49 protein-coding genes are annotated in these 50,442 nt (G+C 62.9%); 40 read left to right on the top strand and 9 right to left on the bottom strand.

Features of this window, described 5'->3' with window-relative positions:
* Positions 1-211: 211 nt before the first annotated feature.
* The 35 genes from ACTNBZ_RS09580 to ACTNBZ_RS09410 all read left to right on the top strand — a co-directional run bounded on the left by ACTNBZ_RS09580 (position 212) and on the right by ACTNBZ_RS09410 (position 35,983).
* Positions 212-1,414 carry a CCA tRNA nucleotidyltransferase gene (locus tag ACTNBZ_RS09580; protein ID WP_441209441.1) on the top strand — a complete coding sequence of 401 codons (1,203 nt, stop codon included), beginning with the start codon at positions 212-214 and terminating at the stop codon, positions 1,412-1,414.
* Between the two features lie 2 nt (positions 1,415-1,416).
* A complete protein-coding gene (locus tag ACTNBZ_RS09575; RefSeq protein ID WP_441209440.1) occupies positions 1,417-2,745 on the top strand; it encodes a UbiD family decarboxylase in 1,329 nt (442 codons plus the stop codon).
* A 15-nt stretch (positions 2,746-2,760) separates the two neighbouring features.
* Complete coding sequence (locus ACTNBZ_RS09570; protein ID WP_441209439.1) at positions 2,761-3,156, top strand: hypothetical protein; 396 nt, start codon at positions 2,761-2,763, stop codon at positions 3,154-3,156.
* Between the two features lie 454 nt (positions 3,157-3,610).
* The gene (locus ACTNBZ_RS09565; protein WP_441209438.1) at positions 3,611-4,183 is read left to right on the top strand and encodes an ECF transporter S component; all 573 of its coding nucleotides are present in this window, start codon (positions 3,611-3,613) and stop codon (positions 4,181-4,183) included.
* Between the two features lie 223 nt (positions 4,184-4,406).
* Positions 4,407-5,573, top strand: a complete 1,167-nt coding sequence (locus ACTNBZ_RS09560; protein ID WP_441209437.1) for an iron-containing alcohol dehydrogenase — start codon at positions 4,407-4,409, stop codon at positions 5,571-5,573.
* Between the two features lie 118 nt (positions 5,574-5,691).
* Positions 5,692-5,973, top strand: a complete 282-nt coding sequence (locus ACTNBZ_RS09555) for a YabP/YqfC family sporulation protein (RefSeq protein WP_441209436.1) — start codon at positions 5,692-5,694, stop codon at positions 5,971-5,973.
* Positions 5,974-5,983: 10 nt separating this feature from the next.
* Positions 5,984-7,201 carry a sporulation protein YqfD gene (locus ACTNBZ_RS09550; protein WP_441209435.1) on the top strand — a complete coding sequence of 406 codons (1,218 nt, stop codon included), beginning with the start codon at positions 5,984-5,986 and terminating at the stop codon, positions 7,199-7,201.
* A gap of 44 nt (positions 7,202-7,245) precedes the next feature.
* Positions 7,246-8,223: a PhoH family protein gene (locus ACTNBZ_RS09545; protein WP_441209434.1), complete on the top strand. Its 978-nt coding sequence runs from the start codon at positions 7,246-7,248 to the stop codon at positions 8,221-8,223.
* A gap of 22 nt (positions 8,224-8,245) precedes the next feature.
* On the top strand, positions 8,246-8,737 hold the full coding sequence (gene ybeY, locus ACTNBZ_RS09540) for an rRNA maturation RNase YbeY (protein WP_441209433.1): 492 nt from the start codon (positions 8,246-8,248) through the stop codon (positions 8,735-8,737).
* Positions 8,734-9,219: a transposase gene (locus tag ACTNBZ_RS09535; protein ID WP_441209432.1), complete on the top strand. Its 486-nt coding sequence runs from the start codon at positions 8,734-8,736 to the stop codon at positions 9,217-9,219. Before ybeY ends, ACTNBZ_RS09535 begins: the two co-directional genes overlap by 4 nt.
* 11 nt (positions 9,220-9,230) lie before the next feature.
* The gene (era, locus tag ACTNBZ_RS09530; RefSeq protein ID WP_441209431.1) at positions 9,231-10,127 is read left to right on the top strand and encodes a GTPase Era; all 897 of its coding nucleotides are present in this window, start codon (positions 9,231-9,233) and stop codon (positions 10,125-10,127) included.
* Between the two features lie 247 nt (positions 10,128-10,374).
* Complete coding sequence (gene recO, locus ACTNBZ_RS09525) at positions 10,375-11,172, top strand: DNA repair protein RecO (RefSeq protein WP_441209430.1); 798 nt, start codon at positions 10,375-10,377, stop codon at positions 11,170-11,172.
* A gap of 52 nt (positions 11,173-11,224) precedes the next feature.
* On the top strand, positions 11,225-13,603 hold the full coding sequence (locus ACTNBZ_RS09520; RefSeq protein WP_441209429.1) for an endonuclease MutS2: 2,379 nt from the start codon (positions 11,225-11,227) through the stop codon (positions 13,601-13,603).
* Positions 13,604-13,848: 245 nt separating this feature from the next.
* Complete coding sequence (locus ACTNBZ_RS09515; RefSeq protein WP_441209428.1) at positions 13,849-14,112, top strand: HPr family phosphocarrier protein; 264 nt, start codon at positions 13,849-13,851, stop codon at positions 14,110-14,112.
* Between the two features lie 65 nt (positions 14,113-14,177).
* The gene (locus tag ACTNBZ_RS09510; RefSeq protein WP_441209427.1) at positions 14,178-14,996 is read left to right on the top strand and encodes a VanW family protein; all 819 of its coding nucleotides are present in this window, start codon (positions 14,178-14,180) and stop codon (positions 14,994-14,996) included.
* Between the two features lie 250 nt (positions 14,997-15,246).
* A complete protein-coding gene (gene uvrC, locus ACTNBZ_RS09505) occupies positions 15,247-17,091 on the top strand; it encodes an excinuclease ABC subunit UvrC (protein WP_441209426.1) in 1,845 nt (614 codons plus the stop codon).
* Positions 17,051-17,653 carry a 16S rRNA (guanine(966)-N(2))-methyltransferase RsmD gene (rsmD, locus tag ACTNBZ_RS09500; RefSeq protein ID WP_441209443.1) on the top strand — a complete coding sequence of 201 codons (603 nt, stop codon included), beginning with the start codon at positions 17,051-17,053 and terminating at the stop codon, positions 17,651-17,653. Before uvrC ends, rsmD begins: the two co-directional genes overlap by 41 nt.
* 31 nt (positions 17,654-17,684) lie before the next feature.
* A complete protein-coding gene (coaD, locus tag ACTNBZ_RS09495; RefSeq protein ID WP_441209425.1) occupies positions 17,685-18,182 on the top strand; it encodes a pantetheine-phosphate adenylyltransferase in 498 nt (165 codons plus the stop codon).
* A complete protein-coding gene (locus ACTNBZ_RS09490; RefSeq protein WP_441209424.1) occupies positions 18,182-18,706 on the top strand; it encodes a hypothetical protein in 525 nt (174 codons plus the stop codon). Before coaD ends, ACTNBZ_RS09490 begins: the two co-directional genes overlap by 1 nt.
* Positions 18,707-19,039: 333 nt before the next feature.
* Positions 19,040-19,477 carry a division/cell wall cluster transcriptional repressor MraZ gene (locus ACTNBZ_RS09485; protein WP_441209423.1) on the top strand — a complete coding sequence of 146 codons (438 nt, stop codon included), beginning with the start codon at positions 19,040-19,042 and terminating at the stop codon, positions 19,475-19,477.
* Between the two features lie 30 nt (positions 19,478-19,507).
* Positions 19,508-20,443 (top strand): 16S rRNA (cytosine(1402)-N(4))-methyltransferase RsmH, encoded by a 936-nt coding sequence (gene rsmH, locus ACTNBZ_RS09480; RefSeq protein WP_441209422.1) that lies wholly within the window; start codon positions 19,508-19,510, stop codon positions 20,441-20,443.
* A gap of 32 nt (positions 20,444-20,475) precedes the next feature.
* Positions 20,476-21,030, top strand: coding sequence for a hypothetical protein (locus ACTNBZ_RS09475; RefSeq protein ID WP_441209421.1), 555 nt, complete (start codon positions 20,476-20,478; stop codon positions 21,028-21,030).
* Positions 21,031-21,157: 127 nt separating this feature from the next.
* The gene (locus ACTNBZ_RS09470) at positions 21,158-23,563 is read left to right on the top strand and encodes a penicillin-binding transpeptidase domain-containing protein (RefSeq protein WP_441209420.1); all 2,406 of its coding nucleotides are present in this window, start codon (positions 21,158-21,160) and stop codon (positions 23,561-23,563) included.
* A 75-nt stretch (positions 23,564-23,638) separates the two neighbouring features.
* Positions 23,639-25,147: a UDP-N-acetylmuramoyl-L-alanyl-D-glutamate--2,6-diaminopimelate ligase gene (locus ACTNBZ_RS09465; protein WP_441209419.1), complete on the top strand. Its 1,509-nt coding sequence runs from the start codon at positions 23,639-23,641 to the stop codon at positions 25,145-25,147.
* A gap of 106 nt (positions 25,148-25,253) precedes the next feature.
* Positions 25,254-26,246, top strand: coding sequence for a phospho-N-acetylmuramoyl-pentapeptide-transferase (mraY, locus tag ACTNBZ_RS09460; protein ID WP_441209418.1), 993 nt, complete (start codon positions 25,254-25,256; stop codon positions 26,244-26,246).
* 48 nt (positions 26,247-26,294) lie between these two features.
* Positions 26,295-27,515 (top strand): FtsW/RodA/SpoVE family cell cycle protein, encoded by a 1,221-nt coding sequence (locus ACTNBZ_RS09455; protein ID WP_441209417.1) that lies wholly within the window; start codon positions 26,295-26,297, stop codon positions 27,513-27,515.
* Between the two features lie 49 nt (positions 27,516-27,564).
* A complete protein-coding gene (gene murG, locus ACTNBZ_RS09450) occupies positions 27,565-28,689 on the top strand; it encodes an undecaprenyldiphospho-muramoylpentapeptide beta-N-acetylglucosaminyltransferase (protein WP_441209416.1) in 1,125 nt (374 codons plus the stop codon).
* A 74-nt stretch (positions 28,690-28,763) separates the two neighbouring features.
* Positions 28,764-30,023, top strand: coding sequence for a UDP-N-acetylglucosamine 1-carboxyvinyltransferase (gene murA, locus ACTNBZ_RS09445; protein WP_441209442.1), 1,260 nt, complete (start codon positions 28,764-28,766; stop codon positions 30,021-30,023).
* A 117-nt stretch (positions 30,024-30,140) separates the two neighbouring features.
* Entirely contained in the window at positions 30,141-31,001 is an 861-nt protein-coding gene (locus ACTNBZ_RS09440) for a cell division protein FtsQ/DivIB (protein ID WP_441209415.1), read from the top strand.
* Positions 31,002-31,017: 16 nt separating this feature from the next.
* Positions 31,018-31,758: a DUF881 domain-containing protein gene (locus ACTNBZ_RS09435; protein ID WP_441209414.1), complete on the top strand. Its 741-nt coding sequence runs from the start codon at positions 31,018-31,020 to the stop codon at positions 31,756-31,758.
* A complete protein-coding gene (locus ACTNBZ_RS09430) occupies positions 31,758-32,153 on the top strand; it encodes a small basic family protein (RefSeq protein WP_441209413.1) in 396 nt (131 codons plus the stop codon). Before ACTNBZ_RS09435 ends, ACTNBZ_RS09430 begins: the two co-directional genes overlap by 1 nt.
* A gap of 51 nt (positions 32,154-32,204) precedes the next feature.
* On the top strand, positions 32,205-33,338 hold the full coding sequence (gene ftsZ, locus ACTNBZ_RS09425) for a cell division protein FtsZ (protein WP_441209412.1): 1,134 nt from the start codon (positions 32,205-32,207) through the stop codon (positions 33,336-33,338).
* Positions 33,339-33,733: 395 nt separating this feature from the next.
* Positions 33,734-34,657 (top strand): magnesium transporter CorA family protein, encoded by a 924-nt coding sequence (locus tag ACTNBZ_RS09420; RefSeq protein WP_441209411.1) that lies wholly within the window; start codon positions 33,734-33,736, stop codon positions 34,655-34,657.
* Between the two features lie 82 nt (positions 34,658-34,739).
* Positions 34,740-35,708: a tRNA dihydrouridine synthase gene (locus ACTNBZ_RS09415; RefSeq protein WP_441209410.1), complete on the top strand. Its 969-nt coding sequence runs from the start codon at positions 34,740-34,742 to the stop codon at positions 35,706-35,708.
* Positions 35,705-35,983 (top strand): GIY-YIG nuclease family protein, encoded by a 279-nt coding sequence (locus ACTNBZ_RS09410; RefSeq protein WP_441209409.1) that lies wholly within the window; start codon positions 35,705-35,707, stop codon positions 35,981-35,983. Before ACTNBZ_RS09415 ends, ACTNBZ_RS09410 begins: the two co-directional genes overlap by 4 nt.
* Positions 35,984-36,046: 63 nt before the next feature.
* Here ACTNBZ_RS09410 and ACTNBZ_RS09405 read toward each other — a convergent pair whose 3' ends face one another.
* The 6 genes from ACTNBZ_RS09405 to ACTNBZ_RS09380 all read right to left on the bottom strand — a co-directional run bounded on the left by ACTNBZ_RS09405 (position 36,047) and on the right by ACTNBZ_RS09380 (position 43,890).
* Positions 36,047-36,976 carry an ABC transporter permease gene (locus ACTNBZ_RS09405; RefSeq protein ID WP_441209408.1) on the bottom strand — a complete coding sequence of 310 codons (930 nt, stop codon included), beginning with the start codon at positions 36,974-36,976 and terminating at the stop codon, positions 36,047-36,049.
* A 12-nt stretch (positions 36,977-36,988) separates the two neighbouring features.
* On the bottom strand, positions 36,989-38,149 hold the full coding sequence (locus tag ACTNBZ_RS09400; protein WP_441209407.1) for an ABC transporter permease: 1,161 nt from the start codon (positions 38,147-38,149) through the stop codon (positions 36,989-36,991).
* A 221-nt stretch (positions 38,150-38,370) separates the two neighbouring features.
* Positions 38,371-39,423 carry a BMP family protein gene (locus ACTNBZ_RS09395; RefSeq protein ID WP_441209406.1) on the bottom strand — a complete coding sequence of 351 codons (1,053 nt, stop codon included), beginning with the start codon at positions 39,421-39,423 and terminating at the stop codon, positions 38,371-38,373.
* A gap of 69 nt (positions 39,424-39,492) precedes the next feature.
* Positions 39,493-41,025, bottom strand: coding sequence for an ABC transporter ATP-binding protein (locus ACTNBZ_RS09390; RefSeq protein WP_441209405.1), 1,533 nt, complete (start codon positions 41,023-41,025; stop codon positions 39,493-39,495).
* A gap of 41 nt (positions 41,026-41,066) precedes the next feature.
* Entirely contained in the window at positions 41,067-42,800 is a 1,734-nt protein-coding gene (locus ACTNBZ_RS09385; protein ID WP_441209404.1) for an amidohydrolase family protein, read from the bottom strand.
* 106 nt (positions 42,801-42,906) lie between these two features.
* Positions 42,907-43,890, bottom strand: coding sequence for a LacI family DNA-binding transcriptional regulator (locus tag ACTNBZ_RS09380; RefSeq protein WP_441209403.1), 984 nt, complete (start codon positions 43,888-43,890; stop codon positions 42,907-42,909).
* A 282-nt stretch (positions 43,891-44,172) separates the two neighbouring features.
* On the opposite strand from ACTNBZ_RS09380, the gene ACTNBZ_RS09375 reads away from it, so the two are divergent.
* Both ACTNBZ_RS09375 and ACTNBZ_RS09370 read left to right on the top strand, forming a co-directional pair.
* Positions 44,173-44,898: a GntR family transcriptional regulator gene (locus ACTNBZ_RS09375; protein ID WP_441209402.1), complete on the top strand. Its 726-nt coding sequence runs from the start codon at positions 44,173-44,175 to the stop codon at positions 44,896-44,898.
* Positions 44,899-44,975: 77 nt separating this feature from the next.
* Positions 44,976-45,266 (top strand): hypothetical protein, encoded by a 291-nt coding sequence (locus ACTNBZ_RS09370; RefSeq protein ID WP_441209401.1) that lies wholly within the window; start codon positions 44,976-44,978, stop codon positions 45,264-45,266.
* Positions 45,267-45,328: 62 nt separating this feature from the next.
* Here the strand turns inward: ACTNBZ_RS09370 and ACTNBZ_RS09365 are convergent, their stop codons facing one another.
* A complete protein-coding gene (locus tag ACTNBZ_RS09365) occupies positions 45,329-45,658 on the bottom strand; it encodes a YbjQ family protein (protein ID WP_441209400.1) in 330 nt (109 codons plus the stop codon).
* Positions 45,639-46,289 (bottom strand): MerR family transcriptional regulator, encoded by a 651-nt coding sequence (locus ACTNBZ_RS09360; RefSeq protein WP_441209399.1) that lies wholly within the window; start codon positions 46,287-46,289, stop codon positions 45,639-45,641. The genes ACTNBZ_RS09365 and ACTNBZ_RS09360 overlap by 20 nt, the downstream gene beginning before the upstream one ends.
* 162 nt (positions 46,290-46,451) lie before the next feature.
* Between ACTNBZ_RS09360 and ACTNBZ_RS09355 the strand changes: the two genes are divergently transcribed.
* Entirely contained in the window at positions 46,452-47,384 is a 933-nt protein-coding gene (locus ACTNBZ_RS09355; RefSeq protein WP_441209398.1) for a lysostaphin resistance A-like protein, read from the top strand.
* Between the two features lie 116 nt (positions 47,385-47,500).
* Here the strand turns inward: ACTNBZ_RS09355 and ACTNBZ_RS09350 are convergent, their stop codons facing one another.
* Positions 47,501-48,982 (bottom strand): carbon starvation CstA family protein, encoded by a 1,482-nt coding sequence (locus tag ACTNBZ_RS09350; protein ID WP_441209397.1) that lies wholly within the window; start codon positions 48,980-48,982, stop codon positions 47,501-47,503.
* A gap of 371 nt (positions 48,983-49,353) precedes the next feature.
* On the opposite strand from ACTNBZ_RS09350, the gene ACTNBZ_RS09345 reads away from it, so the two are divergent.
* Entirely contained in the window at positions 49,354-50,235 is an 882-nt protein-coding gene (locus tag ACTNBZ_RS09345; protein WP_441209396.1) for an NYN domain-containing protein, read from the top strand.
* Positions 50,210-50,442 (top strand): hypothetical protein (locus tag ACTNBZ_RS09340; protein ID WP_441209395.1); only part of this gene is annotated, 233 nt, incomplete at its 3' end. The genes ACTNBZ_RS09345 and ACTNBZ_RS09340, both read left to right, overlap by 26 nt.

Genomic DNA, 50,442 nt, shown 5'->3' with positions numbered 1-50,442 from the left:
TGTCTACGCAGCCTGACGGCTGCGGCAACCTCGCTCACGGATAGATCCTGCGGCTCCATCCGTGAGCAAGGTTTTTACCACGGGGTGTCCAACTTGTTATTGCAATTTGCGGTTTTTAAAAGATCACGGAGACGTCCCAATGGAGCATATTATTATATACCGCGGTGTGGGTCTGTTACAAGAGAAAAATACCGAAAGGGGGGAGCACAGGGTGAAAAACATCTGTTTGCCCGGGGGTGTGGAGGACTGCCGCCGGACGCTGTGGGCCGCCGGTTGGCCGGCCTACCCGGTGGGGGGCTGCGTCCGTGACCTGCTGATGGGCCGCACGCCCGGAGACTACGACATGACCACCGCCGCCCCGCCGGAGCGGGTGATGGCCCTTTTCCCCCGCAGCATCCCCACGGGGCTCAGGCACGGGACGGTCACCGTCCTCACCGGGGATGGCCCGGTGGAGGTCACCACCTTCCGCCGGGAGGGGGGCTACGCCGACGGGCGGCACCCGGACGCGGTGACTTTTGACGCCACGCTGGAGGAGGACCTGAGCCGCCGGGACTTTACCATCAATGCCATGGCCCTGGGGCCCGGCGGGGAGGTCATCGACCCCTTCGGCGGCCGGGAGGACCTGGAACGGCGGCGCATCCGCTGTGTGGGGGAGCCGGACCGCCGCTTTTCGGAGGACGCCCTGCGGATGCTCCGGGCGGGGCGCTTCGCCGCCCAGCTGGAGTTTGAGATGGAGGGGGACACGCTGGAGGCCATCCGGCGGTGTGCCCCTCTGGCGGAGCGCTTGTCCGCCGAGCGGGTGCGCTCCGAGGTGGAAAAGACCATCTGCTCCCCCCGGCCGGACTGGGTGCGGTTCTTTTTTGAAGCCGGGCTTTTGAAGCGGTACACCGGGACATGGGAGGGACCCTTTGTCCCGCTGGCCCGGCTGCCGGCAGAGAGACTGGCCCGGTGGGCGGGGCTGTGCGCCGCCCTGGGCCGGGAGCCTACTCCCTTTCTGGAGGGGCTGAAGCTGGAGCGGCGGATCATCCGCGCCTGCGCCGTGGGCTGGCAGCTGTGGAAGGCCGGACTGCCTCAGCGCCCGGCGGAGTGGCGGCGGGCCCTGGCGGAGCACGGCGAGGAGGCAGTCCGGGCGGCGGCCTGGATGGGCCGGTGGGCCGGTCAGTCCCCGGACGAGGAGCTGGCGGCGGTGCTCGCCGCCGGGGGATGCCGCTCGTCAAAGGATCTGGCCCTCTCCGGCGGGGACCTGGCCGCCATGGGATACCGGGGCAGAGCCATCGGCGCGGCCCAGCGGTATCTGCTCAGCCGGGTACTGGAGCGGCCAGAGGACAACGACAGGCAGATCCTTATGGAATTACTGGCCGCATGGGAAGAACGTGCCCGGCAGGCGGGCGGGGGAGGTCAAAGGGAGAAATGACCATGGAAAAGCAGGATATCCGCAGCGTGCTGGACGCGCTGCCTGAGGACGAGATCGTCCGCCTGACGGCGGAAAAGGAGGATTATCTCCTCACCGCGGTGGTGGAGGAGCTGGAGCGGCGCCGCCGTTTCCCGGTGGTGGAGCTGCGGGGGCCGGAGAGCGGACGGCGGACGGTGGCCAATTTGTTTGCCGACCGGGCCCGGCTGGGCCGGACCATCTCCAATGTGCTGGAGGTGGAGGAAAAGGCAAGAGCCCTGGCAGGGCCTGAGTGGGTGGAGAACGCCCCGGTCTACGCCCGCTGCGACACAGGAGACAAGGTGAACGCGGAGGAGCTGCCTCTCTCCCGCCACTACCGGGAGGACGCAGGGCGGTACATCACCTCGGGCATCGTGGTGGCCCGGGACCCGGACACCGGCCGGTACAATCTGAGCTTCCACCGGATGCAGCTCAAGGGCCGGGACACCTTCGGCATCAGCCTCCACTCCCGGGGGGACCTGTGGCGGTACTGGAACCGGGCCAGGGAGCTGGGAAAAGATCTGGAGATCGCCGTGGTCATCGGCGTCCACCCGGCCTATTACCTGACGGCGGGCACCCGGATCGCCCCCGACTTTGACGACTACGACTACGCCGCCGCCTATCTGGACGAAAAAGTGAAGCTGACAAGATGCCGCACAGTGGATCTGGCGGTGCCCGCTCATGCCGAGTATGTGCTGGAGGGGGTCATCCGGGCGGAGGAATTCGGGGACGAGGGGCCCTTTGGAGAGTACACGGGCTACGGCACCAGCCGCAGCACCCGCAACGTCTTTCACGTCACCGCCATCGCCCGGCGGGAGGACCCCATCTATCTGGAACTGGTGCCCGGCTTCTCCATGGAGCACCTGCTGCTCAGCCAGTACACCAGGGAGATCATCCTGCTGGACCAGGCCAGGCGGTCCTTCCCCGGAGTTCGGAAGCTGAACCTGCCCAAGAACGGCTGCCACTTCCACGCCTACGTGTCTATCAAAGACCCCCAGCCCGGCGAGGCCCGGCAGCTGGCCATGCTGCTCTTTGGTCTGGACCGGTACTTGAAGCTGGTGGTGGTAGTGGACGAGGATATCGACGTGTTCGACGAGGAGGCGGTGCTGTGGGCCTGCGCCACCCGGATGCAGGCCGACCGGGACGTGTACATCGTGCCGGGGGTCATCTGCAATGCCCTGGACCCCTCCTCCAAAGACGGGGTGGCGGCCAAGATGTGCATCGACGCCACCCGGCCCGCCGGATTCGACGGCAGGCGCATCACCCTGCCGGAGGAATCCCGCCGGCGGGCGGCGGAGCTGCTGGGGGACATCTGAGAGAGGAGAGAGGACATGGAACTTATCACGCTGGAGAAGAAGCGGGACGGTCTGGAGCTGACACTCACCGCCCAGAGCATGGGCCGGGACTGGAACGTGACCATTACCGGAGGGGAGGTCCCCCATCTGGGAGCGGCCGCCCTGGGGGCTCCCTACCGGCATAAGGACGGGAGCATCGGCTCCTCCGCGTCGGTGCTGGTGCTGCCCAGCCACAAGGAGGACGGACTGGTGAAGCGGGCCGCTGAAGTGCTGGCCAAGCGGCTGGACCGTGCGGTGCTGGTCAGCGGCGGCATCCACATCGACGGCATCGCCCCGGAGCAGATCGCCGCCTTTCTGGATCTGGCCCGGGCGGCGGTGGACGAGCTGGGGGACGCCATGGAGGCCCGGGCGGCGTCCGCCGGGGAAAACTGACCTGATACAGGAGGGGCGGGAGCGGCGGCTCCCGCCCTTTTTATCCTGATCTGACCTTATTAAATATTTGAAAACTGGACATTGATACACAATCAGACCATGGCTATAATAATGTCTGTTGAATAAACCGCTTTGCGGTTTATTCGTGCGGCGGCAGCCGCATAATTCGATCAAAAGGGCCATTTTCAGCCCTTTTAATCGAATTCAGGCATTGTTACAATGCGTATTTCCGATGAAGCGCCACAGCGCTTCATCGGAATGTGCAAGGTTTTCGGGCGGTTTCGCCCGAAAACCTTGCACCCGAACAAAGCTGATTGACCTTGTAAGTTTTGACTTTCAAGGCTTACAGCTTTGTTCAGTACGCATTATAATAAGGCCATCGCATGAACCGGAGGGTTCAGTTCAAACCGGGCCGGGAGCTGCCCCGGCCATAGAGACAGAGGAAGTGTGTGTTATGAATCAGAGATTTTCCACCCGCAGACTGGCCATGCTGGGCATGATGACCGCCCTGGTCTTTGCCAGCAACTACGCCCGCATCACCATGCCCATCGCCATCGGCGGTAAGACGTCCTTTACCCTGGCCAACATCGTGTGCTGCCTGTCCGGCCTGCTGTTGGGGCCCATCGGCGGCCTGGCTTCCGGCCTGGGCTCCGCCCTGTACGACCTGACCAACCCCCTGTTCGCCCCCGAGTGCTGGATTACCTTTATCACCAAGGGCATCATGGGCCTGGCCGCCGGCCTGGTGGTCAAGAGCAGCCTGGAGCAGGACAAGCTCACCTATCCCCGGGGCCTGGCCGGCGCGGTGACGGGCTGCATCGCCTACTATGTGCTCTATTTCTTCAAGTGCTTTGCCTATGACGGGCTGCTCATCGAGGGCCTTCAGCCTGCCGTGGCGCTGGGCATCCTGCCGCTGAAGGTGCCTGCGTCCATCTTCAATGCCTCTGTGGCCATCATCGCCGCGCCTCCGCTGGCCCTGGCCATCCGGGCCGCCCTGAAGCGCAGCGGACTGAGCCTGAACAAGGCGTAACGGCACAGCGATCCCCCCCTTTTTATATCCCAGACGGCACCGGCAGACCGGCGCGGGCAGAAAGGCCCGCACCGGTCTGTTTTTTTGCGTTTTCCGGGGGCGGCGTAGCTCCAAAGAAGGGCGGGCGGAATTGTGAACGCTCCACATTGACAGGGCGGGAAACAGGATGATATCATCAAAAGGAAACCTGAATTGCGCGGCAAAGAAGGAGGTATCCCGTACCATGAACGATTTTACCTATTCCATTCCCACCACCGTTTTTTTCGGAAAGGGCAAGCTGTCCGAGCTGGGGCCCGCTCTGAAAGAGCGGGGCGACAGGGTCCTGATGGTCTACGGCGGCGGCAGCATCAAGCGCAGCGGGCTGTACGGCGCGGTGATTGATCTCTTCCGGGCCAACGGCCTGACCTGGGCCGAGCTGCCCGGCGTGGATCCCAATCCCCGGGTGACCACGGTGCGGGAGGGCGCGAAGATCTGCAAGGAGCAGGGTATCCAGATGGTGCTGGCGGTGGGCGGCGGCAGCTCCATTGACTGCGCCAAGGCGGTGGCCGCTGCCGCGCGCTACGACGGAGACGCCTGGGACCTGGTGCTGGATGGGAGCAAGATCCGCGAGGCGCTGCCCGTGTTCGCGGTGCTCACCCTGGCGGCCACCGGCTCCGAGATGGACGCGGTGGGCGTCATCAGCAATCTGGAGACCCGGGAGAAGCTGGTCATCGGCCATCCCTCCCTGCGCCCGGCGGCGGCGGTGATGGACCCCACCTATACCTTCAGCGTCCCGGCAGCCCAGACGGCGGCGGGCACGGCGGACATCATCAGCCACACTTTGGAGAACTACTTCACCCGGACTGAGGGGGCCTACCTCCAGAAGCGCATGGCCGAGGCGGTGCTCAAGACCTGCATCCACTACGGCCCCGTGGCCATGCGGGAGCCGGAGAATTACGACGCCCGGGCCAACCTGATGTGGGCTTCCAGCTGGGCCATCAACGGCCTGCTCAACCTGGGCTGCGGGGTGGCCTGGACCGTCCACCCCCTGGAGCACGAGCTCTCCGCTTTCTACGACATTACCCACGGTGTGGGCCTGGCCATCCTGACCCCCCACTGGATGCGCTACGTGCTGGACCGGGGCGGAGAGAAGGACTTTGCCGCGTACGGCGTCAACGTCTGGGGCATCGACCCGTCCCAGTCCCAGCGGACCATTGCCCTCCAGGCCATCGAGGCTACTGCCGACTTCTTCCAAAAAGAACTGGGCCTGCCCGCCACGCTGCGGGAGGTGGGCATCGGTGAAGAAAAGCTGGCCGAGATGGCGGCGCGCACCCCCACCATGGGCCTGGATCAGAGCTTCTGCCCCCTGAGCGCCGAGGATGTGCTGAACATCTACCGCGCGGCGCTGTAAACGAGTACGCCCCTGCCCCCGGAGGGACCATGCGCCCCTCCGGGGGCTTTTTTTGTCCCCGGACAGGCAAGAGCCTGGGCAAATGCGCATATGGTAGTCGGGAACAGGAGGGCGCGCCATGGGGACGAAACGGAAACGGGAAGGGATACTGGAAAAGACGGCGGAGGTATTCGACCTGCCGGGGGACCTGGTGGCCGGCCTGCCCCGGGTGGAGCTGGTGGGCAACCGGGAGCTGCGGATGGAGAACCACCGGGGCATCCTGGCCTACGGCACGGAGGAGATCCACATTTCGGGGGGAAAGCTGATTTTGAAGATCCGGGGCGAGGATCTGGAACTGCGCTCCATGAACGCGGGGGAGCTGCTCATCACCGGGCTCATCCGGGGCGTGGACGTGGAATAGGGGGCGGGGGATGAAGCGGGTGATCAATTTTCTCCGGGGCAGTGTGGAGGTGGAGGCCTCCGGTCCCTTCCCGGAGCGGTTCCTCAACCTTTGCGCCCAGCGGGGGGTGTCCTTCTGGGGTGTGGAGTGGCTGGACGGGAACGCGGTGCGCCTCACCGTGCCCCGGCAGGAGCGGGGCGGGCTGGAGGAGCTGGGAGAGCGGACGGGCTGCACAGTGCGGGAGGTGGAACGGGAGGGGCTGCCTGCCTTTCTGGCCCGCTTCCGCCGGCGGTACGCCCTGCTGGCGGGACTGGGGTGCTCGCTGCTGGCGGTGCTGCTGATGACCCAGTTCGTGCTGGTGGTGGATGTTTCGGGCAACCAGGAGGTATCCACCGCGGCCATCCTCACCACCCTGCGGCGCCTGGGACTGCGGCCCGGCGCCTTCGGCCCCTCCATCGACATCGACCGCACCGAGCAGGAGGCCCTGCTGGAGCTGAAGGACCTGTCCTGGATGGCCATCAACCGCCACGGGACCCGGATGGAGGTGCTGGTGCGGGAGCGGGTGAAGCCCCCGAAACTCGAGAATGACAGCCAGCACGGGGACGTGGTGGCCGAGGCGCCGGGGGTCATCACCCGGCTGGAGGTCCTCTCAGGAGAGACAGCGCTGAAGGTGGGCGACCCGGTGGCGGAAGGGGACGTGCTCATCAGCGGCAACGTGCTGCTGGAGGGCCCGCTCTACGGTGACCACGATGTGGGCTGGCAGCAGGTCCGGGCCCGGGGACGGGTCCAGGCCAGGACCTGGCGTACTCTGGAGGCGGAAATCCCCCTGAAAGCCTGTGTCAAGGCCTATACAGGGGAGGAAAAGCAGCGGTGGTATCTGGAATGGATGGGCCGCCGGATCAATTTTTACCGAAAGAGTGGAATTTCCTTCCCACAGTATGATAAAATAAACGAGACTTGGCGCCCTGAGCGGTGGGTTTCGCCGGAGCTGCCCCTTTGCCTGGGCCGGGAGACGGTGCGGGAATACACCTGGACCGAGGAGCCGGTGGACCGGGACGCGGCGGAAGAGCTGCTGCGGACGGAGCTGGAGCAGGCCCTGCGGGAACAGGTGGAGCCGGGCAGCGTGGAACACATGGAATACACCGCCGTGGTGACGGAGGAGCTGCTGAAGGTCACCCTGCGGGCGGAGTGTATCGAAGAGATCGGGCGGTTTGTCCCCTTTGAGGGAGAGACTCCCGCTACAGATTGACCCATCCGCGGCGCGCGGGCGGGCGGAGGAGACGAAGCATACCAATGACAGAACAGATCATCAGCATCGAGCGTATGGAAGAGGCGGTGGACCTCTTCGGGTCCTTTGACGAGAATATCCGCCTGATTGAGCGGGAGCTGGGAGTGAACGTGGTCAACCGGGACTCCCAGCTCAAGGTCACCGGCGAGGCCGAGGCCGTCATGTACGGTGTGAAGGCCATCCAGGGCCTGCTTACCCTCTCCAAAAAGGGGGAGGCCATCAACGAGCAGAACGTCCGCTACATCATCAATCTGGTGCGCGCGGGCAACGAGGACAAGATCGGCGCTCTGACCCGGGACGTGCTGTGCGTCACCGCCAAGGGTAAGCCCATCAAGCCCAAGACCCTGGGCCAGAAGCGGTACGTGGAGGCCATCAAAAAGAACACCATCACCCTGGGCATCGGCCCCGCCGGTACAGGCAAGACCTACCTGGCGGTGGCCGCCGCCGTGGCCGCCTTCCGGGACAAGCAGGTCAACCGCATCATCCTCACCCGGCCGGCGGTGGAGGCGGGAGAGCGCCTGGGCTTCCTCCCCGGCGATCTGCAGTCCAAGGTAGACCCCTACCTGCGGCCGCTGTACGACGCCCTCTTCGACATGCTGGGGCCTGAGAACTACCAGAAATACGTGGAGCGGGGCAACATCGAGGTGGCCCCGCTGGCCTACATGCGGGGCCGCACCCTGGACGACTCCTTTATCATCCTGGACGAGGCCCAGAACACCTCCCGGGAGCAGATGAAGATGTTCCTCACCCGCCTGGGCTTCGGTTCCAGGATCGTCATCACCGGCGACATTACCCAGATCGACCTGCCCGGCGACAAGGTCAGCGGCCTGAAAGAGGCCATGCGGGTGCTCAAGGGCGTGGAGGACATCGAGATCTGCCGCCTGAACGAGAGCGACGTGGTGCGCCACGTCATCGTCCAGCGCATCATCAAGGCATATGAAGAGGACGAAAACCGGAGAAACGCCGGAAAGAAGAGCAAGTAAGGGAGAAAGCGGGTATACTGCTATGGAGCATCAGATCATCATCGAGACCGAAGTGGACGGCGTGGAGGACTTTGCCGGCGCCCTGCGCCAGGTCATCCCGGCGGCGCTGGAGGCCGAGGGAGTGGGCCTGCCCTGCGAGGTGGACGTGCTCTTTACCGACGACGAGGGCATCCGTCAGATCAATCTGGAGCAGCGGGACGTGGACCGGTCCACCGATGTGCTCTCCTTCCCCATGTTCGACTTTGTCCCCGGAGCGCCCCCGGCGGCGGGGGACGAAAGCCTGCTGGACCCGGGCAGCGGCCTGCTGCCCCTGGGGGACATGGTGCTCTCGGCGGATCACATCAGGGCCCAGGCCGAGGAGTTCGGCCACAGCCAGCGACGGGAGGTCTGCTACCTGGCGGTCCACTCGGTGCTCCACCTGCTGGGCTACGACCACCTGGACGAGGGACCCATGAAGGCACAGATGCGGGCACGGGAGGAGGCCATCCTGGGGGCGCTGGGGATCGCCAGATGAACCTGCCCCGCCGAAAGCATCCCCGTCTGAAGGACTGGGACTATGCGCAGGCCGGCGCCTATTTCGTCACCTTTTGCACAAAAGACAGGAAATGCATATTATCTTCTGGAGGGCGGGGCGCCCTCGCCCCGCCGCTGGTCACGCTGACGCCCATAGGGAAGATGGTGGACGGCCTGATCCAAAATATCTCGCTGGTTTATCCGGGGGTATTCCTGGAGCACTACGTTATTATGCCCAACCATGTCCATCTGCTTTTGCGGATCGAAAACAGCGGGGCGGGGGCGCCCCGCCCTACGATCCCCGCCATTGTGGGCGGAGTAAAATCCATATCTGCCCGAAAAGCTGGGAGAGCCATCTGGCAGACTTCCTTTTACGACCATGTGATCCGGAATGACAACGATTTTCTCCGCATCTGGAACTATATTGAGGAAAACCCTGCCAAATGGGCGGAGGATACCTACTATAATGCTCAAGAAAGTTGAGGAACACCTGAATGAACATTAAAAGATCCGGAATGATATCCATCGTGGGCCGGCCCAACGTGGGCAAGTCCACCCTGACCAACGCCCTGGTGGGCGAGAAGATCGCCATCGTGACCAACAAGCCACAGACCACCCGCAACCGCATCTGCGCCGTGGTGAACCGGGGCGAGTGCCAGTTCGTATTTATGGACACCCCCGGCCTCCACAAGGCCCGGACCAGGCTGGGCGACTACATGGTCAAGGTGGTCAAGGACAGCGTGGCCGATGTGGACGCGGTGCTCCTGCTGGTGGAGCCCATCCCCAACGTGGGCGGCCCCGAGGCCGAGCTCATCGCGCGCATTAAGAGCCTGGACGTGCCCTCCGTGCTGGTCATCAACAAGATCGACACCGTGGAGAAGGAGAAGCTGCTGGAGGTCATCCGCGTCTACTCCGAGGCCCACGCCTTCAGCGCCGTCCTGCCCATCTCCGCCAAAAATGGCGAGGGAGTGGAGGAGGTGCTGGACGTGCTGTCCAATTTCCTGCCCGAGGGGCCCCAGCTCTTCCCGGAGGACATGGTCACCGACCAGCCCGAGCGGCAGGTGTGCGCCGAGATCATCCGGGAAAAGCTGCTCCTCTGCCTGGACAAGGAGATCCCCCACGGCACCGCCGTGGAGCTCATCCGCTTTGCCGAGCGGGAGCGGGACGGCGTCATCGAGATCGACGCCACCATCTACTGCGAGAAGGACAGCCACAAGGGCATCATCATCGGCAAGGGCGGCGCCATGCTCAAAAAGATCTCCACCCTGGCCCGGCAGGATATCGAGCGCTTCATGGGCGCCAAGGTGTACCTCCAGACCTGGGTCAAGGTGAAAGAAAACTGGCGGGACAATCTGAATCTGATCCACGATTTCGGCTACAAGGACGAGTAAGGCGAGCCGTCTTTGCCGCGCAAATATTTACCGTTCATAATGCCCCCCGCTCCGGCCAACCTAAGGGTACGAAGGGAGGCGCGGAGGATGGACGCGGAAACACTTTGGAAGCTGTTCTGGGCCACCGGTCTGCCGGAGGCCGCCGCCCTGGCGGGCTGGCTGCAGCGGGCGGAGGAAGCCTGCGCGCGGGAGGACAAGACGGCCTGAACCAGGGCGAAAGCCCTGTACATATCATGAGGAGCGAGCCATGCTGACGACCACCCAGGCCCTTGTACTGCGGGAAGTGCAGTACAAGGAATCGGATAAGATCCTGACCGTGCTCACCCGGGAGGCGGGAAAGGTGACGGTGAAGGCCAGAGGCTGCCGCCGGAAGGGGAGCCGTATGGCGGCGGCCTGCCAGCTGCTGGCCTATTCGGAGATGACCCTGTTCGAGTACCGGGATCACTATACCCTCAACGAGGCCGAGCCCCTGGAGCTCTTCTGGGGGGTGCGGTCCGACGTGGAGAAGCTGGCTCTGGGCTCCTACTTTGCCGAGGTACTGGAGAACCTGGCGGGGGAGGGAGTGGCCGATCCTGCCCTTTTGTCCCTCATCCTCAACTCACTCTACGCCCTGGACAAGCTGAACAAGCCCCTGGGGCTGGTGAAGAGTGCCTTTGAGCTCAAACTGATGGCCCTCTCGGGGTACGAGCCCCTGCTGGACGCCTGCGCCGTCTGCGGCACGCCGGAGCCGGAGGATCCCCGGTTCCAGCTCACCGACGGCGTGCTCCACTGCGGCCGCTGCCGCCCGGAGGCAGGGGAAGGGGCCTCCGTGCCGCTGAGCAAAGGGGTGCTCTCCGCCATGCGCCATGTGATCTATGGGGATCCCAAGCGGCTTTTTTCCTTCGCACTGGGGCGGGAGGAGCTGGAACGGATGGGCCGGATCTGCGAACGCTTTCTGGTGACCCAGCTTGACCGGGGCTTCCGTACCCTGGACTTTTATAAAACGCTGGCCGTTCCGGCCTGCCCGCCTGAGGGCGGGGCGGAGCGGCGGGGCCAAACCATATAACGGGGGCGGCGAAGGCGGTCCCCGGAAACAGAACGATCGGGAGCGATTTCTTATGAGCGACCTGTTTGAAAAATCCATACACACGCTGGAGCTGCCCCGGGTGCTGGAGCTGCTGGCGGCCCAGGCGGTGACGGCGGAGGGCAAGGAGCGCTGCGCCGCCCTGCGGCCTCTCACCGATGCCGACGATGTGCGCCGCCGCCTGGCCGAGACCTCCGCGGCGGTGGACCTGATGACCCTCAGCGGCACCCCGTCCTTCTCCGGCGTCAAGCCGGTGGACGCCTCCCTTCAGCGGGCCAATATGGGAGGCGCGCTGAACACCCGGGAGCTGCTGGACATCGCCGCCGTCCTGCGGGCCTCCCGCTCGGCCAAAGAATATGCCGACGGCCGCTCCGGCAGCGCCGGCACCTGCATCGACCACCTGTTTGCATCCCTCACCCCCAACCGCTATCTGGAGGAGAAGATCACCGGCTCCATCGTGGGGGAGGACGAGATCGCCGACTCGGCCAGCCCCGAGCTGGCCGACATCCGGCGGCACATCCGCTCCACCGCCAGCAAGGTGCGGGACATCCTGAACAAGCTCATCTCCTCCAATCAGGCCAAATACCTTCAGGACGCCATCATCACCATGCGCAACGACCGGTATGTGGTGCCCGTCAAGTCGGAGCACAAGAACGAGATCCCCGGCCTGGTCCACGATGTGTCCTCCTCCGGCGGTACCTTCTTCATCGAGCCCATGGGCGTGGTCAAGGCCAACAACGAGCTGCGGGAGCTCCAGGCCCGGGAGGAGAAGGAGATCGAGCGCATCCTGGCCGAGCTCTCGGCCGAGTGCGCCTCCTTCCGGGAGGACATCGCCCAGAACTACGACCTGCTCATCCTGCTGGATGTGATCTTCGCCCGGGCCAAGCTGTCCTGCCGGATGCACGCCAGCGAGCCCCGGATCGCGGAGCGGGGGATCTATCTCCACCGGGCACGCCACCCCCTGCTGGACCCGGCCAGGGCGGTGCCCAACGACCTGATGCTGGGGGAGAGCTTCGATACCCTGGTCATCACCGGCCCCAACACCGGCGGCAAGACGGTCACACTCAAGACCATCGGATTGCTGGTGCTGATGGCCCAGTGCGGCCTCCACATCCCGGTGGACGCCGACAGCCACATCATGGTGTTCTCCCGGGTGCTGGCCGACGTGGGCGACGAGCAGTCCATCGCCCAGAGCCTGTCCACCTTCTCCTCCCACATGGTGAACATCGTGGGCATTTTGCAGGAGGCTGACGACGAGACTCTCATTCTCTTTGACGAGCTGGGGGCAGGCACCGACCCCATCGAGGGCGCCGCCCTGGCCGCCGCCATCATCGAGAGCGCCCGGGAACTGGGGGCGCTGGTGGCCGCCACCACCCACTATGCCGAGCTTAAGGTCTACGCCATGACCACCCCCGGTGTGGAGAACGCCTCCTGTGAGTTCAATGTGGACACTCTGGGGCCCACCTACCGGCTCCTCATCGGCATCCCGGGCAAGTCCAACGCCTTCGCCATCTCGGAGCGGCTGGGACTGCCCAAGTATATCATCCAGAAGGCCGCGGCCCGCATCGACGCGGAGAACGTGCGCTTTGAGGACGTGCTCACCCAGCTGGACGAGCAGCGTCAGGAGATGGAGAGGGAAAAGGAGGCCGCCCGCAAGCTCCGCCGGGAGATGGAGGACTCGGCCAAGGTGGCCCGGGAGTACCGGGAGAAACTGGAGAAGGAGCGGGCCAAGGCGGTGGAGAAGGCCCAGGCTGAGGCCCGGGCTATCCTGGACGACGCCCGCAATACCGCCGACCAGGTGTTCCGGGAGCTCAACGACATGCGCCGCCGCCAGCGGAAGGAGGAGGACTGGCAGACCGTCAACGACGCCCGGGCCGCCCTCAAGGGCCGCATCAACCAGGCGGAGGACAAGCTGGGGGAGCGTCCCCAGGAGCCGGCGCCCCCTCCCACCCGTCCGGCAAAGGCGGGAGACACGGTGGAGCTGGTGAAAATGGGCACCCGGGCCACGGTGCTGGCTGTGAACAGGGACGGCTCCCTTCAGCTCCAGGCCGGCATCCTGAAGATCACCGCCAAACAGAGCGAGGTGCGGGTGGCCGAGGGGGAGAGCGAGACCCAAAAGACCGCCCGGAGGGTGGTGCGGCAGGCCGAGCACAAGCTGCGCAGCCTGGGGGCCGCGCCCGAGGTGGACCTGCGGGGGATGATGACCGACGAGGCCATCGGCGCGCTGGAGCTCTTCCTGGACAACGCCATGATGGGCAAGCTCCACGAGGTCACCATCATCCACGGCAAGGGCACCGGCGCGGTGCGCAAGGCCGTGCGGGATTACCTGAAACGCAGCCGCTATGTGAAGTCCTTCCGTCCCGGCCGCTACGGTGAGGGAGAGGACGGCGTGACCGTGGCTGAGCTGAAATAAAAACATCCCCTTGCGGCGCGGCGGCAGCGGGGCTGAAACAACAAACCGGTACAGACCTGTTTTGACGGGAAAAAAGAATGATTTATCCCGGATTAAACGGAAAAAATGGGAAATTCGTGGATAGCGACGGCGAAATGCCAGAGGTCCTCCGCCGGAATTTGTGGAAATGGTCATTGACGGGGTGGGACAAATTTGCTATGCTATATACAGAATATGCCCGTGGTGCATATGGGGAGGAAACGCTTATGTATATGAAAGAGGCAATGGTAAATAACCAGGTCGGCCTGCATGCGCGTCCGGCTACCTTCTTCATTCAGAAGGCCAACGAATTCAAGAGCTCCATCTGGGTGGAAAAGGACGAGCGCAGAGTGAATGCCAAGAGTCTGCTGGGTGTGCTCTCCCTTGGTATCGTGAAGGGCACGTCCATCAATCTGATCGCGGACGGCCCGGATGAGAAGGACGCCGTGGAGGGCCTGATCGACCTCATCGGCTCCAATTTCTCGGAATAACTTCGCGCAGAAGAAAAAAGCGCCGCTTGCCGCGGCGCTTTTTTTGATAGACGGAGGAATGCCCTGTGAAACTGTCGATTACGCCGGAGCCGGTGGGGCGGAGCGATCTGCGGCTGAAGCTGGGGGCCTGGGCGCTGCAGTGCCGCCGCCGGTTTTTGTGGCTGGCCGGGGGCTTCCGGTTCGCCCGGCAGCGGCCGGAGAACGGCTGCTCCTGTCTCTGCGCCTCCCACCGCACACCGCTGCTCCGCAGGCTCAAGGATGTGGACATGGCTCTCCAGCACAGTAAGGTGACCAACCTGCGTCTGGCCGCCGGGCGGCTGGACGGGGTAGTGCTGCGGCCGGGGGAGACCCTGTCCTTTTGGAAGCAGGTGGGCAAGCCCACATGGCGAAAGGGCTACCGGGAGGGTATGATCCTCCGCAACGGTACGGTGGCTTCCGGCATCGGGGGTGGACTATGCCAGATGACCAACCTGATCTACTGGATGACCCTGCACACCCCGCTGACGGTGACGGAGCGTCACCGCCACGGCTACGACGTGTTCCCCGACTCGGACCGGAAGCAGCCCTTCGGCAGCGGAGCCACCTGCTTTTACAACTACGTGGATCTGATGATACGCAACGATACATCCCAGACCTGGCGGCTCTCCCTCCGGGTGGGGGACGCCTATCTGGAGGGGGCGTGGTATGCCGACCAGCCCCAGGAGCACCGGTATGAGGTCTATGAAAAGGAGCACGCCATCCAGGGGGAATACTGGGGCGGCTATACCCGGCATAACAGCCCGTTCCGCCGGGTGTTCGACCAAGCGGGGAACCAGGTGGGAGACGAGTTCATTACCGAGAATCACGCCATTATGATGTACGACCCGATGCTGCCGGAGGGCTGATCGGGGGAAAGGGGCACAGTGCGTTCCATGACCTTCGATGAACTGAAAGAAAAAGCCCGCGCCCTCTCCCAAACGGAGCCTGCGCCGTTTGGGGCCCTCAAACGATTTGACATCCTCGCCGGAAATGAATTCAGTCTGCGGCGAGGTTTTGCCGGCGGCAAAACGCTCGGACGGCGCAGGCACCGGGGCGCTGCGCGCCCAGCGGCAGCGCGTCCGGGAAATTCAGCGGAGAGAGGAGCGGTTTTTTCCCATGACCTTCGATGAACTGAAAGAAAAAGCCCACGCCCTGCCGCTGAAGCCAGGTGTGTATATCATGCAGGACGCCAAAAACACGGTCATCTACGTGGGCAAGGCCAAGGCCCTGAAGAACCGGGTGAGCCAGTATTTTCAGGATTCCGCCTCCCACACCGAAAAGACCCGGGCCATGGTGAGCCAGATCGACCACTTCGACGTGATCGTGGCCGACTCGGAGTTCGAGGCCCTGGTGCTGGAGAACTCCCTCATCAAGCGCCACCAGCCCCACTACAACATCCTGCTCAAGGACGACAAGGGCTATCCCTATATCCGCCTGAGCGTGAAGGAGGAGTACCCCCGGTTCTCCCTGTCCAACCGGGTGGAGGAGGACGGGGCACGGTATTTCGGCCCCTTCGGCAGCCGGGGCAGCACCCAGGTCATCGTGGACGCCCTGCGCGTGGCGCTGAAGCTGCCCTCCTGCAGCCGGCGGTTTCCCCGGGACATCGGGAAGGAGCGGCCATGCCTCAACTACCACATGGGCCAGTGCGACGGCTACTGCCGGAAGGAGATGGACCAGTCCCGTTACGGGGAGGCCATCGGCCAGGCCATCCGCCTGCTGGAGGGCAAGTTCCAGGAGGTGGGGGACGACCTGCTCTCCGAGATGGAGCGGGCGGCGGAGGAGCTGCGCTTCGAGCGGGCCGCCGAGCTGCGGGACCGCTACCGGGCCATCGAGCTGCTGGGCAAACGGCAGAAGGTGGTGGCCGGCAGCCTGGCGGACACCGACGTGGTGGGCTTTCACCGGGGCGCGGCCAAAAGCTGCTTCGTGGTGCTCCACTACGTGGAGGGGGACCTGGCCGCCAAGGACTGGGACCTGATGGAGACCCCCATGGAGCAGGACGAGGGGGCGGTGGTCTCGGCGCTGATCCGGCAGTACTACGGCGGCCGGGGCAATCTGCCCAAACAGATCCTGCTGCCCTGCGAGCTGGAGGACGAGGTCCCGGTGACCCGGATGCTCTCCGAGGCGGCGGGGCGGCGGGTGAACCTGGTTACCCCCCAGCGGGGGGCCAAGATGGACCTGATCCGTCTGGCCAACAAGAACGCCGCGGAGGAGGTGGAGCGCGCCACCTCCCGGGAGGAGCGGCAGAGCAAGCTGCTGGAGCTGCTCCAGCGGATGCTGGACATCCCGGACTTTCCCCGGCGGATGGAGGCCTATGATATCTCCAACACTGGCGACGACGACATCGTGGCCTCCATGACGGTGTTCGTCAACGGAAAGCCCCTGAAGCGGGACTACCGCCACTTCAAGCTCAGGGACATGGAGCATCCGGATGACTACGCCTCCATGGAGCAGGTGCTCACCCGCCGGTTCCGGCGCTATCTGGACGGGGATGAGAAGTTTGGGGAGAAGCCGGACGTGCTCCTCATCGACGGCGGCGTGACCCACGCCCGGGTGGCGGTGAAGGTCCTGACGGAGCTGGGCCTTACGATCCCGGTGTTCGGCATGGTGAAGGACGACCGCCACCGCACCCGGGCCCTGGTGACCCCGGAGGGAAAGGAGATTGGCATCCAGGGCAATCCGGCCATCTTCTCCCTCATCGGCCAGATCCAGGAGGAGACCCACCGTTTTGCCATCGAGTTCAACCGCCTGCAGCGCAAGGGACGGGTCCAGGGCTCGGTGCTGGACAACATACCGGGCGTGGGGGAGAAGCGCCGCGCCCAGCTCATCAAACACTTCAAAAGTGTCAAGAATATCAGGGCGGCCAGTCTGGAGGAGCTCTCCGGCGTGGTGCCCAAAAATACCGCCCAGGCGGTCTTTGCGTATTTTCGGAAGGAGCCGCGGCGGGACGACCCGCTGCCGTGAGAAAGGAAGAAGTGCCATGCGCGTCATCACCGGTACCGCCAGGGGACGGAAGCTGAGAGAACTCCCCGGAATGGAGACCCGTCCCACCACCGACAAGGTGAAGGAGTCCATCTTCAACATCATCCAGTTCGATATCGAGGGCCGCAGAGTGCTGGACCTGTTCGGCGGCACCGGGCAGCTGGGTATCGAGGCATTGTCCCGGGGGGCGGCCCACTGTACCTTCGTGGACCTGCGGCGGGAGGCGGCGGCCGTGATCCGGGAGAATCTGCAGGTCACCCGCCTGGCCGACCAGGCCCGGGTGGTGCAGGGGGATTCCCTGTCCTTCCTGGCCTCCTGCCGGGAGAAATTTGACCTGATCCTGCTGGACCCGCCCTACGCCTCCGGCCTGCTGGAAAAGGCCGTCAAAGAGGCGGCCGCGATTGACATCCTGACCGAGAATGGTATAATGGTCTGCGAAAGTGCCGCAGACCAGGTCCTTCCCGCCCTGGAAGCCCCTTATGAGAAGGGCAGGGAGTACCGGTACGGCAAGATCAAGATCACCCTGTACCGGCGGGGCCTGTGACCGAAGCCCGCCGGGAGAGGAGAGGTATCCCGTGAAGATCGCCATTTATCCCGGCAGCTTCGACCCCATCACCCTGGGGCATCTGAATATCATCAAGCGGGCGGCGGTTTGCTTCGACAAGCTCATCGTCTGCGTGGCCGTCAACTCGGACAAGCGGAATTCCGGCCTGTTCACGCCGGAGGAGCGGGCCGACCTGATCCGCAAGGTGGTGGAGCGTCTGCCCAACGTGGAGGTAGACTGCACCTCCACCCTGCTGGCCGAGTACGCCAAGGTGAAGAAGGCTTGTACCCTCATCAAGGGCCTGCGGGCGGTGTCCGACTATGAAAATGAGATGCAGATGGCCCTCATCAACCGGAAGCTGAACCCCCAGTTGGACACCATGCTGATGCCGTCCAGCGCCAAGTATACCTATATCAGCTCCAGCGTGGTCAAGGAGATGGCCCGCTACGGGGCAGACCTCTCGGACTTTGTGCCGCGGGAGATCATCGACGATGTGAATGAACGAATGAGACAGAGGAGGGCTGAGTAATGGCCAGCGGCGTGGAAGAACTGATGGACTTACTCTATCAAATGATCGACGAGGCCAAGGGCGTGCCTCTGAGCAGCGACAAGTGTATCATCGAGCGGGACAAGGCACTGGATCTGCTGGACGAGATCCGGGGCCAGTTCCCCATGGAGCTCAGCGAGGCGAAAAAGCTCATCGCCACCCGGAGCGACTACCTGGCCTCCGCCAAACGGGAGGGCGACCTGATCCGCAAGCAGGCGGAGGAGCACGCCCGCCAGATCCTGGCTGAGGACGAGCTGCTGGCCCAGGCCAAGCAGCGGGGCAATGAGATCGTCCGCCAGGCCGAGGAGCGCAGCCGTGAGCTGCGCCGGGCGGCCAACGAGTACTGTGAGGACGCCCTCCGCCGCACGGAGGAGGCGGTGGCCGAGGCCTACGACGAGATCAAGAAGTCCCGCTCCCGTTTCCGCAGCGCGGCGGCCAGCCTGAACAACGCCGCCCCCGCCGGCGGGAACAGCCGTGTGTACGATGCGGCCAACGACCAGCATTGAGACGGACAGACGGAAAGCACGGGTCCCTTCGGGGGCCCGTGCTTTTTCCATTTTAGGGCCCAGGTGCTCTTTTTTGCCCGATTGGGGGATAAGAGGCTTTTTTTGGACCGGATGGATACAGAATGGTAACAGGAGAAAAATATTATTTTAATCGAACATATGTTTTTGTTCGGATTTTTTCGATTCTGAGCAGAAATTGCGGACATTTTTCTGAAAAAGAGTAAAACAAAGTCTTGCAATCTGGTTACAAAACATTTATACTAAAAACTGCAGTGGAGTAAAATGGAGCTTAAATGAGGAATCAAACAGTAAAATGGAGGGAGTGAGGAGGAGATGACCGGCACCTATGAGCACATCATCGATGCCAAGGGCCGTATGTTCCTCCCCGCCAAGCTCAGGGACGAGCTGGGCGCTACCTTCCATATCGCTGTGGGCGCCAACCGGGACGCGGCAGGCGTGTGCAAATATCTGGTCATGTATCCGGAGGCCACGTGGCAGAAGCTGAAGGACCGGGTGGCCGAATTGCCCAGCAGCCAGGCCGCCGCCATGGACGTCATCTTCGGCAACGCCGCCAAGTGCGAGCCGGACAGCCAGTGGCGCATCATGATCCCCCAGGACCTGCGGGACTACGCCGGTCTGGGCCGGGACGTGGTGGTGGTGGGCAACAACGACAAGGCCAAGATCTGGGACGCTGAGAGCTGGAAGGCCAAGAAGAAGCGGGAGCTCTCTCCGGAGCAGGTGGCCGAGACCATGCTCCTGCTGGGACTTTAACACTGATTCGTGAGAGGAGACCGGTCCGGTATGGCAGAGTTTATTCACCGCCCCGTGCTGCTGGAGGAGTGCATCCAGGCGCTGAACATCAAGCCGGACGGGATCTATCTGGACGGCACTCTGGGCCGGGCGGGCCACTCCCGGGAGATCGCGGCCCGGCTCACCACCGGGCGGCTGGTGTGCGTGGACCGGGACCAGGCCGCGCTGGACGCGGCCCGGGAACGGCTGGCACCCTGGATGGACCGAATCTCCCTGGTACACAGCAATTTCTGCGAGCTGGACGCCATTCTGGACGGGCTTGGCCTGACCGGAGTGGACGGCATGCTCTTTGATCTGGGGGTGTCCTCCCCCCAGCTGGACGACGCGGAGCGGGGCTTTTCCTACATGGCCGACGCGCCGCTGGACATGCGCATGGACCGGAGCGACACCCTTACCGCCCGGACGGTGGTGAACGAGTGGCCCCGGGAGGAACTCAGGCGCATCTTCTCCCAGTACGGGGAGGAGCGCTATGCCGGCCCCATCGCCGCGGCCATTGAACGCCGCCGGCAGGAGCGGCCCATCGAGACCACCCTGGATCTGGTGGAGGTCATCCGCTCGGCCATGCCGGCCAAGGCCCTGAGAGAGAAGCAGCATCCCGCCAAGCGGTGCTTTCAGGCCATCCGCATCGCGGTGAACGACGAGCTCTCCTCGGTGGACCGGATGATCCGCGCCGCCGTGCCCCGGCTCAACCCCGGCGGGCGGCTGGCGGTGATCTCGTTCCACTCGCTGGAGGACCGGATCGTGAAGAACGGTCTGGCGGAATTTGCAAAGGGGTGCACCTGCCCGCCGGATTTCCCCGTCTGTGTGTGCGGGAAGGAGCCGGTGATCCGGCTGGTGACCCGGAAACCCATCGTCTCCGGCCAGCAGGAACTGGAGGAGAACCCAAGAGCCCGCAGCGCCAAGCTGCGGGTGGCGGAAAAGCGTTAATACCGGTCACAAAGGAGAAGGAGTTGGTCCCCATGGCGGCTATGACGAAGCGGAAAACAAGATATGCCTATGGCAATATGCCGGGGAACGCCTCTTACGACGGTTCCGCCGCCCGCCGGCTGGCCCGGGAGGAGGTCCTGCAGCCCCGTCCCAGCGTTCGCCCCAGGGAACGGGCCGTGGCCCGGCCCAAGGTTCAGGTGCGGGAAGCGGGTCAGGTCTCCGTCTTTGCCGTGGTGGGCTTTGCGGCGGTGGCGGTCTTTGCCACGCTGCTCATCATGAGCTATGTGCAGCTCTCCCAGCTCTCCGACGAGGTGGTCTCGCTTCAGAACGAGATGGTGGTCCTTCAGAGCGAGGAGGCCAAGCTGCGGGCCCAGTATGCGCTGGCCTATGACCCCAGCGACATCGAGCAGTCTATGACGGCCAGCGGCGCCATGATCCGGCCCCAGGACAGCCAGATCTGCTATGTGGACCTGTCCGAGCCCGACGCGGTGGAGATCTGCACCGGCGAGCAGCCGGTAAAGGGCCTGAAAGGGCTGCTGGCCAGCCTGAAGGAGCTGGGCGGCGCCGTGGTGGAATATTTCCGCTGATCCCCCATATAGTGAAGTGCAACCCCTAAAAAGAGAACATGGGCTGCCCCGGGCGGCCTCCAGATTGAGGGCGTAAGAAAATTTGAGTTTTCTTACGCCCTCCTGCAGTATTTGCAAGGAGAATGGCATGAAAAACGACAGAAAAAAGCCAAATACGGACCGGAGGGCCAACCGGACCATCCTGGGACGATCCCTGTTCCTGATGGTGCTGTGCGGCGTGGTGGCCTTTGTGCCGCTGGTCGCCAAGCTCTACCAGCTCCAGATCGTCCAGCACGAGGAGCTGGAGGCCAAGGCGCTGGATCAGCAGACCTGGGATCAGGCGGTCACCGCCAACCGGGGCACCATCTACGACAGCAAGGGCAGTCCCCTGGCCATGAGCGCCGAGGCCTATTACATCCAGCTCTCCCCCCGGGAGATCATCCAGTGCCAGAAAAAGTACGCGGAAAAGGTGGAAAAGGCCCTGGCCGAGACCGACCCGGAGAAACGGGAGAAGCTCATGCCCGGCTACGACGAGCCCACCAACGAATCCATCGCCCGGAACCTGAACGCCATCCTGGGGGTGGAGGAGGAGGAGATCCTCAAGCGTCTGGCCAAGACCAATTCCATGAGCGAGGTCATCAAGACCGAGGTGGAGTCGGAGGAGGCAGACAAGGTCCGGGAATATGTCAGTAAAAACGGCCTGTCCAGCGGCATTTACATCATGCCCAGCGCCAAACGGTACTATCCCTATAACAGCCTGGCCTCCCAGGTCATCGGCTGGGTCAACACCAACGACGGCAACCACGGCGCCTACGGCATGGAGGCCATCTATGACGAGGAGCTGGGCGGACAGGTGGGCCGCATCGTCACTGCCAAGAACGGCCGCGGCACCCAGATGCTCTACCGCTACGAGGACTACGAGGACGCGGTGGACGGCAACGATCTGCACCTGACCATCGACGCCACCATCCAGTACTACTGTGAACGCATCCTGGCCGAGGGTGTGGAGAAATTCGAGGCCCAGAACGGCGGCTTCGTCATCGCCATGAACCCCAAGACCGGCGCCATCCTGGCCTGGGCCAATTCCCCCACCTATGACCTGAACAATCCCCGCACCATCACCGACCCGAATCTGCTCGCAAAGCTCCAGGCGGTGGCCAACGACGCCGCGCTTACTGATGAGGAGAAGAACACCAGAAGCCTGGATATCCTCTACGAGCAGTGGAACAACAAGGCCATCACCGATACCTACGAGCCCGGCTCCACCTTCAAGTCCATGGTGCTGGCCGCCGCCCTGGAGGAGGGCGTGGTCAACGAGAACAGCAGCTTCAGCTGCTCCGGCCAGGTGACAGTCAAGGGCTATTCCAGTCCCATCCGCTGCTCCAAGCGCACCGGACACGGCACCCAGACCCTGGCCCAGGCGGTGGCCAACTCCTGCAACCCCGCCTTCATCTCCATCGGCCAGAAGCTGGGCACCGAGAAATTCTACGACTATCTGGAGGCCTTCGGCTTCAAGGAAAAGACTGGAATCGACATGCTGGGCGAGCGGGCTCCTACCGACTTCAGCATCTGGCCCCGGGACAAATTCACCAGCGTGGACCTGGCGGTGGCCTCCTTCGGCCAGCGCTTTGAGGTGACCCCCATCCAGCTCATCACCGCGGCCTCCGCCGTCATCAACGGCGGCCACCTGATGAAGCCCTATGTGGTGGAGAGCATTACCGACGCCAACGGCAGCGTCCTCAGCCATACCCAGCCCACCGAGGTGCGCCAGGTCATCAGCGAGCAGACCAGCGAGCGCTGCCGCACCATTCTGGAGGGCGTGGTCAAGCCCCCCGGCACCGGCAAGCAGGCCTATGTGGCCGGCTACCGCATCGGCGGTAAGACCGGCTCCTCCCAGACCACGGAGAAGGACCACACCATCGTCTCCTTCCTGGGCTTCGCCCCGGCGGACGATCCCCAGGTGGTGGTCCTCATTGCCTACGACAACCCCAAGCCCACCGGGCCCAACTCCAACTTCACCGCTGGTGGCTACTACATCAGCGGCGGCAACATGGCCGCCCTCCAGGCCGGCAAGCTGCTGCCTGACATCCTGGACTATCTGGGCGTGGCCAAACAGTACACCGATGAGGAGAAGGCCGCCATGGATATGCCGGTGCCCGGCGTGACCGGCATGACCCTCGCCGACGCCACGGCAAAGCTGAAGGAGAGCGGTCTGGACGTGCGCACGGTGGGAGACGGCGAGACCGTTACCGCCCAGATCCCCGCCCAGGGCGTGGCCATCCCCGGCGGCAGTAAGGTCATCCTCTACATGGGGGCCGACAAGCCCACCGACAAGGTGACCGTACCCAACGTTACCGGCAAGACCCGGGAGCAGGCCCAGCAGGCCATGGCCGATGCGGGCCTCTATCTGAAATCCACCGGACTGACCGTGGGCGACGACGTAAAGGCCGAGAGCCAGGCCATTGCCGGCGGCACCGAGGTGGAGCGGGGCACTGTAGTGGAGGTCCACTTTATCCAGAGCACCGCCAGCGGCGGCGCGGGTACCGGGCTGTAACAAAAGAGGGCGGAGCACCCACGGGCGCTTCGTCCGGACAGTTCTCATTTTTTCAAGACCCAAAGGGGTGAACGTATGGAATTACGCCAGGTTTTGGCCGGCGTCGCCCCTTTGGGGGCGGGGCTTGACCCGGAAATGGAAATTTCAGGAATTTCATATGATAGCCGTACCCTCCGGCCGGGGGAGCTCTTCGTGGCGCTGCCCGGCTACCGGACCGACGGGCACCGCTTTATCCGTCAGGCGGTGGAGAAGGGGGCGGCCCTGGTCCTCTGTGAACATGCTCCGGAGGAGAAGGGCCCATGGCTCACCGTGCCAGACGCCCGGGCGGCGCTGGCCGGGGTGTCGGCCAACTGGTTTGGCCATCCGGCGCGGGAGCTCACCGTCATCGGCGTGACGGGGACCAACGGAAAGACTACCACCACCTACCTGCTCAAGGAGGTGCTGGAGCGCGCCGCCGGCGCCCGGGTGGGGCTCATCGGCACCAACCAGAACATGATCGGTCCCGCCGTGCTTCCCGCCAGCCGCACCACCCCCGAGAGCTGGGAGGTCCAGCGGCTGCTGCGGCAGATGGCGGACAGCGGCTGCACTCATGTGGTAATGGAGGTCTCCTCCCACGCGCTGGTGCTGCGGCGGGTAGAGGGCATCCGCTTCGCCGCCGGGATTTTCACCAACCTGACCCAGGACCATCTGGACTTCCACGGCACCATGGAGGCCTACCGGGAGGCCAAGGGCCTGCTCTTCCGCCAGTGCGGCCGTGCCATTCTCAATTTGGACGACGAGGCGGGGCGGTACTACGCCGGAACGGCCCCCTGTCCGGTCTTTACCTACTCAGAGAACAAGGATGAGGCCGACCTGACCGCCAAGAACATCCGGCTTTTCCCGGGACATGTGGAATTTGAGGCGGTGATCCGGGGCGGCATCTGCCGGGTGCGGCTGCCCATCCCCGGGGGCTTCACCATCTACAACGCCCTGGGAGTCATTGCCTGCGCGCTGAACCTGGGGCTGGAGCTGGGGGCCATCGCCGACGCCCTGGCCCAGGCCAGGGGGGTGAAGGGGCGCATCGAGGTGGTGCCCACCCCCACCGACTACACCGTTATCATCGACTACGCCCATACCCCGGACGCGCTGGAGAATATCCTCACCACGGTGCGGGACTTCACCCCGGGACGGGTGATCTGCGTGTTCGGCTGCGGCGGCGACCGGGACCGGAGCAAGCGGCCGGTGATGGGCGCCATCGCCGACGCCCTGGCCGACACGGCAGTGGTCACCTCCGACAATCCCCGCACCGAAGAGCCCGGGGCCATCATCCGGGATATCCTGGCCGGGATGGACGGGGGAGGAGCCAAGGTCGTGGTGGAGAGCGACCGCCGGGCGGCCATCGCCCTGGCCCTGAACATGGCCCGGCCGGGGGACACGGTGCTCCTGGCGGGCAAGGGACATGAGACCTATCAGGAGATCGGCGGCGTCCGCCACCACCTGGACGAGCGGGAGGTGGTGGCCGCCTGCTTCCCCGATGGGGCTCAGGCCCGCCCGGCTATGGCAAAAACAGAGGAGGACCGGGGCAATTCCCTGGATTTTTCGTGACATTTGCAGGAATGTTCCAAATGGTTTCGGGTAGAAATATCCTGTGCTGTGTGATAAAATACGTCGTTGTGATTGGAATCATAAAGACGTGTGGAGGTTCAAAAGAATGGATATCAGCGTGATCCTGAGCATGTTCCTGAGCTTCGTGGTCTCCGCTGCGGCGGGAAAGCTGCTTATTCCCGCCCTGCGGCGGCTGAAGGCCGGTCAGGCCATCAAGGAGATCGGACCTACCTGGCATATGACCAAGCAGGGCACCCCCACCATGGGCGGCCTCATGTTCATCCTGTCCATGGCGGTGGCTCTGGCGGTGCTGGGCTGGAGCAGCGTGGCCGTAGGCGACCTGGGCGGCGTGTATACCTACCTGTTCGCCCTGGTGTTCGGCGTCATCGGTTTTATGGATGACTATATGAAGGTGAAGAAGAAGGAGAATACCGGCCTCACCGCCGGCCCCAAATTCCTCCTCCAGCTGGCGGCGGCCATCGTTTTTACCATCCTGCTGCGCAACGAGGGCTACCTGACCCCCGACCTGTACATCCCCTTTGCCAACGTGACCTTCCAGCTGCCCTGGGTGGTCTACATGGTCTTTGCTGCCTTTGTCATGGTGGGCACGGTGAACGCCGTGAACCTGACCGACGGCATCGACGGCCTGTGCAGCAGCGTGACAGTGCCGGTGGCCCTTTTCTTCGCTGTAGTGGCCGGCATGTGGGGCCGGGCCGAGATCGGCGTGTTCGCCGGGGCTCTGGTGGGCGGCCTGCTGGGCTTCCTCATCTACAATTTCCATCCGGCCAAGGTCTTTATGGGCGACACCGGCTCCCTCTTCCTGGGCGGCGCGGTGTGCGGCATGGCCTTCGCCCTGGATATGCCCCTGGTCCTGATCCTGGTGGGGATCATCTACATCGCGGAGACTCTGTCCGATATCATCCAGGTCACCTATTTCAAGCTCACCCACGGCAAGCGCATCTTCCGCATGGCCCCACTCCACCACCACTTTGAGATGTGCGGCTGGAGCGAGGTAAAGCTGGTGGTGGTCTTTACCAGTGTGACCGTGGTATTCTGTCTGCTGGCCTATCTGGGTGTAATGAACCGCTACCCCATGTAACCGCATCGCCCCCGGCCGGGAGCGGCGGAGCGCAAAGGAGGCGATCCCTTGTCCAAAAAGCGAAAGCGCGACCTGACGGTGGAGGAGCAGCTGGCACGGGGACCTGTGGACCTGCCCTTTCTCATGCTGGTGCTGATGCTCACCGTCATCGGCGTGGTCATGGTCTTTTCCGCCTCCTATGCCACGGCGCTCTATGACGCCAAGACCGCCCACAACAATCCCGCCTACTACTTTGTCAAACAGGCGGGCTTTGCCGCGGCGGGCGTGCTGGCCATGTACGTGGTGACCAAGATCAATTACCAGTCCTTCCGTTGGATGTCGGTCTTTGTGCTGGCGGCGGGCTATGTGTGCCTGCTGCTGGTCTTTACCCCCCTGGGCTTCGGCAGGGCCACCGTGGGCGCCCAGCGCTGGCTGAAGATCGGACCCATCAACTTCCAGCCTTCGGAGATCGCCAAGATCGGCGTGATCATGTTTTTCGCCGCCCGGTTGAGCAAGCGGAACACGGAAAAGCCCCGGCGCATCAATCCCCGGTCCTATTTCAGCGGACCGCTGCGCCTGCTGCAGCGTATCGGCCTTCTGGAGCTGGTGCCCTACGCGGCCATCCTGCTTTCCGTCGCTGTCCTGATGATGCTGGAGCCCCACCTGTCGGGCACCCTGCTCATCATGCTGGGCGGCGCGGCGGTGCTTTTCGCCGCGGGCATCAAGCTCTACTGGTTCATCGGCGGCGGCGTGGCCCTGGGGGCCCTGCTGATCATCATGATGAGCGGCTATCAGAGCACGCGCCTCCAGATCTGGCGCGACCCGTGGAACGACGGTATGAATGGCCGGGGAAAAGGCTACCAGGTCATCCAGTCCCTCTATTCCATCGGCTCCGGCGGCCTGCTGGGCGTGGGCCTGGGCAAGAGCAGGCAGAAGTTCGATTTCCTGCCCGAGCCGGAGAACGACTACATCTTTGCCATCGTCTGCGAGGAGCTGGGACTGGTGGGGGCCTGCGTCATCCTGTTCCTCTTCGCGCTGCTGATCCTGCGGGGCTTCTGGATCGCCATCCACGCCCGGGACCGGTTCGGCGCCCTGCTGGTGGTGGGCATCATCACACTGCTGGCCGGCCAGGTGTTTCTGAACATCGGCGTGGTCACCAACCTGCTGCCCCCCACCGGCATCTCCCTGCCCTTCTTCAGCTATGGGGGCACCGCGCTGATGATACAATTGGTCGAGATGGGAATGGTGCTCAGCGTGTCCCGGCAGATCCCGGCGGCCAAACAGGGATAGCCCCTCATCTGCAGAGGGTAAAATCAAGAGATATGGAAGTGAACGAGAGATGAATATACTCTTTACCTGCGGCGGTACCGCCGGACATATCAACCCCGCCGTGGCCCTGGCCCGGCTGTTCCAGCTCCGGGACCCGGACTGCAAGGTGCTCTTCGTGGGCGCGGACGGCGGCATGGAGACCCGCCTGGTGCCCAAGGAGGGCTATGACATCAGGACCGTGACCATCACCAATTTCCGCCGTTCCTTTACCCCCGCGGCCATCGGCCACAACGTGAAGACGGTGATCAACATGGGCCGCTCCAAGGGGCAGGCCAACCGTATCCTGAAGGAGTTCAAGCCCGACCTGGTGGTGGGTACCGGCGGCTACGCCTCCTATCCCATCGTGAATGCCGCGGCGGCCAAAGGCATTCCCACCGCCGTTCACGAGTCCAATGCCGTGCCCGGATTGACGACCAAGGCCCTGTCCAAGGTGGTGGATCAGGTGATGGTGGGCTTTGAGGAGAGCCGCAGCCACTATGATGACCCCGACAAGGTGGTGGTCACCGGCACTCCTGTCCGGGGCGACTTCTTCCAGTACACCCGGAAGGAGGCCCGTGAAAAGCTGGGCATCACCGACGACCGGCCGGTGGTGGTGTCGGTGTGGGGCAGCCTGGGCGCGTCGGTGATGAACCGGCAGATCGTGGACTTTATCGCCCTGGAGTGCAAGGCGGGGGAGCCCTTCCACCACATCCACGGCGCGGGACGGGATTTTGCCAATATCCAGAAGACCCTGCCCAAGCTGGGCATTGATCTGAAGGACCATCCCTCCATCGACGTGCGGGAGTACATCTACGACATGCCTCTGGTGATGGCCGCCGCCGACCTGGTGCTCTGCCGGGCGGGCGCCTCCACCATCTCGGAGCTCACCGCCATCGCCAAGCCCGCGGTGCTGGTGCCCTCACCCAACGTGGCCGCCGACCACCAGACCAAGAACGCCCGGGTCATCGCCGAGGCGGGCGGCGCCGTGCTTTTGCCGGAGAAGGATTCCTCCGGCCAGAAGCTGTATGAGATCGCCTCCGACCTGCTCACCCACAAGGAAAAGCGGGATGCCATGGGGGCCGCGCTGCGGCATATGGCAGTGCCCGACGCCAGCGAGAAGATCTATAAGACCCTGCTGGGCCTTTTGAAAAAATAAGCCGTTTCACCCATTTTTTCCGCCCGCATAGGATGGTTTACCATTCAAAACCGATGTGCGGAGGACGGAACATGATGAGTGCATTGATCGTGGAGGGCGGACGCCCTCTTAACGGCCGGGTGTGGGTCCACGGGGCCAAGAACAGCGCCCTGCCCATCCTGGCGGCCAGCCTTCTGGTGCCGGGGAGGAGCGTGATCCGCAACTGCCCGCCCCTCTCCGATGTGACCGCGTCCCTGGAGATCCTGCGCCACCTGGGCTGTCAGGCCCGGCAGGAGGGGGACACCGTGACGGTGGACGCGGGGCAGCCCACCCGATGGGATATCCCGGACGCCCTGATGCGGGGGATGCGGTCCTCCGTGGTCTTTCTGGGGGCCATCCTGGGCCGGATGGGAGAGGCGGAGCTCTCCTTCCCCGGCGGGTGCGAACTGGGTCCCCGTCCCATTGACCTCCATCTGGCAGCCATCCGCTCCCTGGGCGGAGAGATCCTGGAGGAGGGCGGGAGGCTGCGCTGCTCCGGTATCCTGACCGGGCAGGAGGTCATCCTGGCCCGGCCCAGTGTGGGCGCTACCGAGAACGCCATGCTGGCCGCCGTGTCGGCCAGGGGGACCACTGTGCTGTGCAACGCGGCCCGGGAGCCGGAGATCGTGGATCTCCAGAATTTCCTGCGCTCCATGGGGGCCAGCGTGCGGGGGGCGGGCAGCTCCGTGATCGTCGTTGAGGGAGGCAGGCCTCTCCACGGAGGGGAATTCACTGTCATGGGGGACCGGATCGTGGCCTGTACCTATCTGGCCGCGGCGGCCGCCGCCGGAGGTGAGGTGGAGATTTCGGGGGTCTGTCCGGGCCACCTGTCCACTGTCACCGCCGCCTTGGCGGAGGCGGGGTGCTCTGTCCGCAGCGGAGGCGGGGAGCTGTCGCTGGTCAGCGGCGGCATGCCCGGGGGCGTGCGCCCCATTCACACTGCGCCCTATCCCGGCTTCCCCACCGACGCCCAGCCGCCCCTGATGGCGGCACTGGCAAAAGGAACAGGAACCACTCTCTTTGTGGAAAACATCTTTGACAGCCGTTACCGCCATGTGGATGAGCTGATCCGGATGGGGGCCGATATCCGGGTGGAGGGCCGGGTGGCCGTGGTGTGCGGTGTGCCCAGGCTCCGGGGCGCGCCGGTGACGGCGGCCGACCTGCGGGGCGGCGCCGCTCTGGTGGTGGCCGCTCTGGCCGCCGAGGGAAGAAGCGAGATCACCGGGCTGCGGCACCTGGACCGGGGCTACTGGCGCCTGGAGGAGAGCCTGCGGGGGCTGGGAGCCAATATCGTCCGGGAAGAGCAAAGTTCATAAATTTATTAACATTTTTTCATATACCGGTGAAAAACAGCTGGTATACTGAAAACGGGAGGAGCCGGAGCGCGGCTCTCCGCCCGGTATCACAAATCGACACAGACGGAGGACGGACGCATGGCGGCAAGACGCAGAAAACGGGGACGGCGGAACAGGGGGCGGTTCAGCGCCCTGTATAAGCTGCTGTCCATCCTGCTCATCTTCGCCGCCATCGTCACGGGCTGCATCGTCTTTTTCCGGGCCAACCAGATCGTGGTGGCCGGCAAGACCCGGTACAGCGAGGAGCAGATCATCGCCGCCGCCGGGGTGGAGCAGGGGGAAAACCTGTTCCGGCTCAACAAGTTTGAGATGAACCGGCAGATCCGCTCCAAGCTGCCCTATATCGACGACATTGTCATCAGCCGCAAATTCCCGGACACCCTGGTCATCCAGGTGACCGAGAGCGCCCCCGTCGCCGCTCTGGAGAGCGGCGGGAGCTGGTGGCTGATGGACGCCCGGTGCAAGCTGCTGGAGCAGGGGGACGCCTCCCTGGCCCAGGGACGGGCGGTGCTCACCGGCCTGACGCCTCTCTCACCCGCGGTGGGGCTGCCCTTGGCGGTGGAGGAGGAAGAGCAGAAAAAGCTGGAGAGCCTCACCGGGCTGCTCTCCGCCCTGCAGGAGCGGGGCATGACGGAACATCTCACCGACTTCATCGATCTTTCGGCGGAAAACCAGGTACGCTTCGGCTATGATGGGAGCCTGACGGTGGAGATGCCCCTTTTTGACGATTTTTCCGGCCAGACCTGGCGGCTCCAGCGGGCCCTGGAGGAGCTGGAGGCCAAAAACGGGACCGTGAGCGGCACGCTCCAGATGCCCAGCGAGGGCAATAAGGCGTGGCTGCTGGCAGAACGCTGGCTGCCCGGCACCCAGACCACGGCCCAGACCCCCGCGCCGGAGAGCGATCCGGCGCCCACCCCCACACCGGCGGTGGAACCTTAAGGAGGAACCAAGCCATATGCGAAAGAAAAAAGCGCGCGGCGAACTGGCGGTCATGGCCGCCTTCGTCGTGCTGGGCTTCCTGCTGGCGGTCCAACTCAAGAGCGTCAAGATCAACACAGCGGTGGATGCCACCAGCGCCAGCCGCCTGGAGACCCTGCAGGAGCTCTACAATGACCTGAGCAGCGAGCGGGACGATCTGAAGGACCGGCTGAGCGAGGCTCAGGCCGAGCTGGAGGAGTACCGCAATGCCGCGGCCTCCGGCGAGGCAAGCGAGGCCCTCAAGGCCGAGATGGACCGCCTCTCCATGGCGGCGGGGCTCACCGATGTGGAGGGGCCCGGCGTCATGGTGGTGATGAGCGATTCCACGGCGGAGAACACCACCGGAGACGAGGCCGATTACCTCATCCACGACAGCGACCTGCTCTCGGTCATCAACGAGCTGCGGGACGCCGGGGCTCAGGCCATCTCCTTCAACGGGGAGCGCATCCTGGCCACCAGCGAGGTGCGCTGCGCCGGATCGGTGGTGATGGTCAACGGAAAACGCTTCGCCGCGCCTTTCATCCTGTATGCCATCGGCGACCCCACGACTATGTATAACGCCCTCACCATGCGCAACGGCGTGGTGGACGTGCTCAGCCAGTGGAAGATCAATGTGACGGTCACCATGAGCGACCAGCTCCTCATCGAGCGGTACAAGGGCACGCTCCAGACCGACTACCTCCGTCCGGCTTCGGGCGGCGAAGGAGGTGTGGGCTGATGGTCCTGCGAATGGAACTGCTGGGCCTGGTCATTGGCCTGGCCCTGGGCTTTGTGGCCCCGGTGACCTTCCCGGCCAAATCCTCGCTGTATATCGCGGCCGGCCTGCTGGCCGCTCTGGATTCGGCCCTGGGCGGCAGCAACGCCCGCCTCAAGGGACAGTTCAAGCTGAATATCTTCCTGTCGGGAGCCATCGGGAATACCGCCATCGCCGTGTTCCTGACCTGGCTGGGCAACAAAATGGGCATCCCCCTCTACCTGGCGGCTGTGGTGGTCTTTGGTACCCGGATGTTCCAAAACTTTGCGGAAATCCGGCGGGAGCTATTGACCAACCGGCAAAAGAGCGATAAAATAAATCAAGATATTGTCTCGAAGCCGGAAGCAGACACAAAATAAAAGCTTTTACCAAATTTTACGTCGAATTGTTTACATAGGAGGAGCACAGCTATGGCGTTTGGACTTGACACAGGGCCTGATAACGTTGTTACGATAAAAGTGATCGGTGTTGGCGGCGGCGGAAACAACGTGGTCAACCGTATGATCGAATCCGGTGTGGACGGCGTGGATTTCATCGCAGCCAATACGGACAAGCCCTTCCTGGACGTGTCCAAGGCCACATATAAAGTACAGCTGGGCGAGAAGCTCACCGGCGGCCGCGGCGCGGGCGCCGACCCGGAAAAGGGCCGCAAAGCCGCCGAGGAGAGCCGGGCCCAGATCTCCAAGACTCTGGAGAACACCGACATGGTGTTCATCACCGCCGGCATGGGCGGCGGCACCGGCACCGGCGCGGCCCCCATTGTGGCCGATATCGCCAAGGAGATGGGTATCCTCACCGTGGGCGTGGTCACCAAGCCCTTCAATTTTGAGGGACGCCGCCGGATGCAGCAGGCCGAGAAGGGCATCGAAGACCTGAAGGACAAGGTGGACAGCCTGGTCATCATCCCCAATGAGCGCCTTAAATATGCCACCGACCAGAAGATTACCTTCCTCAACGCCTTCCAGATCGCCGACGACGTGCTGCGTCAGGCCGTGCAGTCGATCTCCGACCTGATCAAGAAGACCGGCCTCATCAACCTGGACTTTGCCGATGTGTCCGCTGTCATGAAGGACGCGGGCATGGCCCACATGGGCGTGGGCCGGGCCGCCGGCAAGAACAAGGCCGAGGAGGCCGCCAAGATGGCCATCTCCAGCCCCCTGCTGGAGACCTCCATCGACGGCGCCAAGGGCGTGCTGGTCAACTTTACTGGCCCGCTGGACATGAGTATGGACGAGGTGGACGCCGCCGCCGGACTGATCAGCCAGGCCGTCCATCCCGACGCCAACATCATCTTCGGCACCAGCTTCGACGAGACCATGGAGGACGAGATCCGCATCACGGTCATTGCCACCGGTTTTGAGGACAACTATCCTGGCGCCCTGTCCAACAAACCCTTCTCCGCCCCCGCGGAGCAGAAGAGCGACAAGGCTGCGCCTTCCGCCGCCCAGGCGGGAGCCAGGGCTCCCGAGCCCATCAGTGAGAGCTCCGGCATGAGCGATGACGGTTGGGACGATATTTTCAAGATTTTTAATCAGAAACACTGAGCAAGAGGGACGTCTCCCAAAATGGGAGACGTCCTTTTTTCCCTTGCAATCCGGGTATTTGAGGGGTATAATAAGCTGCGTAGGGCCTGTCCGACGGGCAGGTATCCCAGGCAGGGAGACCGGCGAGCCGGTCCCCTTGTGGAGCGTGGAAGCTCCACAATTCTGCTTGGCCAGCAAAGGAGTGATATGCGCCGTGAGCAGCGACCCTTGGAGTCGAAAACGAAAGGATAAGACCAGGCAAACGGCGCACCGGACGATAGCGTGAGGAAACTCCCGCGCAGTCTGTGCTGCCGCCGCACCGGCGCGCCCATGGGGCCGCCGGCAGGAGACAAAACAGATGCGCGGGTTTTTTGCGCCTGAGTTCAGGCGGCCCGCCATGGAAAGGCGTGATTTTTTTGCTCTCGATCCATAAGACTATTGACGGAAAAATGACGAAGCTGGATGCCATCCAGGACGGCTGCTGGGTGAATCTGACCTATCCCAGCGAGGACGAGCTCAATACTGTGGCCGCCACGCTGAATGTGGAGCCCACCTTCCTGCGGGCTGCGCTGGACGAGGAGGAGACCTCCCGTATCGACACCGAGGACGGTCAGACGCTCATCATCATCGACGTGCCTTCAGTGGAAAAGGATGACGCAGTGGTCTATTCCACCCTGCCCCTGGGCATTATCGTCACCGAAAAGCACATCATCACCGTCTGCCTGAAGGAATCCTCCATTATCAAGGATTTTCAGGACGGCCTGGTGAAGAATGCCGAGACCCAGAAGCGCACCAGCTTTATCCTCTATATGCTGCTGCGGGTGGCCAAGCGCTTCCTGCAGTACCTCAAGCAGATCGACAAGATCTACAACTATATGGAGCGGCAGCTCTACAAATCCCAGCGGAACAAGGAGCTTATCCAGCTGCTGGACCTGGAAAAATCCCTGGTCTACTTCAACACCTCCCTGAAGGCCAACGAAGTCACGCTGGAGAAGATCCTCCGCGGCCGCATCATCACCCTGTACGAGGAGGATCACGACCTGCTGGAGGACGTGCTCATCGAGGTGCGCCAGGCCATCGAGATGGCCAACATCTACTCCTCCATTATCTCGGGCATGATGGACGCCTTTGCCTCCGTCATTTCCAACAACCTGAACGTGATCATGAAGGTGCTGACCTCCATCACCATCCTGCTCACCATCCCCAATATTGTGTTCGGCTTCTACGGCATGAACGTGATGGGGCTGCCGCTGGATCAGTTCTGGTGGTTCCCGCTGATTGTTGCAGCGGTCATCATCGGTGTGGTGGCCATTATCCTGAAGCGAAAGGACCTGTTCTGATCGGACGTTCCGGCCCGCCGGGAGCAATACCCTGCTCCCGGCGGGCCTTTTGATCTCACCAAACAGACAAGGACGGATGACCATGCGCTGCTACTGCGCGCCCATGGAGGGCGTCACCGGCTGCCGTTACCGGCAGACCCACAGCCGCTTTTTTACCGGTGTGGACAAGTACTATACCCCCTTTCTCTCTCCCAGCCAGCATCATGTATTTACCCGGCGGGAAAAGCGGGAGATCGACCCGGAACGTAACCGGGGGCTGAACGTGGTGCCCCAGCTCCTGACCAAAAATGCCGGGGACTTCCTCTGGGCAGCCAACGAGCTTTTTGCCATGGGCTACCGGGAGGTCAATCTGAACCTGGGCTGCCCCTCGGGCACAGTGGTAGCCAAGGGGAAGGGGTCCGGCTTCCTCCGGGACCTGGAGGGGCTGGAGCGCTTTCTGGACCAGGTGTACGCCGGGGCGGAAGGGCCGGTGTCGGTCAAGACCCGGCTGGGCGTGGAGGACCCGGAGGAGTTCTGGCCGCTGCTGGAGCTCTATAACCGCTATCCCATCTGTGAGCTCACCGTCCATCTGCGGGTGCGCAGCGACTACTACCGCCGCCCGGCCCGGCGGGAGGGCCTGGGGCGCATCCTGCGGGAGAGCCGAAACATAGTGTGCTGCAACGGCGATGTGAACGGCCCGGCGGACCTGGCTGCCCTGGAGGGGGAGCACCCGGCGGTGGAGCGGGTGATGCTGGGCCGGGGACTCATTGCCGACCCGGGGCTGGCGGCGCGGCTCAAGGGCGGGCCGGCCACGGAACGGGGCGTGCTGAAGGACTTTCACGACGCCCTGTACCGGGGCTATGCTCAGGATTTTGGCAGCGACCGCAACGCCATGCTGCGGATGAAGGAGGTCTGGTGCTACCTGGAGGGGCTCTTCGACGGGGGAGAACGGATCTGGAAAAAGCTGCGCAGGACCGGCGACCCCCGGGAGTACGAGGATCTGGTGGAGCGGGTGTTTGGTGAGCTGGCGCTGCGGTCCCAGGCCGTGCCCTGCTGGCAGGTAACGCCATGAGCGGGGGCGGGAAGGAGTGGTGGGTGTACATCCTGCGCTGTGGAGACGGCACCCTCTATACCGGCGTCAGCGATGACGTGGACCGCCGCTGCGCTGCACACAACCGGGGAAAGGGCGCCAGATACACCCGCAGCCGCCTGCCGGTGGAGGTGGTCTACCGGGAGCGCTGCGGGGCCAAGGGGGACGCCCTGCGGCGGGAGCTGGCCGTCAAGGCCATGACCCGGGCACAGAAGCTGGCGCTCATCGCGGCGCACCGTCCGGAGACGGAGGAATAAAACAACGGGAGGCCGGTCCAGAAATGGACCGGCCTCCCGTTTTGCTGAGTGGAGGGGATACGCTTATTTCTCGTAGGGCTTGGCCAGGCCGGCGGGACGGGCGGAGGCCTTGCCCCGGACCAGCAGGACCATGATGAGGGCCAGAGTCATGGGGATGACCAGCAGCAGGTCGGTGGGGATGGCGGAGCCGATGGCCTGCAGGCGCATCTGGAGGGCGTTGCCCGCACCGAAGATCAGGCCGCCGGCCAGCGCGCCGAAGGGACTGTACTGGCCCAGAATGACACAGGCCACCGCCATATAGCCCCGGCCGGAAGAGATGTTGTCCACAAAGCAGTTCATAAAGCAGATGGACAATATCACGCCGGCGATGGCGGCGCAGATGTTGGCCACCACCGACATGCCGTATTTCCAGGCGATGACGTGGATGCCCATGGTGTCGGCGGCCTTGGGGTATTCACCGATGGCCCGGACCTTCAAGCCCCAGGTGGTCTTATAGAGGAAGAAAGCGGCAGCCGGGACCATGAGATAGGAAAAGTACACCAGGGGACTGTGGTCAAAGAACACATGGCCGACAAAGGGGAGCGCGCTCAGGCCGGGGATAGGCAGGTCACTGATCTGGGGCACGGTGAGGGGCACGTCCCGCACGCCCCAGATCATGCGTGCCAGCAGCGAGGTAAGACCCAGAAACAGAATGTTGATGCCTGTACCGGTGACGGCCTGGTTGGCCCGCAGGCTGATGGTGGCCCAGCCGAAGAGCAATCCCAGAGCCGCGCCGCCCAGGACGGCCAGCGCCAGCCCCATCCAGGCGTTCTGGAACAGGTAGGACCCCAGTACTGCCAGGAAGGCGCCGAAGAGGATGCCGCCCTCGATGCCCAGGTTGAAAATGCCGGAGCGCTCCAGCAGCACCTCGCCCACCGCCGCCAGGATGATGGGGGCGGCCATGCGGATGGTGGCATAGAAGAAGTCCTCGTTGAAAAGCGATAAAATATTCATATTCCACCCTCCTCAGGCCGCTTTGGCGGAAGTTTCCGGCTGCCGGCCCTTCCGGTTCATCTCGCGGATGGCCAGATAGCGGGGCAGCTTCATCAGAATGGGGCTGATGGCCACGAAGAAAATGATAACGCCGCTGAGCACCATACTGAAGCTGGTGGGCAGGTCGGCGGCCCGGGACATGCTGCCCCGTCCGGCCTTCAGCGCGCCGAACAGGATACCGGCGACGACCACACCGAATGGGTGCTTCTGGCCGAGCATGGCCACGGCCAGGGCCTCATAGCCGTAATTGGAGAGGAACCCGGAGCGCAGGCGGTACTGGGAGCCCAGGATCTCGGCGGAGCCGGCCACGCCGGCCAGACCTCCGGCGATGACCACAATGACCATCTGCATGGCAAAGACGTTGATGCCGGAATGGCGGGCAGCGGTGGGATTCTCGCCCAGGGTGCGCAGGTCGTGGCCGAAGGAGGTTTTGAAGAGCACCACATAGGCGACGGCAGCCACCGCCATGGCAATGAGGAAGCCCAGATGGAGCCGGCTCTTGGGGATGAGCATGGGAAGCCGGGCATTGACGGCCACCTGGGCCGACTGGGGAGCGAACTTGCCGGGCTCCTTCATGGGACCCTGGACCAGTGCGGAGAGGATGCCGTTGGCAATGTCGTTGAGGAGCATGGTGGTGATCATGAAGTTGACCCCATGCTTTGCGAAAAAGTAGCCGGGGATGAGGGCCCACAGCACGCCGCCCAGGAAGGCGGCCAGGACGCACAGGGTCACGTACACCGGCGCGGGCAGGCCCTGGAGGGCGGGCAGTGTGCCCACAAAGGTGGCGAAGACGCCGCCGGCCACGATCTGGCCCTCGCCGCCCAGGTTGATGATGCCGCAGCGGGCGGCCAGGGCGATGCCCAGGCCGGTGAGGATCAGGGGGGTGGCCATGGCCAGGCTGTTGGTCAGGTTGTACAGGCTGCCGAAAGCGCCCTCGATCAGGGCGGCGTAGGCCTCCACGGGGGAGGCACCCTGGGCCACCACGATGATGCTGACGATGAGCAGGGAGACCACGACGGCCACAAGAGGGATCAGCAGATTGAAGATCTTTTCAAAGCGGCGGACCAGCTGATCCAGACGGTCATAGCTCACGGACTGGTCCTGCTTGGGGGGTGCGATGCTTTTCTCACTCATAACGCTTCCTCCTGGCAGTTAGAAAGTTTCAGAAAGCCGTCCCGCGCCGGGCAGAATGCGGGACAGGCTCCAAATACGCCCTGCCGCCGCCCCGGAAGAGCGGGGGCAGGCGTATCCTCCCGCAGACAGGAGGTTTCGGGGCAGATCTGGAACAGGGGCCGCGGGGAGGACCGGAGGGCCGCCCCCGCGGCAGGCGTTTTTCGGTAAGGAAGGGCCGGAGCTTAGCTGGCCACGGTGACCTCCAGCACCAGTGCGCCGCTGGTCAGGTCGTCAATGACCTTCTGGACCTGCTGCTGGATCTCAGAGGACATGAGCTTGTCGTTGAAGCCGCCGGTCTTGAACAGTCCGGAGGCAAAGGTGCCCTCGATCTTCAGGTCGCTGCTGAACTCGCCGTCCACATAGGCCTGTACGGCGGCGATGATCTGCTGCTTGGTGTCGGTCTGGACGAACATGGCGGCGGTGTTGGGGGCCATCTCCTGCTGGCTGGGGCTGGTGACCACGATGGTCTTTCCGTTCTCCTCGGCGGCCTGGACCACGCCGATGCCGGCGCCCTGGGCGTACTGGAAGACGCAGTCGGCGCCCTGCTCAAAGAGGGCCACGGCCTGATCCTTGGCCTTGGCGGAGTCGCTCATGGAGCCCACATAGGACACCAGCGCCTCGGCGTCGGGGTTGGCGGCCTTCAGGCCCTGCTCAAAGCCGTTCTGCACGCGGGTCTGGGCCAGCAGCTCCATGGAGCCCACAAAGCCCACCTTGTTGCTCTCGGTCAGCAGGCCCAGGGCGTAGCCGGCCACATAGCCCTGCTCCTCGTTCTTGATGTCGATGCCCACCACGTTGTCCATATCGGTAACCACGGCGTTGGTGACGGCGAAGGCGGTGTCGGGGTAGTCGGGAGCCACGGTCTTGATGGCGTCCAGGAAGTCGTTGCCATGGCCGATGATGAGGTTATAGCCCCGGTTGGCGTAGTCCCGGATGGTGCTCTCCTGCTCGGCCAGAGGCACCGACTCGGAGTAGGCGGCGTCGGCCAGGCCAAACTCGTCCTTTGCCTCCATCAGGCCGTTATAACCGGCGGCGGAGAAGCCGGCGTCATTGATGGTGCCGGGCAGCAGGATGGCGGCCTTGACCTCGGACGCGCCGGTCTGGGGGGCGGCGCTCTCCACAGGGGCGGAGGCCCCGGGGGCCTTGCTGGAGGCGGGGGCGGAGGAGCTGCCGCCGCAGGCGGTCAGGCCCAGAGTCAGGGCTGCTGCAAGAGTGATCGCTGCAAATCTCTTTTTCATTTGTGTCACCTTTCTCCTGAATATAATATGGGTGTATGTATGCGGCCGCGCGGCCGCGGGTCAACAGTGTCAGCAGCCGGAAGCGCCGGCGGCGTCTCCGGTCTTGCCCAGCATCATCAGGCCGATCTGCTGTACGGCCCCGGTGGCGGCGGGGGCCTCACCCATGATCCGGCCCTTGAACATGACCAGGATCCGGTCGGACAGGGCCAGCAGCTCGTCCATCTCGGTGGACACCAGCAAAACGGCCTTGCCCTCCGAGCGCTCCTGCAGGATGCGGCGGTGGATGAACTCGATGGCGCCGATGTCCAGGCCGTGGGTGGGGTGGCAGGCGATGAGCAGGTCGTGGGGCCGCTCAATCTCCCGGCTGACCACGATCTTCTGCTGGTTGCCGCCCGACATATTCCCCGCCCGGGTCTCCGGGCCGTTGGCCTTGATGGAGTAGTCCCCGATCATCCGGCGGACGGTGTCGTCGATGACCTTGTTCCGGAGGAAGCCGTGTTTGGCATAGGGCTCATGCCAGCGCTCCTTCAGAATGAAATTGTCCCGCACCGAAAAGCTGAGGACCAGTCCCTCGGTCTGACGGGAGAAGGGGATGTTGGACACCCCCTGGTCCAGCACCTCCTTGGGGGAAGCATTCTTGAGACTCTTGCCCTTGACCAGTACGTCGCCGCCGGCGGCGGGGGTGAGGCCCATGATGGCCTCAATGAGCTCCAGCTGGCCGTTTCCGTCCACACTGGCAATGCCCACGGTCTCGCCGGCGCGAACGGTGAAGGACACGTCCTGCACCGCCTCCAGACCGTTGTCGGCCCTGACGGTCAGGTCCTTCACCTCCAGGATGGTATCGCCCACCCTGGGTTCGGGCTTGCGGAGCCGGAGCTCCACCTCCCGGCCAACCATCATGTGGGCCAGGCGCTCCTCGTTGATGTCCTTCACATCCGCGGTCTCAATAAAGCGGCCGTCCCGCAGGACGCTGACCCGGTCGCAGAATTCCAGCACCTCCCGCATCTTGTGGGTGATGAAGATGACGGTGTTGCCGTCCTTGATCCAGTTGCGCAGCACCAGGAAGAGCTCGTCGGTCTCCTGGGGGGTGAGGACAGCGGTGGGCTCGTCCATGATGAGGACGTTGACGCCCTTGTAGAGCGCCTTGATGATCTCCACCCGCTGCTGGTCGCCCACGCTCAGGTCGTGGATGCGGGCGTCAGGGTCCACCTTCAGTCCGGTGCGCTCCGAGAGCTCCAGGATCCTGTTTCGGGCGGATCTGGTGTCCAGCAGGGGCTCCCGCTCCAGTCTGGCACCCAGGATCACGTTTTCCAGCACGGTAAATTTGGGGATGAGCATGAAATGCTGGTGGACCATGCCGATGCCGTGGGCGATGGCGTCCTGAGGACCGCCGATCCGGACCGGTTTCCCGTCCATGGTGATCTGTCCCTCGTCGGGCTTCAGCAGGCCGTAGAGCATGTTCATCAGCGTCGATTTGCCGGCGCCGTTCTCGCCCAGCAGGGCGTGGATCTCGCCCCTGGCAAAGCCGATGGACACATCCGCGTTGGCGGTGACGCCGGGGAAGCGCTTGGTGATGTGTTCCATCCGGATATAGTCGTTCACTCAGGTCCCTCCTATGTATCAGCAGGATGCCGGCGGGCCGCTCACTTCATAAAGTTGAAGCGGTGCAGGGAGATGAAGAGGCTCAGCAGCTTGTTGGTGACGGGCTCGCCAACGTTGCGGTTGCCCAGCTCCTCCAGCGCGTCGTCGATGCCCTTGGAGGCGGCGCGCAGCTCGTCCACAGACATATTGGCCATCATACCGTAGATCTCGATGGGGAAAACAGCCTTGGGCGTCTGATCATCGGTGACGATGCAGGCGCCGGAGTACTGGTCCACGGCCTTGACGCAGGCGCACATCTCATCGCTGTCCCGGCCCACCACCACCATGTAGGGGATGGGAGCGGGGAAGGAGGTGGACACCGCGCCGCGGTCCACGTACACGCCTTTGAAGAGACCGTTGACGATGTGCCGGTCCTCCCCGGCGGCGGGGTAGCGCTTCAGGATGGAGATGCGGGCAAGGGTCTCGCCCTCGTACTCGGGCACCACCTTGCCGTCCACATAGGGGACCCAGATCTCCTGATAGAACTTGGCGTGGCCCCGTCCGTACACGTCGAAGAGAAGGACCTTGGCCTGCTTGCCGTCGGCGGAGAACTCGATGGGCTGGAGGTCCAGCTGTCCGGCGGTCAGATCGTTCAGCCCGGGCACGCCTTTGGTGACCATGCCGTCGTAGCCGATCTCGATGTGCTTGAGGAGCTTGCGGTCCTGGGCGATGAGCTCCCCGCCCTTGAAAACGTATTTGGGGTTGATGACCGACAGGCTGTCGGTGAGGACGATATCAGCGTAGCGGCCGGGGGTGAGAGAGCCGAACTGGTCATCCATGCGGAAGTACCTGGCGGTGTTGTAGGAGGCCATCTTGATGGCCTTGATGGGAGGAATGCCCATCTCCACGCACAGGGAGATGATCCAGTCCATGTGGCCCAGCCTGGTCAGGCGGTCGATGGAGATGTTGTCGGAGCACAGGCAGAAGTTGTCGGTGGGGAACTTCCGGTCCACAATGGCCCGGAGCAGGGTCTTGATGACCTCACTGCTGCCCACGCCGAACTTGATCTGGGTGGCGTAGCCGTAGCGGATGCTCTTCTCGATGTCGTTGGCGTTCCAGACGTCGTGGTTGTTGGTGGAGCCGATGGCGGGCAGGTAGTTGAGCTCCATGTCGCTCAGGGTGGTGACGCCCCAGTGGGAGTTCATGAAGCCTCCCCGCTCCCGAAGCCATGCGGCCTTCCTGAAGTCGTCCTCATTGCCGCTGGAGTAGGAGAAATGCTCGAACTCACCCAGGCCGATGACCGGATCCAGCTTGAGGATCTCCTCGGTGATATGGGCGGGGACCTTCTTGCCAGGGGCGAAGGCAAACACCCGGTAGGGCAGCTTTTCGTAGTCCTTGAAAAGCATCTTGAAGGCATCCAGCCCGTCCTCTCCGGCAGAGCCGATCAGGTCCAGGCACTCGGCAAAGATGGTGGTGGTGCCGTTGGGCACCATGGCCTCGCCCAGTGCGGTGGGGTGGGCCAGCTGGGACTCGAAGTGGAGGTGGGCGTCGATCAGGCCGGGAATGGCGTACAGGCCCTGTCCGTCAAAGACCTCTTTCACCCGGATCTTGTCCTCGTCGGGGGAGAGAGCCACGATGCGGCCGTTGTAGATCAGCAGAGAGCCGGCGTAGACCGTCTCGCCGTGGACGTCCAGGATGTTGATGTTCCGGATCAGCAGGTCGGCCTCCTTCCTGCCGTGGACGATGTCAAAGATGTCGTGGACCTGCTGAAGCTGGGAGGCGCTGTTGTTGTTCATGTGACCAATCCTTTCTGAATATCACTGCAGCAACTTAGTGATACGTTTAACCTTATATACACAAGACGGAAACAACGGTGTAGCGCCACTGCTTCCGTCTGAGGTGTCAGGTGGACTCGCGCTGGAGGATGAAGGGTTCCAGTGTGGTGACCGGCTCCGGGGTGACCCGGTCAATCTGCTGGAGGATGAGTCTGGCGCTTTGGACGCCCAGCTCATAGTTGCGCAGGTCCACGCAGGAGAGCTCCGGCGAGGTGATCTCACCTACGATGGAGTTGCCGAAGCCCAGTACTGCCATGTCGCCGGGGATACGGACGCCCCGCTGGGACAGGGCCTTGACCAGGCCTGCAGCGATGAGTTCGTTGAGAACGAACACGCCGTCGATATCTCCCTCCAGCAGCCGGTCCAGGCATTCCGGCGTGGGGACCAGGCCGGGCTGGGTCTCCAGAACGATGGGATCCTCCAACCCGGCGGCCAGAGTGCCCGACCGGAAGGATTCAATGTGGTGGGGGATCAGGTCGTCGGGCCGCTTGCTGCATACCAGGGCCAGACGGCGCTTGCCCCGGGCGATGAGATGGTCGGCGGCCAGCCGTCCTACCTTGAGAAAGTCGGGGTAGAGCAGGGGGTAGCCCTGATAGGGGATGAGGCGGTTCACATAGACCACCGGGATCTTCCACTCCAGCAGATACTGGAGGCTGTCCTTAAAGGAAAAGTCGTAGGACAGGCCAATGAAGATGACGCCGGCCACCATATTCTCCCGCATCATCTGAAGGATTTCCTCTTCAGATTTCTGCAGGTTGTCCACCTCGTAGATAAAGAGGTTGTAGCCCTGCTTGGCCAGCTCATGGCTGATGCCGCCGGTCATATCGGCATAGTAGGAACTGGTGATGCGGGGGAGGATCACCGCAATGTTGGAGGTGCTGTTTTTTTTCAGGGACTGGGCCACCATGTTGGGAACATAGCCCAGCTCCTTGATCGCGGCCTCCAGCCGTTCCTCCGTCTCTTTCTTTACCACGATTTTGTGGTTGAGATAGCGGGAGACGGTACATACGCTCACGTTGGCGCGGTTGGCGATATCCTTGATGGTGGGCACAGAGCATCATCTCCTTTTTGGGAGCGCAGAGAGCGTTCCGGAAGCGGTCTTTCAGAGGAATGTCAGTTATACGTATCAGTAATACGTATAACTAACAAACCAGAGTATACTGCAACTCTGGTGAAAATGCAAGTATTTTCTGCACCGGGAAAAAATTTTTTATTCATTATTGATATCAGAGAAAATTTGAGGTAATATTATACAGGCGGAAAGAATAGGTAATATAGAGATATAACGATTACGGAATACCCTTCCAGCGGAGGGTATAGAGAGGAAGACAGCATGTCCAGAACGAATTACAGCGCCTATATGGCCATCAAGAACAAGATCCTGGAGATCTTCCGCACGGAGACCTTTGACCGGAACAAATTGCCCTCGGAGGCTGCGCTGGCCAACCGCCTGGGAATCAGTCTGGTCACGCTGCGCGAGTCACTGATGATGCTGGCCCTGGAGGGCTACATCACCAAGCGTCACGGATCGGGCAATTACGTCCATCCCAGTACGCTGGATTATGAAAACCGAAGCTACTATTTCACCGAGTATCTGAAGAAGGAGGGCTACCGGGCCAGTATCAAGCTCCTGTCCCAGGAGTGGCGGGGCGCCAACGAGGAGGAAGCCACTTCCCTGAAGATCAAGGTGGGCGACGAGCTGCTGGTGAACACGCTGGTCTATCTGGCGGACGATCATCCGGCGGTGTACACTGTGGGCCGCCTTCCCGCGCAGCTGCTCATCCGCCGGGATGTGGAAGATATGGAATTCTCCCATATCCATGTGCTCATCCGGGACTATATGGGCCGGGATGTGGCCCACGCGCTCAACGAATACATCCCCATGACGGTGCCCGAGGACCTGAGGGAGATCTTCCAGGTCAAGCCCAACACGCCCCTGGACAGCAGCCATCAGGTGTTTTATGATATCACAGACCTGCCGGTGGCCTACAACACCCACTTTTTCAATCCGGACTATTACCGGCTGAGAACATTGCAGAACTGGGACCTGGGCCGTTAAAGGGGCCATATCCGGTTGCAATTGGCGGCGGAAGGGATTATAATGTTCCCAACCGATATAAGACGGGAGGATTTATCGTGAAAGCCTATGATACCGTACACAAGGAAGAGCTGGAGGTAGACCGCAAGGGCCTCATCGACCTGATGCTCAACAACCGCCAGGTGGATCTGTACCTCAAGGAGAAAAAGACCGACGAGGATGGCTACCTGACCTGGGATGTGGAGCACTGGACCACGGTGGACGGCCGCCGGTTCATCCGCTGCTATTCCCTGGAGGGACGGGTCCTGCGGGACTCCACCTCTCACAACAAGTATGACCTGGACAACGCCTTCTTCCCCGATGAGGCCGCGAAGGTCGAGATCAGTTGAACGGAGCACACAAATGAAAAAGACACGGCCTGCGGGCCGTGTCTTTTTTGTACGTTTATGGATCAATCTTCATCCGATCCGCCCAGTACCCGGACGGCGGTGCCGTAGGCGGTGAGCTCGGCGGCGCTCTGCATGAGGGAGGAGCTGGCAAAGCGGATGCCCAGAATGGCGTCGGCGCCCAGCGCCTCCGCCTCGTCCACCATGCGCTTGGTGGCGATCTGCCGGGCCTGATTGAGCAGCTCGGTGTAGCTCTCGATCTCGCCGCCTACCAGAGTCTTCATGCCGGCCATAAAATCCTTGCCGAAGTTTTTGGACTGGACCACCGTGCCCTTTACCAGGCCCAGGGCCTCCACCTTTTTACCGGGGATATGGTCAATATTTAGAAGCAGCATCTTCTTCTCCTCCTTGAATTTGTTTGATCCTCTGCCACAGGGCCAGAAGAACACCCAGGATCAGCACGGCCGGGACGGCCACGATGAGCACCACCAGCCCCAGGGGCGGGGCATCCTCCGGACTGGCGTAAAAGGCCCACACCAGCAGCAGGATGAGGGCCGCCATCAGGAGCACAAAGACCACGGCGGCAGCCACCGGCTCCACATAGCGGGTGAGGGTGTCGTTCTTTTTCACATTCATAAAGCGGGTCCCCTCCTGTTCCATCTGCTCCATCTCGGCCAGCCAGGTCTGAGCCTCCAAAGTGGAGAACTGGGCTCCGGCGCCGTTCAGACGCTGGCACAGGGCCTCCATGGTGCCAAGGTTCTCCCGGTCCCGGCGGAGCTGGATCATATGGCGTTCCAGCACGTCGCTCAGGGTCAGATCACCCTTCTGGAGCTTGCGGATCTCCTCCAGCGGCACGTTCAGCTTCCGCAGGAGTTTGATCTTCCGCAGGGTCTCCACGTCCTCTGCGCCGTAGTCACGGTAGCCATTCTCGCTGTTGCGGCCGGGGGTGAGCAGTCCCTCCTTTTCATAAAAGCGGATGTTGCGCTTGGTGATGCCCACCAGGTCTTCCACCTCATTGATCTTCACGGCCTTTCCCTCCCTTGCTGAGTCCATAGTACACCCTGCACCCGGTGGAAGGTCAAGGTTTTTTTCGCATTTCGTAAGAAAAGGGAGCACAGGACAGGATGAGAGCGGTTGCCCGGCGGCAGAAGGGCTGGTATAATCGGAGGGAGGAAGGAGTGTGATGGCGTGAGAAAGGCAGACGGCCCCCTCCTGCCGGAACGGCCGGAGGATGCGGCCACCCGGGAGCGGTTCTCCCGGATGGGATGGGGCCTCCTGATCTCCCAGCTGGCCGGAGGAGCGGTGCAGCTCCTGGCCGTCCTGGCGGCAAAGGCCTTCTGGTGCGGACTGGAGGAACGAGCTCTCTTCCAATGGACGATACTGATCCTGGCCAACTATGGGGTGGGATTCCCGGTTTTTGTGAAAATCATCCGTACTGTGCCGGCCACCCCCCCACGGGGGCGGCGGCCCATGGGCGCCTTCCAGTTGGTGCATACCTGGGCGATGGCATTCTCCGCCGTCCTGGCGGGTAATCTGGTGACGCTCTGGGCGGGAGAGCTGCTCCGCCGGCTCACCGGATGGAGCATGGCCGATCCGGTGCAGGGGCTGATGGCCGGTCCCGTGGTCCCGCGGGTGCTGATGACCTGTGTGCTGGCCCCCGTGTGCGAGGAGGTCATGTTCCGCGGGCTGCTGTTCTCCCGGCTGCGGCCCTATGGGGACCGGTTTGCGGTGCTGGCAACGGCGCTTTTGTTTGGGTTGTTCCACGGCAATCTGTCCCAGATGCTCTATGCGATGGCCTTCGGCCTGGTCCTGGGGGACGCGGCGGCGCGTACCGGCTGCCTGTGGCAGTGTATCCTCATCCACAGTGCGGTCAACGCCCTGACCGGTGTGCTGGCCCCGGCATTGACCGGCTCAGGTGCCATGGGCGAGGGGCTGCTGTCCCTGCTGGCGGCGATCGCCGTGGTGTGGGGCGCGGCCGGCCTGGCCGCCCGGCTGAGGCAGTTGGCCAAGGCGGCTGACCGGAGCGGAGAGGAGCGGCCCTGGGGGCTCTTTTTCCGCAATTCCGGTATGTGCCTGTTCTGTCTGCTGACGGCGCTGCTGTGTATCTCCTGTCTGAGGTAAATCAAAATCAAATGGCCGTCCATTCAGGACGGCCATTTTTATTGGAAATGGAAGCAAAAAGGCGCGGAGCCCGGCAATGCCGGACCCCGCGCCTGAAAAGGGGAGAGAAGCAGACCTTACTGCGCGGCAGAGGACAGATCGTGGTTCACATCGTCCTTGCCGACGATGAAGGTGCGCCACCAGAAGATGCAGAAGAAGGCGATGGCGGCCACGATGCCCACCGGGTAAGCGATGGAGGTGGACAGGTGCAGGCACTCGGGAGCTTGGAAGAAGTACGTGATGGACACAGCGGTCATGAAAGCGGCAGGCAGTGCGGCCATCAGGCTGGCAATGGGCGGATAGCCGTACTTATGCAGGAACACCGCGCCAGTCCACAGAACGATCATAGCCAGCGTCTGGTTGGACCAGGAGAAGTAGCGCCACAGGTAGGTCCAAGGCAGCAGCTTGACAATGATGAAGCCAACGGCCAGCAGAGGAACGGCCAGCACAGCGCGCTTTTTGGCGTTGGTCTGATCCAGCTTGAACCAGTCGGCAATGGTCAGACGGGCGGAGCGGAACGCCGTGTCGCCGGAGGTGATGGGGCAGGCGATAACGCCGATCATGGCCAGCAGGCCGCCCACGGGGCCCAGCAGAGTGGTGCAGATCTCGTAAACAACGCCGCCCTGACCGTCGGCAGCGATGGCAGCCTGAAGGCCGCTCATGCCGTCCAGCAGGGAGCCGTTATGGATGTAGAAGGTGACGCCGGCTGCGGCCCAGATCAGGGCAATGATGCCCTCGGCCACCATGGCGCCGTAGAACACGGTGCGGCCTTCCTTCTCGCTCTTGATGCAGCGGGCCATCATGGGGGACTGGGTGGCATGGAAGCCGGACACAGCGCCGCAGGCCACGGTGACGAACATCATAGCCCACTTGGGGGTGCCGCTGGGATGGACCGCCATCAGATTGCCAATGGTAAGCTCGGGCATCTCAGCACCGTGGAAGATGAGGGTGGCGCCACCCACGCCCACGGCCATGATGATGAGGCAGAGGCCGAAGATGGGATAGAGCTTGCCCACGATCTTGTCAATGGGCAGGAAGGTGGCGGCCAGATAGTAGAGCATGATGACGATGAGCCAGAAGTTGGCGTTGAGCACGCTGGGAGTCAGCTTGGCCAGCAGGCCGGCGGGGCCGGCGGCGAAGTTGACACCCACCATCACCAGCAGCACCACGGAGAAGACGCGCATGATGAAGGTGATGATCTTGCCCATGTAGAGGCCTACCACTTCGGAGATGGACATGCCGTCATTCCGCTCGGACATCATGCCGGACAGGAAGTCGTGGACGCCGCCGCCCAGAATGGTACCAAAGACAATCCACAGGTAGACTGCCGGGCCCCAGCATGCGCCGGCCAGAGCACCGTAAATGGGGCCAAGGCCCGCGATGTTCAGCAGCTGGATCAGGAAAATGCGCCATGTCTTCATTGGGATGTAGTCCACGCCGTCGGGGTGAACCATGGCAGGTGTTTTACGGTCATCGACATGGAAGGCCTTTTCAATCAACTTGCCGTAGACGAAGAAACCAACCAACAAGATAGCCAGAGCGATTAAGAATGTAATCAAAAAAATCCCTCCTCTGGATTTCCCGCGAAGCGGAAGCACACACGTTTCCGCTCCCTGTAAAAAGGTGCAGGGGGACAAAATGCTCTCCCCAAATACATTTCGTCCCCCTTGACGCTATCATTATATCTTTTGTCCGAAATATTTCAAGGCGCGAATTGGCTATAAATATCTGCGGATATTTTTGCAAATCAACAAGACTTTTGAGTATAAAAAATTTAGTGCCATTCAGCCCGGCAGCGTTGGCACGGTACCCTGCGGCCTTTACAAAAAACCGGATATGCGATACTATAAAAATGACAGAAAGAGAGAGTACGCGGCGGCGCGTGCCATAAACAGGATAGAACATCGATCTTTTCGACGGAGGAAATAAAATGGAACAGACTGACCTGCGCCTGGCGGTCCTCATCGACGCGGACAACGCCCCCCGCACGGCCATCAAGGACGTGATGGCCGAGGTGGCGGTCTACGGCACCCCCACCATCAAGCGCATCTACGGGGACTGGACCAGCCCCAATATGTCCACATGGAAGCCGCTGCTGCTGGAAAACGCCATCGCGCCGGTGCAGCAGTACGCCTACACCACCGGAAAAAACGCCACCGACTCTGCCATGATCATTGACGCCATGGATATCCTCTATTCCGGCCGGGTGGACGGCTTCGTGCTGGTAAGCAGTGACAGCGACTTCACCCGTCTGGCCACCCGATTGCGGGAGGCAGGCATGAAGGTTTACGGCATGGGGGAGCGCAAGACGCCCAATCCGTTTATTGTGGCCTGCGACAAGTTCGTGTATATCGAGGTCATCCGGGCCGCAGGAGAGAAGGCCCGGGCCGCCGAGCGCGCCCAGGCCGAGCGGGAGAAGAAGGAGCGGGAAAAGGCTGAGCAGGCCAGGGTGGAGAGCACCAAAGCCCAACCCAAAAAGAGCGCCCGGAAAAAGGCGGCTCCCGAGCCTGAGCCCAGGACGGCCCAGCCGGAGCCGAAGAGTTCCGTTGAGGCGGAGCCGCCGGTACCCGCGGCGGTGGTGGAGCTGCTGGCCGACTCGGTGGAGGATATCGCCGACGAGGACGGCTATGCCTTCATGGGCGACCTGGGCAACCTGCTGGTGAAAAAGCAGCCCGACTTCGACCCCCGGAACTTCGGCTTCTCCAAACTGACCAAGCTGGTGAAGGCCCTGGACCGGTTCGAGGTGGACGTGCGCTCCACCAACATGCCCCATGTCAAGCACATCTATGTCCGGGACAGGGAGCGGAGATAGGATCCCACGGGGGGGGGGGGGGGGGGGGGGGGGGGGCCCCCCCCCCGCACTCATCATAAAATTAAAAAAAAAAAAAAAAAAAAAAAAAAAAAAAAAAATAAAAAAAAAAAAAAAAAAAAAAAAAAAAAAAAAAAAAAAAAAAAAAAAAAAAAAAAAAAAAAAAAAAAAAAAAAAAAAAAAAAAAAAAAAAAAAAAAAAAAAAAAAAA

It is taken from the genome of Pseudoflavonifractor sp. HCP28S3_F10 (genome assembly GCF_052065415.1).
GTDB lineage: Bacteria > Bacillota > Clostridia > Oscillospirales > Oscillospiraceae > Pseudoflavonifractor_A.
Note: the sequence above shows the minus strand (reverse complement) of the source record. Positions and strands in the feature narration are given on the sequence as shown.

Coding starts and splice junctions, on each gene's coding strand:
- ACTNBZ_RS09575 (WP_441209440.1), top strand. CDS start 1,417: ATGGAAAAGCAGGATATCCGCAGCGTGCTGGACGCGCTGCCTGAGGAC.
- ACTNBZ_RS09570 (WP_441209439.1), top strand. CDS start 2,761: ATGGAACTTATCACGCTGGAGAAGAAGCGGGACGGTCTGGAGCTGACA.
- ACTNBZ_RS09565 (WP_441209438.1), top strand. CDS start 3,611: ATGAATCAGAGATTTTCCACCCGCAGACTGGCCATGCTGGGCATGATG.
- ACTNBZ_RS09560 (WP_441209437.1), top strand. CDS start 4,407: ATGAACGATTTTACCTATTCCATTCCCACCACCGTTTTTTTCGGAAAG.
- ACTNBZ_RS09555 (WP_441209436.1), top strand. CDS start 5,692: ATGGGGACGAAACGGAAACGGGAAGGGATACTGGAAAAGACGGCGGAG.
- ACTNBZ_RS09550 (WP_441209435.1), top strand. CDS start 5,984: ATGAAGCGGGTGATCAATTTTCTCCGGGGCAGTGTGGAGGTGGAGGCC.
- ACTNBZ_RS09545 (WP_441209434.1), top strand. CDS start 7,246: ATGACAGAACAGATCATCAGCATCGAGCGTATGGAAGAGGCGGTGGAC.
- ybeY (WP_441209433.1), top strand. CDS start 8,246: ATGGAGCATCAGATCATCATCGAGACCGAAGTGGACGGCGTGGAGGAC.
- ACTNBZ_RS09535 (WP_441209432.1), top strand. CDS start 8,734: ATGAACCTGCCCCGCCGAAAGCATCCCCGTCTGAAGGACTGGGACTAT.
- era (WP_441209431.1), top strand. CDS start 9,231: ATGAACATTAAAAGATCCGGAATGATATCCATCGTGGGCCGGCCCAAC.
- recO (WP_441209430.1), top strand. CDS start 10,375: ATGCTGACGACCACCCAGGCCCTTGTACTGCGGGAAGTGCAGTACAAG.
- ACTNBZ_RS09520 (WP_441209429.1), top strand. CDS start 11,225: ATGAGCGACCTGTTTGAAAAATCCATACACACGCTGGAGCTGCCCCGG.
- ACTNBZ_RS09515 (WP_441209428.1), top strand. CDS start 13,849: ATGTATATGAAAGAGGCAATGGTAAATAACCAGGTCGGCCTGCATGCG.
- uvrC (WP_441209426.1), top strand. CDS start 15,247: ATGACCTTCGATGAACTGAAAGAAAAAGCCCACGCCCTGCCGCTGAAG.
- ACTNBZ_RS09490 (WP_441209424.1), top strand. CDS start 18,182: ATGGCCAGCGGCGTGGAAGAACTGATGGACTTACTCTATCAAATGATC.
- ACTNBZ_RS09485 (WP_441209423.1), top strand. CDS start 19,040: ATGACCGGCACCTATGAGCACATCATCGATGCCAAGGGCCGTATGTTC.
- rsmH (WP_441209422.1), top strand. CDS start 19,508: ATGGCAGAGTTTATTCACCGCCCCGTGCTGCTGGAGGAGTGCATCCAG.
- ACTNBZ_RS09475 (WP_441209421.1), top strand. CDS start 20,476: ATGGCGGCTATGACGAAGCGGAAAACAAGATATGCCTATGGCAATATG.
- ACTNBZ_RS09470 (WP_441209420.1), top strand. CDS start 21,158: ATGAAAAACGACAGAAAAAAGCCAAATACGGACCGGAGGGCCAACCGG.
- ACTNBZ_RS09465 (WP_441209419.1), top strand. CDS start 23,639: ATGGAATTACGCCAGGTTTTGGCCGGCGTCGCCCCTTTGGGGGCGGGG.
- mraY (WP_441209418.1), top strand. CDS start 25,254: ATGGATATCAGCGTGATCCTGAGCATGTTCCTGAGCTTCGTGGTCTCC.
- murG (WP_441209416.1), top strand. CDS start 27,565: ATGAATATACTCTTTACCTGCGGCGGTACCGCCGGACATATCAACCCC.
- murA (WP_441209442.1), top strand. CDS start 28,764: ATGAGTGCATTGATCGTGGAGGGCGGACGCCCTCTTAACGGCCGGGTG.
- ACTNBZ_RS09440 (WP_441209415.1), top strand. CDS start 30,141: ATGGCGGCAAGACGCAGAAAACGGGGACGGCGGAACAGGGGGCGGTTC.
- ACTNBZ_RS09435 (WP_441209414.1), top strand. CDS start 31,018: ATGCGAAAGAAAAAAGCGCGCGGCGAACTGGCGGTCATGGCCGCCTTC.
- ACTNBZ_RS09430 (WP_441209413.1), top strand. CDS start 31,758: ATGGTCCTGCGAATGGAACTGCTGGGCCTGGTCATTGGCCTGGCCCTG.
- ftsZ (WP_441209412.1), top strand. CDS start 32,205: ATGGCGTTTGGACTTGACACAGGGCCTGATAACGTTGTTACGATAAAA.
- ACTNBZ_RS09415 (WP_441209410.1), top strand. CDS start 34,740: ATGCGCTGCTACTGCGCGCCCATGGAGGGCGTCACCGGCTGCCGTTAC.
- ACTNBZ_RS09410 (WP_441209409.1), top strand. CDS start 35,705: ATGAGCGGGGGCGGGAAGGAGTGGTGGGTGTACATCCTGCGCTGTGGA.
- ACTNBZ_RS09405 (WP_441209408.1), bottom strand. CDS start 36,976: ATGAATATTTTATCGCTTTTCAACGAGGACTTCTTCTATGCCACCATC.
- ACTNBZ_RS09400 (WP_441209407.1), bottom strand. CDS start 38,149: ATGAGTGAGAAAAGCATCGCACCCCCCAAGCAGGACCAGTCCGTGAGC.
- ACTNBZ_RS09395 (WP_441209406.1), bottom strand. CDS start 39,423: ATGAAAAAGAGATTTGCAGCGATCACTCTTGCAGCAGCCCTGACTCTG.
- ACTNBZ_RS09385 (WP_441209404.1), bottom strand. CDS start 42,800: ATGAACAACAACAGCGCCTCCCAGCTTCAGCAGGTCCACGACATCTTT.
- ACTNBZ_RS09375 (WP_441209402.1), top strand. CDS start 44,173: ATGTCCAGAACGAATTACAGCGCCTATATGGCCATCAAGAACAAGATC.
- ACTNBZ_RS09365 (WP_441209400.1), bottom strand. CDS start 45,658: ATGCTGCTTCTAAATATTGACCATATCCCCGGTAAAAAGGTGGAGGCC.
- ACTNBZ_RS09345 (WP_441209396.1), top strand. CDS start 49,354: ATGGAACAGACTGACCTGCGCCTGGCGGTCCTCATCGACGCGGACAAC.